Below are 57,671 nucleotides of genomic sequence, written 5' to 3' on the forward strand. Positions count from 1 at the left end.
GGTTCTGGGCAAGCAAGGTACGGGCGCGATTGTCAGCCTGGTTGAGAGAAAAAGTAAGCTGTACCTGATACGCAAAGTGCCAGCGAAAAGCGCAGCCGATGTGGCCCGGGCAATGGTTGGCATGCTGTGGAAATATCGAAGTTATGTTCGAACTATCACTGCGGACAACGGCAGCGAGTTCTGTGACCACGAACAGGTCGCAGAAAAGCTTAAAACGGATGTCTACTTCGCTAACCCTTATTCGTCCTGGGAACGCGGACTGAATGAAAACTTCAACGGTTTGCTGCGGCAATACATACGGAAAGGCACCGATTTGCGGACGGTAACAGATAGGCAAATTAGTGAGATTGAACGGGCATTAAATGCCAGACCGAGAAAGTGCCTCGGCTTCAGGCAACCTATTGCGGTATTCAATGAATTACGCAAGGCAGCCTAATTTAGCGAGTGGTGCACTTCGGAGTTGAATTCGCGCTCCATGTTTAAAGTCATTCCACTTGTACAATCATTATCAATGACCATCCAACACAACAACAGGCAAAAAGTCAACACCCAAAACAAACCGCCCTCAAAAAACCAACAAACACACCAAATAAAAACCAAATAAAACACCTATCCATCACCCACAACTAAAACCATCAATTTAAAAACAATGTGCAATAAGGAGTTATAAAAGGAAGTTAGGTGAATAGTTGAATGGAGTCTTACTCTTACAATAATAAGTATGTCCATCAGGTAAGATGACTTTGGGAATCGTCCCTAGTTTGTTTTCACAACGCTATATTGATGGTAAAGATGAAGCTCATCGTCAAGTAACATGCTTTACGGATTATATTCGAAAGAGGGTTTTCAAAATTCTGTGTCACGTTAAAAATCACAGCGCAATGTAGGTTTCCTGTCGCTCTTCAAAATGGATGAACAACTGAGACAGCGTCAAGCTCCAGTTTTGAATCGGTGTAACTACCGTTCTTGAGCTTTCAATATACCTGCGTAGAGCAGTTTGAGTAAACGGCTCTACGCAGGCCGCATCCTGCAAGGCTTTTCTAAGATATCATAGATGTATTTTCTTACTGTTACGACTTGAATCCAAGCCTAAACCTGCTGCTGAAGCAGCTGCTGGATCTCCAGCCCCAAAGTTCTGAAAGTCAGGATCCGGCTGGTAGTCTGACGCCATACCAGACCTATCTCACGATATGGAGCCTCCCCTGGAGGGCTCATCACCGCCAGATCTGTGTCTTTCAATATCCCGGCATCTATTGCCATCTGCGGCAGGAAAGTCGTGCCCAATTTACTGTTCACCATCTGTACCAGAGTGTGCAAACTGGTGGCCGCAAAAGGGTTGACCTTGGCGCTGTCACCCAGTTGGCAGGCACTGATGGCATGACCGGTAATGCAGTGCTCACTCTGCAACAGAAAAATACTCTCATCCGGCAGCGCCTGATAGTCCACCGGCTCATGAATATCGGCAGATAAGTCCTTGTGCACCACCATCTTGAAGGGATCTATACCCACTTTCATGCTGTGATAGCCGGAAGTATCCGCTGGCAGAGCCAACAACAACAGATCCAACTCGCCCTTACCCAAAGCTGTCAACAAACGCTCTGTGGTGTCCTCTTTGAGCAGCAAACTCAGATCCGGATAGGTCTTCTGGCACTGCTTAACTACACGGCTCAGCAGGAACGGGGCAATGGTGGGAATACAGCCAAGTCGGATCTCTCCAGTCATAGGCGCACCCTGGTTTTTCACCAATTCCACCAAGTCATCGACATCGGTCAGAATTTTCAACGAACGCTGTACTACTTCTTCACCGATAGCGGTAAACATAAAAGACTTATGATCCCGTTCAATCAGCTGATAACCCAACTGTTCTTCCAGATTTTGGATCCCGCTGGACAGCGTCGATTGGCTAACATGGCACACCTTGGCTGCCCGGTTGAAGTTCTGTTCCTGATGCAGGTTCACCAGATAATAGAGATTTTTCAAACTGGGTAAGTGTTTCATTTTGTCGATTACCAATTGAGTAATGCATTAGAAAGTTCTATCTAATCTAACACAAAAAGTCTGTCGAGCAGCAGTATCACATCAGGAGTGTGACCGAGGCGATAAATCATCCCCCAAGATATCTATCACTGAAGCGGAAATAGCAGAGAACCCAAGCCTTGACGGCTAAGGTTCAGGTATTAAAAAAGGGGGTAGTAACGGAAGTTTCTTAATACCTTGACTGCGCCGGAGCTTCTCTCCGGCACCCAAGGCTAATTTATGCTTTGGCTTCGAGGAAAGACTTGAGTTGCTGCAGATCTGCACCGGCATGTTCAACAATAACCGCCAGCCACTCTTTATGCCCGGCTTCCCAAGCGGCTTCTTCACCGTGTTGCAGTTGCTGTGCAGTTTGCTGGATCCGCTTTAATCCCACAGAGCCGGCAGCACCTTTGAACTTGTGAGCCTCAGCGCACAGGGTATCTTTATCTCCGGCCGCTTCGGCCTTTTGCAAATTCGCGACGTATTCAGGCAACAACTGTTCAAATAACACCACACTCTTGAGTAAGGTGCCGGCACCAATAGCACTACAGTACTGCTCCAGGGTATTGAGATCTAAGATAGTATCCAGTTCAGTTGTGGCCATGAAGGCGCTCCTCAAATGTGTCAGATTTACCACATCATACCCGCTAAAATTACCGGTGCAACTTATAGGCGCTAAACAAGACAAAACTTTCCCGGATTTAACATTGGCGATACAAAATCCGGGCACAATAGATACAATGATTTATAGGCTATTGATTTAAATTGATTAAACTAGAACCTTGCCCGCCCTTAGCCGCCAACTCATCCACCAGTGCTACCAAGCCTATCCAGCGCTGAGCGCACCAATCCGGCGCCAGCAACACGGGACGGCTGGCATAAGCGGTCACCCGATGAAACACTATCTCTTTTGGCGTGTGACGGATCAGTTGCGCCGCACTGGTAACATATTCGTCCAGTGTCGGTGGCTGCAACCTGCCTGCTTCCCAGGCCTTGGCCATGGTACTGCCGACTACTATATGAAGGGGATGTAATTTAAGGCCATCGACACCTGTGTTTAACACTGCTTCCAGCGTTTGTTGATGTTCAATCAGCCCTTCTCCCGGCAGTCCGAGGATCAGATGAGTACATACCTTGAGTCCGCGACTGCGGGCGCGGCATACAGCATCCTGGTAAGCGGCAAAGTCATGACCACGGTTAATTCTTTTCAGCGTGGCGTCGTGAGCTGTCTGTAAACCCAGTTCCAACCAAACTTCACTGCCGTTTTGTTGATATTGCGCCAACAGATCCAGCACCCTGTCCGGTACGCAATCCGGGCGGGTACCGACACACAAACCCACCACTTGTTCGCTCTGCAGTGCCTCATCGTATTTGCGCTTCAACTCGGCATACTCTTCATAAGTACTGGTATAGGCCTGGAAGTAAGCCAAAAACCGCGAAGCCTTTGCTCTCATCTTCTGTTTGCCGGCCTCAAGCTGAGCCGCAATCGACAAGTCGGTTCCATGTTCATGACTGAAAGAGGCAACATTACAGAAAGTGCAACCACCGCGTCCCAGAGTTCCGTCGCGATTGGGACAGGTAAAACGTGCATCCAGAGTCAGCTTTTGTAACCGTTGACCAAATTGTTGCCGGCAGTATTGACCAAAGGTAGTGACAAAATCGTCCAGTCCCATTTGCTTCTCTCAAAAAAGTCGCCAGTCTAACGACTCCAATTTGGGACTACTCTGCTCCAGGTCAATTTATGTCACAAATGGCTGCTACTTTTGCCAGTGATCAATGATCAAACCGCTTGAGCGTAAACCGCTCCCAGATCACACTTTTGTGAATATTTAATCATTTAATGCAAATTTTTAATGTAAACACCAGCGAGACCGGAAATCAGTTTTTCTTCTTTAAGGATAATTCGAGGCCGCTTGTTAAAATTAGGTGAACAGAAAACAGGGGCAAAGTAGATTTTCTTTTCATTCATAGTGTTATACAGCGCAATCCTCAGTTTACGTTAACGTAATGCAATTGAAGATTCCGTATGAAACACCCCAAGATTCATCAAATATATGCAATATTTAGGTTTGACCTTTAGCAAGTCTCAGGATAATTTGAATGGTTCGGGTGCATATCTATAGAGTTTGGTACTCTCTCCCGAGTAGTAATAGTGATGTTAAGGGAGGTTTTGTATGAGCTTGTATCATCCCAGTTTCGAGCGGGATAACTGTGGTTTTGGATTAATAGCCCAAATGGATGGCGAAGCCAGCCATCGCATTGTTCGCACGGCAATCCATGGCCTCGACCGCATGAAACATCGTGGTGGTATTGCAGCTGACGGACGCACTGGCGACGGTTGCGGTTTGCTGATGCAAATGCCCACAGGATTCTTTGAAGCCATTGCGGCCGAACAGGGCTGGCATCTCAGCCGTAAGTTCGCCGTTGGCATGCTGTTTTTAAACCAGGATGAAACCCTGGCCGCCGAAGCCAGAATATTGCTCGAACGGGAACTGGAGAAAGAAACCCTGAGTATTGCCGGCTGGCGCCCGGTTCCGGTCAATCCGCAAGTGCTCGGCGAGATAGGCAAGTCCAGCTTGCCGCAAATTTGGCAAGTGCTCATCAATGCTCCCATTGGCTGGCGAGAAAAAGATCTGGAGCGGCGCCTCTATATGGCTCGCCGCCGTCTCGAGCAGCAATTAAGCCAGGATAAAGACTTTTATGTCGCCAGCCTCTCCGGCCAGGTCATTGTCTACAAAGGTTTGATGATGCCGGCCGATCTGCCGGCCTTTTATCCGGATCTGGCCGATATTAGGCTGCAAAGCTCTATCTGCCTGTTCCACCAGCGCTTCTCGACCAACACCTCACCCAAGTGGCCACTGGCACAGCCGTTCCGTTTTCTGGCCCACAATGGCGAGATCAATACCATCACAGGTAACCGTCAATGGGCTAGGGCGCGGGCCTACAAGTTCAACTCACCGCTGCTGCCTGACTTGCAGCAGGCCGCCCCGTTTGTCAATGAAACCGGCTCAGATTCGTCATCACTGGACAATATGCTGGAGATGCTGCTGGCCGGCGGCATGGACCTGTACCGCGCCATGCGTTTGCTGATCCCGCCTGCATGGCAGAGTAACCCCGAGATGGATGAAGAGCTCAAGGCCTTCTATGACTTTAACTCCATGCATATGGAGCCTTGGGATGGCCCGGCCGGGATAGTCATGACCAACGGTCGCCACGCCGCCTGCGCGGTTGATCGCAACGGGCTGCGGCCATCGCGCTATGTGATCACCAAAGACAGAATTCTCACCCTGGCCTCGGAAGTGGGTATCTGGGACTATGGCCCGGATGAAGTGATTGAAAAAGGCCGGGTCGGCCCGGGTGAACTTCTGGTACTCGACACCCTCAGCGGTCGTCTTTATCAGTCATTCGAAATCGATAACGACCTCAAACGTCGTCACCCCTATAAGGAGTGGATGGCGAAAAACAGCCAGACTCTGGTGCCGGCTGAGCAACTGTCGCCGCAGGATCAGGGTGTCAGTGAATTCAACCAGGGCACTTTGCTGCAGTACCAGAAGCTGTTCGGCTACAGCCGTGAAGAGCTTGAGCAAGTGATCTGGGTACTGGCCAGCAAAGGCGAAGAAGCCACCGGCTCCATGGGCGACGACACCCCGATGGCGGTACTGTCGAAGAAGCAGCGCTCGCTGTATGACTATTTCCGGCAAAAATTTGCCCAGGTCACCAACCCGCCAATCGACCCGCTGCGGGAGAAACATGTGATGTCGCTGGCCACCTGTATCGGCCGCGAGCAGAACCTGTTTAACGAAACCACGGGACACGCCTATCGGGTGATGTTCAATTCGCCTATCTTGCTGTTCAGTGACTTCAACCAGTTGCTGAGTCTGGACAGCACTTATTACCGTGCCAACAAGGTTGACCTTAACTACCCGGCCTCCGAAGGCCTGAGTCAGGCAATCAAACGGATCACGGATGAAGCCGAGCGCCTGGCACGCACCGGCACCACCCTGATAGTGCTCTCGGATCGTGCCGTCAGCAAAGATACCCTGGTCATTCCGGCCGCCATGGCGGTAGGTTCAGTGCAGCAGATGCTGGTGAACAAGAGCCTGCGCTGTGACACCAACATCATAGTGGAAACAGCCTCGGCCCGGGATCCGCACCATTTCGCGGTACTGCTGGGCTTTGGCGCTACGGCCATCTACCCCTATCTGGTGTACGAGTCCATTGCCGAACTCGCCAAGCGCCATCAGGCCGAGGATATCGTTAATCTGATGCTCAACTTCCGCTACGGCATTGAGAAGGGGCTGCGCAAGATCATGTCCAAGATGGGGATCAGCACAGTCGCCTCCTATCGCTGCAGCCAGCAGTTTGAGGCCATAGGCCTGGCCGACGAGGTGATTAAACAATGCTTCAACGGCGTGGTCAGCCGTATTCAGGGTGTGGGCTTCGATGGCATAGAAGCCGATCAGCAACTGCTGAGTCAGGCGGCCTTCCGCCCCCATGTGCCGCTGCCGCAGGGCGGTTTGCTCAAGTACGTTGAGGGCGGCGAATACCACTGCTTCAACCCGGATGTGGTCAATACCTTACAACGGGCTCTGAAAGAGGTGGATTACCCGCTCTACAAACGGTTTGCCGAGTTGGTAGACCAAAGGCCGGTCGCCACCTTGAGAGATCTGCTGAGCATCAAACAGCAGCGCGAAAGCATAGCGCTCGAAGATGTAGAGGCGGCCAAAACTCTCTTCCCCAGATTCGACAGCGCCGCCATGAGTATCGGCGCCCTGAGCCCGGAAGCTCACGAAGCGCTGGCCATCGCCATGAACCGTCTCGGCGGCCGCTCAAACTCGGGCGAAGGCGGTGAAGATGCCCGCAGATTCAACAGCGAACGCAATTCGGCCATCAAGCAGATAGCCTCTGGCCGCTTTGGGGTAACCGCCCATTATCTGATTAACGCCGAAGTGCTGCAGATCAAGGTCGCCCAGGGCGCCAAGCCCGGTGAAGGCGGTCAGCTGCCCGGTCATAAGGTCAGTGTTGAAATCGCCGGCCTCAGGCATGCCCGCCCGGGTGTAACGCTGATATCACCGCCGCCGCACCACGATATCTACTCTATTGAGGATTTGGCGCAGCTGATCTTCGATCTCAAGCAGATAAACCCCAAGGCGCTTATCTCGGTCAAGCTGGTCTCTGAGCCGGGTGTTGGCACCATAGCCACAGGAGTCGCCAAGGCCTATGCCGATATGATTACCGTTTCCGGCTATGATGGCGGCACAGGCGCCAGCCCACTGACGTCGGTCAAGTATGCCGGCAGCCCTTGGGAGCTGGGCCTTGCCGAAGTTCACCAGTCTCTGGTGGCCAATGGTCTGCGACATAAAATACGCCTGCAGGTGGATGGTGGTCTCAAGACTGGCACAGATGTTATCAAGGCGGCCTTACTGGGTGCCGAGAGTTTCGGCTTTGGCACTGTGCCCATGATAGCGCTCGGCTGCAAATACCTGCGTATCTGTCACCTAAACAACTGTGCCACCGGCGTTGCCACCCAGGACAAGACCTTGAGAGACAAGCACTATCATGGCTTGCCCGAGCGAGTAATGACCTACTTTGAGTTTGTCGCCGAAGAGGTGCGTGAATGGATGGCCAAGCTGGGGGTCAGCGAGTTTGAACAATTGGTAGGGCGCAGCGATTGGCTGCAGGCCATCGAAGGCCAGACCGCCAAGCAGCAGGGACTGGATCTGAGCCCTATCCTGTTCAAACCTGAAGTATTGCCAAGCACCAGTTTGACCTGGAAAGAGATCAATACGCCGGCAGATCCCGGCAGCCTGAACCAGGAACTGCTGGCCAAGTGCGCCGAGCGTGCCACCAAGGGCGAAGGCTTCGATATCTGCTTCCCCATCAATAATACCGACCGTTCAGTAGGCGCCGCGCTTTCGGGCCATATCGCGGCAACCTGGGGCGTAAAAGGCTGTCCCAAGCCGATAAGACTCAGCTTCAACGGTAGCGCCGGCCAAAGTTTCGGGGTCTGGAACAGCCCAGGACTCGAGCTGTCACTGTGCGGCGACGCCAACGACTATGTGGGTAAAGGTATGTCCGGCGGCAAGATAGCCATCTATCCACCGCTCGGCAGCGCCTTCCAATCCGAGCGCAGCGCCATTGTCGGTAATACCTGCCTCTATGGTGCCACCGGCGGCAAACTGTTTGCGGCGGGACGGGCCGGTGAGCGCTTCGCGGTCAGGAACTCTGGGGCATTGGCGGTAGTTGAAGGGGTCGGTGACAACGGCTGTGAATATATGACAGGCGGCATAGTAGTGGTGCTGGGGACCACGGGCGTTAACTTCGGCGCCGGTATGACTGGCGGTTTTGCCTATGTGTTCGACCAATTCGGCCGCTTTAGCCGTAGGGTCAATACCGAACTGGTCGATACCCTCAAGCTGGAGATGCCCATTCATCAACAGCACCTCAAAGGGCTGATAGAGCAACATGTGGCCGAGACCGGCAGTGAACACGCCAGTGCCATTCTCAGTGAGTTTGACAACTGGCTCGACTGTTTTGTCCTGGTCAAGCCCAAGAATATTCAGGTTTCGGATCTGCTCAAACTGGAACAACCGAGCCCGGAACTGGCCGTAAAAGCGGGGTAAGCGAGCATGAGTAACGATTTTCAGTTTATCGAAGTGGGTCGTATCGACCCGAGCAAGCAGGCTATCGCACGCCGCAAGACTGAGTTTATTGAGATTTACCAACCCTTTGCCCAGGCGCAGGTCGACCAGCAGGCCGATCGCTGCCTGGACTGTGGTAACCCTTACTGCGAGTGGAAGTGCCCGCTGCACAACTATATCCCCAACTGGCTCAAGCTGGCCAAACAGGGACGTATCCTGGAAGCGGCAGACCTGGTGCATGAAACCAATACCCTGCCGGAGGTCTGCGGCCGAGTCTGCCCGCAGGACAGGCTCTGTGAAGGTGCCTGTACCCTGAATGATGACTTCGGCGCCGTCACCATAGGCAATGTGGAAAAGTACATCACAGATACCGCCATCGCCCAGGGCTGGCGCCCTGACATGAGCCAGGTAACGCCCAGAAGCGAGCGGGTCGCCATCATAGGCGCGGGGCCGGCCGGTCTTGGCTGCGCCGATATCCTGGCCCGCAACGGGGTCAAGGCTGTAGTCTTTGACAAATATCCTCAGATAGGCGGCCTGCTGACCTATGGCATTCCCGCCTTTAAGCTCGACAAGTCCGTGATGGCTACCCGCCGCAGCGTGATGGAAGGCATGGGGATAGAGTTCCGCCTCGGCGTCACTGTAGGCCAAGATATTCCCTTTGCCGAGCTGCTGACCAACTTCGATGCCGTGTTCCTCGGCATGGGGACCTATAACGCCATGCAGGCGGGCCTGCCCGGTGAAGAAGCTGAAGGGGTTATTCAAGCCCTGCCCTACCTGATTGCCAACACCCGTGAGTTGATGGGGCAAGCCGATCCGGCACAGCCCTACATCGACCTCAAGGGCAAGAAGGTGGTAGTGCTCGGCGGCGGTGATACCGCCATGGACTGTGTGCGCACGGCGGTGCGCCAAGGCGCCGAGTCGGTTATCTGTGCCTATCGCCGCGACGAAGAGAATATGCCGGGTTCGCGCCGTGAGGTGCAAAATGCCCGCGAAGAAGGAGTCGAGTTTCTGTTCAACCGCCAGCCGGTGGCGATTGCCACAGACGATGGCAAGGTCAAGGGAGTCGAATTTGTTGAAACCGCGCTTGGCAACGCCGATGCCAGCGGTCGCCGGCGTCCAGAGCCCATCCCGGGCAGCGATCAGTTGCTGGAGGCTGACGCCGTGATTGTCGCCTTCGGTTTCCAACCCAGCCCGGCGCCCTGGTTTGCCGAGTTTGATATCGCCCTGGATCAATGGGGCCGGGTAAAAGCTGAAAAAGAAGCGGCCAATCCGTTCCAGACCAGTAACCCCAAAGTATTTGCCGGTGGTGATATGGTCAGGGGTTCAGATCTGGTGGTCACCGCCATCGCCGAAGGGCGCGATGCGGCGCTTGGGATCCTCAATTTCCTCAGCTGACAACTCAACACTTTGAGCGTATCCGGGAACCCACCTCCCGGGTGCGCTTTTTTTCGCCTGTTCTACACTCCGGGAATAGCGCAGCCAAAGCCGTTTATAACATGCATCCTGACTTCAGCGACCAGGCTGTAACCGGCAGACTTGTTCGCACCAATCTTGGCTTGTGCTATATTAAGCCGCCCTCAGGCTCACTCAAGACATTTAAAGAAGGTTAAGCCATGAAAATCGGTATTATCGGCGCCATGGAGCCGGAAGTTGCTCACCTGATTGCCTCTTTGGAAAACCCACAGCACAGCAAGGTTGCCGGCATTGAATTTGTCAGCGGCACTCTGGTTGGCAAAGAAGTCATAGTTACCCGCTCCGGCATAGGCAAGGTTGCCGCCAGCATAGCGACCAGTCTGTTGATTGAAAAGTTCGCCCCGGATGCAGTCATCAATACCGGCTCGGCCGGTGGGTTTGTCGATGCGCTGCAGATAGGTGATATAGTGATTTCCAATGAAGTCCGCTACCACGATGTCGATGTCACCGCCTTTGGCTATGAGATGGGCCAGATGGCGCAGCAACCGGCAGCCTTTATCCCGGATCCCAAATTGATGCTGGCAGCCCAACAGGCCATCGCAGGTTTGGGAGAGGTCAAAGCCATTGAAGGCCTTATCTGCACAGGTGACAGCTTTATTTGCGATCCCGAGCGCACTGCCGTCATGTTAAAACATTTCCCCACCATGGCGGCCTGCGAAATGGAAGGCGCCGCCATTGCTCAGGTATGTCATCAGTTCGGCGTGCCCTTTGTGGTGATCCGCTCTTTGTCCGATAATGCCAACAACGACTCTCCGGTCGACTTTGATGCCTATCTGGTCAAGGCGGGGCACCACTCGGCCCTGATGGTCATAGGCATGCTGCATCACCTTTAATTTAAGGAGCACCAGAGCCCATGAGTCTGCCCTTTTGCGAGCAGCTGCTGGCCTTAGATGGCCCCCTCATACAGGGGTTTCTGGTGCTGTTTTTGGCCTTGTTACTGGCACGTTTGGCGCCGCTGCCCCAGGCGTTTCAACCCCTGGCCTGGTTGAGCCATCTTGCCAGGTCACTGGCCGCCAAGGTCAAACGGGGCGACAGAGACAAAAAGCAGCAGCTGATTGCCGGTTCACTGGCTATTTTACTGCTGGTACTGCCATTTTGGTTAATCATCACCTTTCTGCTGGAACTGGCGGCATTCCCCTGGTTCTTTGAGTTTTTGATCCTCTATCTGTGTCTCAACGACGCCTGTTTTATTCAGGAAGCCGAAGAGATATACCAAGCCCTCAGGCGGGGAGATAAAGCGGCCGCCAGAGAGTTGCTCGCCCCCTGGGTTGCCCGCGATACGGCCGAACTGTCCGAGGCAGGCATAGCCAAGGCCACTATAGAAAAGCTGGTGACCACTCCCATTCACGGCACTGTTACCGTGGTGTTTTTCTTCTGTCTCGCCGGCGCGCCCATGGTGCTGCTGGTGAGAATGCTCAAACAATTGGAACAGAGCTGGTGGTGTCTGGATCCACAATACCGTTTCTTCGGTCGCCCCGTTTTTCTGGTCAATCAAGTGCTACTGTATATTCCGGCGCAGCTGTGGCGTTTTACCCTGGCGATTCAGGGTGGTCCCCAGACATTAAAACTGCTTTGGCACACACCCCATAGCCGCTTTCCTATCGGCTCTAATTTCCAGGTGGCAACCATGGCAGCATTTGTACTGATGACAGAGCTTGGCGGACCACAAAAGTATTCCGGCATCAAGGTACAGGTGGAGAAAATCGGCCCGGGGCCCATAGCGGATCACAAGACCATACCCAAAGCGATTGCGCTGACATTTCGCACCTTCACCATCTGGTTTGCTTTTGTGATCTTGTTACCTCTGATTTGGGTTTTGTTACGTTATTCACAAACGCTTTAAATTATTCAATTTCTCCTTATAATGCCTTCATTCCCCGCTTGACACTGAGAAGACTGCCGTGCTGGACAATATGCATATCTCTTTGACGACCCCGGCATTGCTGTTTCCGGCCATTTCCCTGCTGCTGCTGGCTTATACCAATAGATTTTTCTCACTGGCCGCGCTAATTCGCACCTTGAGTGGCGGCGATAAACCCGTTGCCGCCGAACAACTGAAAAACCTGCGCCGCCGCATCGTTATCATCCGCCGCATGCAGGAGGCAGGTGTCACCAGCTTCGCCCTGTGTGTGCTGTGTATGATTTTTATCTATCTTGGCTTTAACACTACAGGCTCGATGATTTTCGGCGCCAGTTTGCTGTTATTGCTGTATTCCTTAATCCTGTCGGTGATTGAAATCCGTATCTCGGTCGATGCCCTCAACATTCATCTCAAAGAGATGGGTTAATGACATTGTGGGTCTATAGCCTGGATCTGTTCGGCACCGCAGTATTCGCCCTTTCCGGCGCTTTGGCTGCCGGCCGGCACAGGATGGATCCTTTCGGCGTTTTGGTACTGGCAGCGGTCACAGCCATAGGTGGCGGCACCCTAAGAGACACCATTCTGGGCGCTCCGGTATTCTGGCTTCATGACCACAACTATCTCTACGTGATACTACTGACCGTGGTACTGACCTTGATTCTGGTACGCCGCCCCTGGCGTTTGCCCCCATCTAGCCTGGCCATAGCCGATGCCGTCGGCCTGGCGCTCTTTACCGTTATCGGTACCCAAAAGGCCCTGACTCTGGAGTTTGGCGCCCTGATAGCCGTAGTCATGGGCTTGATCACAGGAGTGGGAGGAGGCATTATTCGGGATCTGCTTTGCCGCCGGATCCCCATGGTGTTGCGTACCGAAATCTACGCCACAGCATCTATTCTGGGCGGTCTGGTGTACACCTGCAGCCTGCAGTTAAAATTCGAAGCCGAGGCGGCGCTGATGCTGGCTTTTTTCACGGCTTTGATAATTCGCCTGGCCGCCATACGTTGGCACCTGTCGTTACCCGCGTTTGACCTAAAGACCAAGAGAGATTGATTGTGCGTTATTTGGTGTTGATCCTGGCATTGTTAAGCCCACCATTGCTGGCCAACAGCGGCGATATGCCGCCGGAGCAGCAGATGGCCGTACGCTATATCCATGCTCTGACCACTCACGACTATGATGAGCTGGCGACCTTTTACAATCGTGACAGCGTCTTCAACGACCGTACAGCAAACCGCAAATACACGGGCGGCAGGCATATTATAGAGTTTCTGGAGCGGGCACACCGCGGCGTACTCGAGTATCGATTCAACATAGAGCACATGTTCAACTCAGGCTCTCTGGTGGTAATGATAGGCAACTACCACTATAAGGGTCCGGGCGAGCAATTTGGCAAGCCCGGGAAAATTATTGATATCGCCATCCCCGGAGTAACCACGCTAAAGCTGGATACACTCAACCACAGGGTGAAAGAACATATGGATCTGATGGACTATCAGACCATGGTGGATCAACTCTCGGCTCAGTAATCCAGCTCGCCGGGAACCCGGCCTGTTTTTTACTGTCCAACTCATCTGAGTGCCAACAGCGAGATCAGGGTTCACTCTGATCCGAGAGGTAAAGATGAGTCGCTTATCCGTACTGGCTGTCCTGCCCCTGTGCTTCCCTCTGATGACTCAGGCCCAGGCAGCATTCAATGCCGAAGAAAAGTTTGAACCACCCCTGGTGGTTTCCTACGCCGCACAACCTATAAACCGTTTCAATCAAAAGCTGATGCAGGCGCAACATCAACAGGCTCCCTGGAGTAACAATCCCGAAGGGATCAGCCGTCACTATTCTGGCTCAGCCTTTAAGTTTGTACGCATCAGCCACTCTCACGGCAAGACCTTAACCTATAATGTCAGCACCCAGGAAGGACATCCGCAGATGCTGCTTATTCTGGCGCTCGATAACAATGCCGGAGACTGGTCAGTGGAAAAAGCCGTGCTCAGTTGGCGCTGCCAGAACAAGGTCTACTTTGGTACCGACAACTGTAGCCCACCTCACGACCACTGAGCCTGATACAGGTAAGAAAAAACCCGGCAATGCCGGGTTTGGTATTTTACGCGCTCAAACAAATGCTTAAATTTAGCTACCTTGGAATTTAGGTACCTTGAGTTCAGGCCAGTGTTACCTTGGCAAACTTACGCTTGCCAACCTGGAATACCGCGCAAGTGCCGGCGTTCAGTACCAGCTTGCTGTCTTCAAGCTTATCACCATCCATCTTCACCGCACCTTGCTTGATCATCCGCATGGCATCGGAAGTGGAGCCAACCAGACCAGCTTCTTTCAGCAGATTGGCAATCGCCAACCCTTCACCGGCTTCCAGAGTCAGCTCGGGAATATCATCCGGCATAGCACCCTTTTGGAAACGATTGATAAAGGCTTGATGGGCAGCCTCGGCAGCTTCTTCACTGTGGAAACGACCAATAATCTCTTTCGCCAGGGCTATCTTAATATCCCTTGGGTTGGCACCGGCTTCGACATCGGCCTTAAACTGTTCGATTTCAGTCAGCGGACGGAAAGACAGCAGCTCCAGGTAACGCCACATCAGCTCATCGGAAATGGACATTATCTTACCGAACATCTCATCCGGGGCTTCACTGATACCTATGTAGTTTCCGGCAGACTTTGACATCTTCTTCACGCCGTCCAGCCCTTCCAGCAGCGGCATCATAATCACCACCTGAGGCTTCATGCCTTCGGATTTCTGCAGCTCACGGCCCATCAGCAGGTTGAACTTCTGATCAGTACCGCCCAGTTCTACATCGGCATTCAATGCCACTGAGTCATAACCCTGCAGCAGCGGGTACATAAATTCATGGATAGCGATCGATTGACCTGAGGCAAAGCGCTTCTTGAAATCGTCACGCTCCATCATACGAGCCACAGTCTGGCGGGAGGCCAGGCGGATCATACCGGCGGCGCCGAGATCTTCCAACCAGCTGGAATTGAACTCAATCCGGGTCTTGGCCGGATCCAGAATTTTGAATACCTGCTCCTTGTAGGTTTCGGCGTTGGCCAATACCTGCTCACGGGTCAGAGGTGGGCGAGTACTGTTCTTGCCACTCGGGTCACCGACCATACCGGTAAAGTCACCGATAAGGAAGATAACCTCGTGTCCCAGGTCCTGGAACAGTCTGAGTTTGTTAAGAATAACGGTATGGCCTAGGTGAATGTCCGGCGCAGTCGGATCAGCACCCAACTTGATTTTAAGTGGCCGACCTTCTTTCAGCTTTTCAAGCAGATCTGCTTCGAGCAAAACCTCGTCGGTACCACGTTTAATTTCCGCCATTATTTGTGCTAAATCAGCCATCTCGCCAACAACTCCCTAGGCTCTTCAAATTCAAAGAGACTTATGTTACTTGTTAGCCAGCCTAAATGAAAGTGTGTACACTAAGGCAATATGCCCAAGAATTAAGAAATTGGTATCCGGGTCGATGGCAAAGCTTATAACTCTCTTCAAACTGCTGCCCAGAAAGCATCAAATCCTGCTTAGTATTTTTACTACCATAACCCTGATAACCCTGTTGCTGCCCTCTGACGAAGCCGAGGCATCGAAAAACAGCGCCGTTCCGGAAACCCATGTTCGTTACCAAGTGCCTCTGGCCTTTCGTACCCCCACTTCACCTACGGCCCAGCAAGTGGTTGAAAGCGGGCAAGATCCAGAATCAGAAGCCGCCGCCGAGGCGTTGACAGAGAAACTCAATCAACAGGCTAAAGCCGCTCTGACAGTTCCGGAGCAAACCAGTCCGGCGATAGCCGAGCTTGAACATTTCGAGATAAAGAGTGGCGATACCCTGGCGGCGCTCTTCAGTCGCGCCTCACTTACTGCCAGAGAAGTTCACGACATTACCCAGCTGCCGCTGGCGAAAAAAAACCTGCTGAAAATCATGCCTGGTGACGAAGTCGCCATAGGTAAAAACGCCGATGGCGAATTGCAAGAGCTCAGATACCGCCTCGATGCCATCTCTACCCTGATAGTCCGCAAACAGGGCAAGAGTTATCAAGAAGAACTGGCGGTAAAAACCGTTGAGACCCGGGATAAGTTTGCCCGCGCCAGCATCAAGAGCAACTTCTGGAATGCCGGAGTCGAAGCCGGACTGACACCGGCGCAGATTATGCAGCTGGCCACCATATTCGGCTGGGACGTCGACTTTGCCCTGGATATCCGCGAAGGCGACAGCTTTGCCCTCATGTACGAAGAAGAATATGCCGATGGTGAGTTTCTACGTAACGGCAACATATTGGCGGCCGAATTTATCAACCAGGGCGAGCGCTACACCGCGGTAAGGTATAAGGATGGCAACTACTATTCCGAGGAAGGCCGCAGCATGCGCAAAGCATTCCTGCGCTCTCCGGTTGACTTCAAGTATGTGAGTTCCAACTTCAATCCCCGCCGCCTGCACCCTGTTACCGGTCAGGTGAAGGCTCACCGCGGAGTGGATTATGTTGCCGCTATAGGCACTCCCATCAAAGCGGCCGGCAGCGGCCGGGTCATCAAGGCAGGTTACAACCAATACAACGGCAACTATGTGTTTATCAAACACAACGAAACCTATACCACCAAATACTTACACCTTAACAAGCGTAAGGTTAAACAAGGTGAAAGCGTCAAACAGGGACAGATCATAGGAACCCTTGGCCGCACAGGAAGGGTAACTGGCGCCCATTTGCACTATGAGTTTATCGTCAACGGTGTACACAGAAACCCGCGCACTGTGGATCTCCCCAAGGCCGAAGCGATAGCCAAGCGCGAACGTGTCGCGTTCCAACAACTCAGTAGCCAATTGATGGCCACTCTGCTGCGCAACAAACAAGTTCAGGTTGCGATGCAATAACAGGGACAGCATAGATGAATTCAGGATACTTTATTGGGCTGATGTCCGGCACCAGCATGGACGGCGTTGATGCCGTATTAGTGGACTTCAGCAGTGGTCAACCTAAGCTGCTTGGCCAACATACAGAGCCGTTGCCCACTCATTTGTTCAAGGGGTTGCAGCGTCTGTGCCAACCGGATACAGATGAAATTAACCGTTTGGGACGGCTGGATCGCACTGTTGGTAAGGTGTTTGCAGCCGCGGTCAAGCAACTGCTGGCCAAGACTGGGGTGAGTAAAGAACAGATCTGTGCTATCGGCAGCCACGGCCAGACAGTACGCCACATGCCCAACCTGGAAGTGGGCTTTACCCTGCAAATTGGCGACCCCAACACAATCGCCGCCGAAACCGGTATAGATGTTATCGCCGACTTTCGCCGTAAGGATGTCGCCCTCGGTGGCCAGGGTGCTCCCTTGGTGCCGGCATTCCACCAGCAGATATTCTCACACCCAGGTATAAATCGCTTCATTCTCAATATCGGCGGCATCGCCAACATCACTTTCCTGCCCGCCGATAACCGGGAGATCCTTGGCTTTGATACCGGCCCGGGAAACACCCTGATAGACGCCTGGAGCCAGCAGATAAGACAACTGCCGTTTGATGAAGATGGCCAGTGGGCCGAAAGCGGCAACAGTTCGGCGGAGTTTCTGGCGCAGTTGTTATCACACCCCTATTTCTCACTGGATTATCCCAAGAGCACGGGCAGAGAGCTATTCAACAACGCCTGGTTGGATCAACAACTGGCGCTGTTCAGCCATCTGCCGGAAGAAGATATTCAATCGACACTCTTGGATCTCACCTGTCACAGCATTGCCAGAGACATAGCCAAGCTGAGCCCGGATGGCGAAATCTATGTCTGTGGTGGCGGCGCGCTCAATGGCGTATTGATGAAACGCCTCGGGGCCCAGTTACCAAAGCACAGCATAGCCACTACCTCGGCTTTGGGTATTGATCCCAAGTGGGTGGAAGGCATAGCGTTTGCCTGGCTGGCGCTGCGCCACCATCAAGGCTTACCGGCGAACCTGCCGGCGGTAACCGGCGCCAGCCGCGAAGCCGTGCTCGGTGCCCGTTTCCCCGCCGCCTGAAAAAAGATTGGCTTCAACCAGGCAAAGCTGAAAAACAGGAATTAGCCATTGCGCCCTGCGGGGCGCTTTTTCTTGCCTGCAAGCAATGTTAACATGCCGTCAATTTTTGGCCGGGCGCAGTGCCGTGGCCACCGAGATGAGATGTCACCATGAGCAAGAAACAAACCCAGGCCCAGTTCGCCGGTATGACACCGGAAGGCCGCTACGACTTTCTGGTAGAGCAGGTAAAAGAACATAAAGAGCTGTGGGTATTACAAGACAATGACGGCTGCGTGATGCTGACCACGGATGATGAAGACTGTATTCCAGTTTGGCCCAGTGAAGAGACGGCTTCCCTGTGGGCCGAGGATGATTGGCAAGATTGCCGACCGCTGTCTATCGGCCTGGCCGAGTGGCTGGAGCGCTGGGTTCCAGGTATGGAAGATGACGAGCTCTATGTTGCCGTCTTCCCTATGCTGGAAGATCTCGGCGTAGTGATCCCGCCACATGAGCTGGAGCAGCGACTGGCGCCCAAGACGCGTCACTGAGTCGATAGAGCATGATTCAATAGTGCACAAGGAGCGCCGCGAGATGAGCCAAACCGCCACAGAAAGCTACGCCATTCCCAAACGCCTACTGCTGCTGATGCTACTTTATATCGCTGCCGCGGTCAGTGGTCTGATTGCCGGTCAAGGCGTTATCTTTTGTCTGCTGACGCTGATCATGGTGTTGGCGGTATTAGCGCGCCATCAAGCCGGCTTATGGGCACTACGACTCTATACCTTGGTGCAACTCGCGCTGGTGAGTTTCTTGCCCTATCTTCTGGATCAGGGCGACAGTGTAGCTACTGGGCCTAACTCACTCAAAATCACAGGTTTTGAGATCAAGGCACCGGACTGGGCCATTTTCAGCTTTCTGATAGGCTTTTGCATGCTGCAGGTATGGATAGCCTTTACCCCCAAGGTCAAAGCCTTCTTCAAGCGTAAGATGAACTTCAACCTGATGCAGTAACCGGCCTTGCGCCCACAAAAAAGCCGTCCCAGTGGACGGCTTTTTGCTGCTTTTATTCTCGGTTATACCGAGAAGCTGGCCCCACAGCCACAGGTGGTGGTGGCGTTTGGGTTTTTGACGAAAAAACGCGAACCTTCCAGCCCTGAGGTGTAATCCACTTCACCGCCAACGAGGTATTGCAGGCTCATGGGATCAACGACCAGCTGTACCCCTTGTTTTTCCACAGTGAAATCGCCTTCATTCACTTTTTCGTCAAAGGTGAAGCCATACTGAAAACCTGAGCAGCCGCCGCCCGTGACATAGACCCGCAGCTTCAGCGCACTGTTCTGTTCTTCTTCCAGCAAGGCCTTGACCTTGGTTGCCGCCGCATCGGTAAACTGGATGGGCATAGCTGATTCAGCTTGTTCAGTCATTACTACCTCTTACATCTGTTTGCTGTGGCAGATTATCTGTTACCTGACTATTTTGTTCAAGTATTATGCCGGGATCTTTTTCGCCCTCAAGCAACTCAGGCAAGCTGAAACTTTGCTCGGTTTCGGCGCCTTTGCTCCAGCGACTCGCAGGCACAACGACCTTGGCTTTCATCTGCTGTAATTCAAACCCTTCAGGCAGGGTAAATTCCGCTTCCAGTACCTGAAAGTACTTGAAGTTAAATGCCAACTTGGTGTCCACCAGTTTAGCTAAATTCAGTTCGACTTGCTTGCCCTCTTGCATGCCAATGAGAAGTATCTCACTTCTTCCCTTGAGCGCCTGCTTACGCTTTTGCAACTGGGTCAGCACCAATTTGAGGCGAAACTGTCCAGCTGTGGCTAAAGGCATCAATTCCAAACCATGAATAGCCACCCCTTCGGCATTATACTCCGGCGCCATGATGCTGCGGTAGAAGGCCAACTCACGTTCCAGCTCCTGCTGCTTTTTATGCTGTTTGTTGAACAGCTGCTGCATCTGTTCGTTGGCTTCCTTGGCCAGGCTCAGCTCCAAATTGCGGCTCGCCAACTGCTGCGCCTGCTCCTGTAACTCGATCTGCAATCGCTGACTCTTGCCATCGTTTCGTTGAAATTTGACTTCTGCTGGCGGAATAAAAAAGTGATAGCTGAGCAGTCCAGTCAGAAAGGCCACCATGACCAAGAGCAACAAATACAGACTGGATGGGCGAATATTTCGCTCCATCACTTGCAGGCGATCGAGCCAGCGATGATAATTTGCCATTAACTAACAGCCCCTTATATAAAAATTTCCATCTTGGGTACTAAGATTTCACATCAGGCTTCGGAAAGCAGCAGTGCAGACAAGATTCAGAAAGTTCAAACTTGAGGCGCGAAAGTATCTGCGCCACCAGATGAGAGACAAGCTGTCCCAAACGAGGATCAGTATTCAACTGTGTCTGCTGGCCCTGTTGTTTGCGCTGATGGCCTCGGCTGTCATCATACTATTTCGCCTGCTGCTGCAATGGGCCAATCATTTTACCCAAACACAAGAATGGGATTTTACGGGCTCAATCGGTGACTGGCGAGTCCTGTTACCACTTTTTGGGGCTTTTTTGATCTGGATTGTCGCCAAATTCGGCTCCAAACGCTACAAGCGGATGGGCATAGCCTATGTGCTGCACAGGGTGAAACTGCATTACGGCAAAATTCCGCTGCAGTCGGCACCGGGGCAGTTTTTTCAGGCGCTGTTTGCACTGGCGAGCAACTTCTCGGTCGGTCGTGAAGGCCCGGCAATTCATCTGGGGGCGGTCACCGCCTCGGTATTGGCGGAAAAATTCAAGCTGCCGGACAACAGTGTACGCATCATGTGCGCCAGCGGCATAGCCGCCGGGATAGCCGCCACCTTTAACGCGCCCTTGGCCGCCGTGGTATTTGTCCTCGAAGTGGTGCTCAGGGAATACAAGGTACAGTACTTCTTCCCCATCATGCTGTCGGCCATCTGCGGCGCCGTATCCAGCCAGGTGGTGTTCGGTAATATCCACGAGTTTGATGCCATCAAGGTCAGCCATATTCCACTGGATCAGTACCCGCTGCTGGCACTCGGCGGTATAGTGCTGGGGGTCGCCGCGGCCTTATTCAATCACAGCCTTATTCAGGTGACCGAGCGCGGCCAACACTGGCCCTTGATTATCCGCCTGTTACTGGCGGGTGTTATCACCACTTTGATAGGCCTGGTGCTGCCTCAGGCATTGGGCAGCGGTGAAATGGCCATAGGACTTGCGGTCAGCGACAATCCGGCCATCTGGTTTTTGCTGGCGGTATTGCTGGCCAAGATTATCGCAACCATTGCCGCTATCGGCCTTGGGATCCCGGGTGGGATCATAGGCCCACTCTACGGTATAGGCGCCTTGGGCGGCGCCATTCTGGCTCAGGCGACCGCGCTGCTGTTTCCCTCGGTGGCCCCCTATGCAGGGCTCTATACCGTCATCGGCATGACCGCCATGATGGGGGTTTGCCTCAGTGCACCGCTCGCCGCCCTGGTGGCGCTGCTGGAGATGACCAATGATGCCTCCATCATACTGCCCGGAATGATAGTGGCCGTGCCCGCCTACCTCATCGCCTATCAGGGGCTGAATGCCAAATCCATATTCTTTCGTCAGTTGGATATCATGGGCCTGGGTTATAAAGTGGCCCCGGTTAACCTGGGGTTACAGAAACTCGGAGTACGCGCCCTGATGGACAGGCGCATAGTGATAGTCAACAACAATGATGAGCTGCTGCTGGAAGTAATGAAACGCGCCCAGGGCAGGCCTGTGCTTGCCAGAGATGCCGAAGGCCAGATTGCCATGCTGGAGTTGCAGATGCCTTCGTTTGACACTGACACCAGCCTGACCCAACACAGGATCCAGGGGCTACCCGACTCGGCCACCCTCAACGAGGTGTATGAAATACTGGCGCCGAAACGTGCCGGTGAAGTCTATATCTATCAAGATAACCCGGAGAATATCGTCGGAGTGATCAGTTGGTCTAACCTGCAGCAGGAAATCCGTGCCGGAGAAGTGTAATTTCAGTCATCAGTCATTTTCATGACCGCCGCCTTCTGTTATAGTTGCGCCTCAGCCAAACCCTACATAACCCATGGGTCCAGACCTCAGTGTCAACACCCAACTGCATTGGAAACCAAGGCTGATGAACCATTTCCAGGGATCACATATCCTCTCTGTAAACCAGTTAGATCTGGACGCCATTCAAACCATTTTCTCAGTAGCCCAAAAGATGACCCCATACGCACTACGCGAGAAGCGTACCAAGGTGCTGGACGGTGCTATTCTCGGCAATCTATTTTTTGAACCCAGCACCCGCACCCGGGTCAGCTTCGGCTGCGCCTTCAACCTGCTTGGCGGCCGGGTTGCTGAAACGGTCGGCATGGCCTCCTCGTCGCTGTCCAAGGGGGAGTCCCTCTACGATACCGCCAGGGTGTTGTCCAGCTACTCGGACGTGATAGCCATGCGCCACCCCGAGTCCTACTCGGTACGCGAATTTGCCGAAGGCAGCCGGGTGCCTGTGATTAACGGCGGCGATGGTGCCAACGAGCATCCAACCCAGGCACTGCTGGATCTGTTCACCATACAGAAAGAGCTGCACAGCAAAGGCTTAGGCATAGACGGTATGCATATCGCCATGGTGGGCGATCTCAAATACGGCCGCACTGTGCACTCGCTGTCGCGTCTACTGTGCATGTACAAGAACATCAGCTTCACCCTGATCTCCCCTGCCGAGCTGGCAATGCCTGACTATGTGATCGCCGACATTGAAAATGCCGGGCATAAGATCACAATAACAGACCAACTGGAAGGCAATTTAGATCAGGCTGATATACTCTATCTGACGCGCATTCAGGAAGAGCGCTTCCCCTCGCAGGAGGAAGCCGATAAGTATCGTGGCAAGTTCCGTTTGAACAGCGCCATATACACCAAAAATTGTAAGTCCAATACAGTGATCATGCATCCATTGCCTCGGGACTCCAGGCTGCAGGCCAATGAGCTGGACAATGATCTTAACAACCATCCCAACCTGGCTATCTTCCGTCAGGCCGACAATGGCTTGTTGATCCGCATGGCACTGTTTGCCCTGACACTCGGGGTGGACAATCAGTTGGAAAAATACGAGTGTCCGGTTAACTGGTATTCACGCAAGGCCAATCGCTAAAGAGCGGCCACTGACTTTAAGGATTAAACATGACCCGTTCTGAAGACCTGTTTGAACAGGCCAAGAAAACCATCCCCGGCGGTGTGAACTCGCCAGTACGTGCCTTCAATGGTGTAGGCGGCTCTCCCCGCTTCATCGAAAAGGCCGACGGTGCCTATATCTATGATGCCGACGGCAAAGCCTATATCGACTATGTCGGTTCCTGGGGGCCTATGATCCTGGGTCACAACCATCCCAAGATCCGCGAAGCAGTTCTCAAGGCGGTGGAGAACGGTCTGTCTTTCGGCGCACCTACCGAACTGGAAGTGCAGATGGCAGAAAAAGTCATTGAGATGGTGCCTTCCATTGAACAGGTACGCATGGTGAGCTCTGGTACAGAAGCTACCATGAGCGCCATACGCTTGGCTCGTGGTTACACCAACAGAGACAAAATCCTCAAGTTCGAAGGCTGCTACCACGGCCATGCCGACTGTCTGCTGGTTAAGGCCGGCTCAGGCGCCCTGACTCTGGGTCAGCCCAGCTCCCCTGGGATCCCAGCTGACTTCGCCAAGCACACTCTGACTGCTGTCTATAACGATCTGGACTCAGTCAAAGAGCTGTTCAGCCAGCATCCGCAGGATATCGCCTGTATCATACTTGAGCCGGTTGCCGGCAACATGAACTGTATCCCGCCGGTTGCAGGTTTCCTTGAAGGACTGCGTGAGCTATGCGATCAGTTCGGCGCCCTGTTAATCATCGACGAAGTGATGACAGGCTTCCGCGTCTCCAAGAGCGGTGCTCAAGGCCACTATGGGGTGACACCGGATCTGACCACTCTGGGTAAAGTTATCGGCGGCGGTATGCCGGTTGGTGCCTTCGGTGGCAAGAAAGAAGTCATGCAGTATATTGCCCCGACCGGCCCTGTGTACCAAGCCGGTACCCTTTCAGGTAACCCTATCGCCATGACCGCAGGTCTGGCCCAGCTGGAAGCCCTGTCAGAGCCTGGCCTCTATGAAGATCTGGCTGCCAAGACCAAGCGTATTGCCGAAGGCTTCAAGGCCGCGGCCGACAAACATGGTATCCCTATGGCCATCAACTATGTTGGCGGCATGTTTGGTTTCTTCTTTACCGATGAAGAGAAGATCACCGGCTTTGAGCAGGTCACCAAGTGCAATATGGAGCAGTTCCGCGCCTTCTATCACGGCATGTTGGATGAAGGTATTTACCTGGCACCAAGCGCCTTTGAAGCAGGTTTCCTGTCTATGGCNGCTGCAAGCGACTCTGGATGCAGCCGATCGCGTCTTGGCACGCATGAAGTAATCCGCAGATGGATTGAAAACGGGGCCTATACGGCCCCGTTTTTTATGCCCACTCCCGCCGGGTAGATTTCTCTGGCGTCCAGCTCGAACTCAGGTTGCTCAATTCCCCTTCTGCAAATTTTCCACCCAGCGCCATACTCACAAGTCAATTAAAGCTGCACCATGTCTGTCACGCCAACTTGCCACCGGCTCGCGAGTCGACTGTCGCGTTTCGCTGCCAAACAAACCCAATCAGTGCAAAACACCAAGATATAAAAAATAAACAGACCAAATCACTGGCTTAGCCCGAAAGTCGACGGACGCTTATCACAAAGTCTAAGAAAATGTGTTCCAGTTAACAGTTGCGTTATCCATGTCAGTGTGGTCTGATGCGCACGCGCTATCACAGCTTGATTAATTGAACCTTGATGGCTGACACAAAAACTGCCCACATCCCCCAGGGCAGACGAACATAAAATCAGCAGTTGGAATTGCATTTATGCTCTATACCTTTCTTATCATACTGGCGGTGTTGGCACTGCTGAGTATCATTTTTGAAGAGGTGACTCACCTCAACAAAGCCAAAACGACTCTGTTTTTCGGTTGTATCTCCTGGATAGCTCTGTTCATGTCTGCCGGCGACCCCGGCCATGAAAAGCTGGTAGAGCATCAACTCAATGAAAACCTGCTGGAAATCGCGACGCTCTGGTTGTTTTTGATGTCGACCATGACCTTTGTGGCCTACCTCAACGCCAAGGGCATGATCCAAATTTTAGTGCAGAAGCTGTTTCCGCAACGGGTCAGTACCCGGATGCTGATGCTGCAAGTCGCCCTGTTTTCCCTGGTATTGTCGGCCATCTGTGACAACGTCACCGCTACCTTGGTCTCTCTGGGACTGCTGACCACCTTCAAACTCGACAAACAGATGCGTCGCCGGATGGCGGTATTGATTATCTTTGCCGTCAACTCAGGAGGGGTTTCCCTGATAACGGGTGACGTCACCACCCTGATGATCTTCCTCGGCGGCCATGTGCATATGTCAGAGCTGTTGATGTTGGTGCTGCCGGCGGCGTTCAGCGTGATGTTGCTGGCAATACTCTTCTCCCTCAATGCCAAGGGCGAGGTGTCCACCACACCTATTCGTCAAAGTTACGAGACAGTGGATGTGCTGATAGCCATCATCTTCTTCACCACCATATTGATGACCATGGCACTGAATATTCTGTTTGCCATTCCCCCCGTACTGACTTTCCTCACCGGGTTGTCAATCATGTTCCTGGTGGGCCACACCGCCCGTAACGACAAAGAAGAGCTGCAGATCCTCGAGTATATCCGCCAAGTGGAATACGACACCTTGCTGTTCTTCCTCGGGATCCTCTTGTTGGTAGGGATGCTCAAAGAGATAGGAACGCTGGATCTGCTGGCCCAGGTCTACGCCCGTCACGACCCCAACATTTCCAACTTTGTCACAGGTATGGGCTCGGCGGTATTGGATAACGTGCCCTTGACCGCGGCACTTTTGAAAGCCGCACCGCAACTGACCACACCAGAGTGGCTCGGCCTGACCTACGCAGTAGGTGTTGGTGGCTCTCTGCTGGTAATAGGTTCGGCGGCCGGGATCATCGCCATGAGCAAGGTCAAAGAGCTGACTTTTGTCTCCTACCTCAAGTATGTACCTGCGCTGCTGCTGTGCTACTCGGTGGGCTATGCTCTGACGTTGCTACTGGGTAACTACTTCTACGGCATTTGATATCTATGTCAGCGATAACGGCTCAATCAAGGAACCAATGGCTCATAGCCACAAGCGTACGACTAATCCAAGTTGGAATTGATTACCTGCCAAGCTCGGCACGGAAAGGTTAACTGGTTTCTTTATCTATTCTATTTGTTGCAAGAGCCAGAGTTACAGAAGAATACGAGAGATACCTTGATAAGCAAGAAGCCACCTGTTTAGCAGGTGGCTTCTTTATGCCCGGAATTTCCCTGTTTACCAACTACGCATCTTATGGCCTTTCAGCGCATAGAAGAGAATAAACAGATAACAGGGCAAGCCTATCCAGTAACCCAACTGCACATTGTCGCTGAAGTGGGCGATCTTGCCGAATATCAGCGGCAGTATGGCGCCACCTGAAATACCCATGATCAGCAGCGCCGAGCCCTGGGCCGTGTACTTGCCCAGCCCTTCCAGCGCCAGCGGCCACACAGAAGGCCAAACCAGAGCGTGAGCCAGGCCCATCATGGCAACAAAGGTGACTGTATCCGGAATAGTTGGAATACCGCTCCACCCCCACAGCAGCGACGAGATAGCATGGCTCTCGGCCGATGAGAAGATGATACCAAAGATGCAAGCAATACCCGCCAAGGCCGAGGCGAGTAAAGCCTTTTCCTGGCTGATAAAACGTGGAATACAACTAACCCCCAAAAGGTAGCCGATAACCATAAACACCATGGTGTAGGAGGTCAGGGATGCGAAATTGTTGACGCCAAGGCTGGCACCATAGAGACCTATGGTATCACCGGCAATCACTTCAACCCCCACATAGGCAAAGATGGCTATGGCGCCCAGGATCACCTGAGGGAAATGCACTATACCGCTCTTGTCGGCGTGCTCTCCCTCTTCTCCCTCGAAGGCGATTTCCGGCAAAGCAGAAAACTTCACCAGTGCAATCAATACCACAAGCGCCAGCGTCATATAGATATAGGGCATCACCAGACGCGAAGACAGTTCGCTTATTTGGGCTTCTCGCTCGGCCGGGGCCATGGCAGCCAGATGCCCGGCGGTGAACCCTTCCAGATCAGCCAGTACCAAAGCGGTAAACAGGATAGGCACTATCACCCCGGCCCCCTTGTTAATCAACCCCATGATGGAGATCCGCATGGCGGCGCTCTCCTTTGGACCAATATGCACCACATAGGGGTTGGACGCCGTCTGCAAAATGGTCAGGCCGGTTCCCAGTACAAAAAGCGCCAGCAGGAACATCAAAAAGTTGGCGCTGAAGGCGGCGGGAATAAACAGCATAGAGCCGACGGCCATGATCCCCAGCCCCACCGCCATACCATTGCGATAGCCGGTACGGCGCAGGATAGACGACATGGGCAGCGCCATCACGGTATAAGCGATGTAGAAGGCAAAGGTGACAAACAGTGCCTGAAACTCATTGAGCTCACAGATGATTTGCAGAAAAGGGATCAATGAACCATTCAACCAGGTCACAAATCCAAAGATGAAAAACAGCGCACCTACGATAGTCATAGGCAGAAAACTGCTTCTTGAGGCTGCGTCAGCCGGGGTAGCAACTGTCATGTTCATAAACCTGCTTCTTATAGTAATTTATTGTTTGGCAACCAAATTTATCGGCGCCCCATCCATCTTGAGTGGTGTTTAACCCTTGAAACCTTGATGCCGCGGCAGCTTTATACACGGCTTTGTTTCAATAAAGTTACGTCATAATAACAAAAAAGACAACGCTGTCATTAATTTTAAACCCGGCAGATGGCCGCTTGTTCACCTCACTTAGGCAAGCTAAACCCGAATAAACAACTGCCTGCGATACATCCACCAGAGCAGCAACCATTGCACCCCGAGCATGGCCAATACCCCAAGCAGTGGCTGCCAGTTCTCGGGAGCGCTATTGATAAAACCGCCAAGCAGACTTTCGCTGCTATAGCGCCACTGAACCAGACTGGAAGCGAGATAGATGATGATGGCGTTGCAACCAATCACCACAAAGGGGAAACCCAACCAACGCAGCCCAAGCACATCGATAACGGCGTAAAACAGTGCCAGCAGCAACAGGCTCCAGCCGCTGCTCACCAGCACAAAACTGCTGGTCCAGAGATCTTTATTGACCGGGATCAGAGGATTAAGCAGCCAGCCAAGCCCCAAACAAACAAGCCCGGCCAGACACAGCAAACCTACCCTGCCCCAGGCTGAAAAACTTTGCTGCTGCAAAAAGCGGCCCACAAACACACCGGCCAAAGCATTGACCACTGCGGGAAGGGTCGATAACAGGCCTTCCGGATCATAAGGCTTATGTTGGTAGCTGATCCCGGGCAGGAAATGATTGTCTACCCAGGCGTTGATAGAACCGGCGGCGCTGAAGTCCCCGGCACTGCCGCCCGGGACCGGTAGCCACAGCTGCACCATGGCGTATCCCAGCAAGATAGCGACAGCAACATAGATCTGGGTTCTGAGCCCTGTGTGCCACACCAGCATGGCGGCAAAAAACCAGGCGAAGGCGATACGCCCCAAGACGCTGGCATAGCGTATCTCATCCAGGGCCACCGGCATGCCCGTCCCCCAGCCGTGATTGTAGAGCACGCCAAAAAACAGCAGTAAAGCCAAACGCTTAACTGCGTGCTTATATTTTGGAAGTCGCTCGGCAAACGCCAACTTGTCCAGACGCTTGGGAGACAAACCCAGGGCAACGCCGGAGAGGAAGATAAACAGCGGGAAGATAAGATCGTAGAAGGTAAAACCATGCCAACTGCTGTGGTGCATCTGGCCATCGAACCAACGCCAGCCACTCCAAGTAGTCAGCAGCAAGAGGGCGGCAAACAGCGCTTCACCGCCGAGGATCCAGAACATGTCAAAGCCCCGCAGCGCATCGAGCGACATCAGCCTGGGCTTGTTGGCGGTCTCAGTTGCCGCCGCTATCTTTTCAGTCATAGGGCTTCCCTGTTGTTATTATCTTTATCCGGGTAAAAGCTGCACTGCTTAGGTGAAGAGGGTTAATCGCGTTCTTGGCGCAACGGCTTATTTCACTGCACTCTTTCCTCGGCGGCGTAAACCAATTGACCGCCGATATAGGTGCTTTGCACCTTGAGTTCATTATCGAGCACCAGGAAATCGGCACGTTTGCCCGCAGCCAAGTGGCCTTGCTGCTCAAGCCCAAGAAATGCCGCCGGATACTCGCTCGCCATCCGCATGGATTCTTCAACACTGAGCCCCAGCAGAGAGACAGCGTTTCGCACCGCGGTATTCATATCCAGCACACATCCGGCCAGCTCTCCTGTGATGGCGTTGAGTCTGTCGCCCTGGCGCAGCACCTGCTGGCCAAAGAGCTCAAAACTGGCATCTTGCTCCAACCCCACAGGTGGCATGGCGTCCGTCACCAAGAGCATCTTGCCTTTAGCCTTGGCGCGGATAGCCACCTTGGCTGCAGCCGGATGCACATGGTGACCATCGACGATAAGGCCACACCAACTGGCCTCGTCCTCTATGGCGGCGCCCACCATACCCGGTGCTCTGGAGCCCAAGGGCGACATGGCGTTGTAGAGATGAGTAAAACCACTGGCACCTGCCGCCAGGGCCGAACGCACGGTATCATAGTCGGCATTGGAGTGACCTAGACAAACACGGACACCGGCCTCGACCAAGGCACTGATAACCTCAGGCGCCACATTTTCTGGCGCCAGAGTCACCAAACGAACACCCAAGTCCTGACGGCTGAACAGTGCCAGCTCGGCATCGGAAATTCGGCGGATATATTGCTGTGGATGCACACCTTTCTTCGGCACAGACAAGTGCGGCCCCTCAAAATGTATCCCCAACACCCCTGTGCTTTGCTTGGCTATCGCCTCGGCCACCGCATCGGCCGCGCGATTCATCACCTCGATTCTGTCGCTGATCAGGGTCGGCAAAAAACCTGTGGTGCCGAACCTGGCGTGGGCCCGGCCTATGGTTGCGATACACTCGAGCGTAGGCTCGCCGTTAAACAGCGCGCCGCCACCGCCATTGACCTGCACATCAATAAACCCGGGTACGACCAGGCCTTGCAGGCGGATAGCATCTGAACCTGCCGCAGAGCCCAAGGCCTGCAGATGGCCGTTCTCCACGACAAAGCTCAGATTGTGATGATATTGCCTGCCATCGAACAAGCGCTCGGCGATAAAGGTTTGCGTCATTCTCTGCTCTCCACTGCGTTATCCAGGTTGGGTACGCCGGCCACTTTAATCAAAAGGTTTGACTTAAAGGGTTTGGGTGACTTTCTTAAGCCCGGCCGGTTGATCCGGATCTATGCCTCTGGCTATGGCCACAGCGGCCACATCGATATAAAAACGCTGCAGCAATGCCAGTGGCGCGACTCTGGGGTGAACCTCATTGGCGGTTTGCTTGAGGTGCACCAACTCAGCGCCGCGGCGCCCGACTTCAGCTACCTGCTCAAGATGGCTGGCATAGGATTCATCGGTCACACAGACATCGACTATTTTGAGCTGGTTCTCCACCAGGGTCACAGGGCCGTGAAGAAATTCGGCGCTGGAGAAGGCCTCGGCATGGATAGAACAGACTTCCTTGAGTTTGAGCGCTATCTCTTTACTGATGGCATAACCCAGTCCTCGTCCCAGCACTACCAAATTGTTGCTGCCCTGCAAAGATTCGGCAGTCAGTTGAGGTTCTGCATCCACAGCCGCCTGCAGCGCCTGGGGCAATTCATCTATGGCGCGGGCCAGCTCAGGGCTCTGGGTCCAGGCAGCGGCCAGTTGCAGCAGCGCCGACAGGGTAGCCAAATAGCTCTTGGTGGCGGCCACCGCCTGCTCCTCTCCAGCGCGAAGCGGCAATACAAGATCGACTATGTCCTTGATAGGTGCGGTTTCATCATTGACCAGCGCCACGCAAAAGGCACCGGCTTCGCGGGCCATCTTGGCCTGGGCCAGAATATCCGGGCTGCGTCCCGACTGAGAGATGACTATCACCAGACCACCGGCCAACTGCAAGCGCTTGCCATAGACACTGGCCACCGAAGGCGCGGCGGCAAAAGTAGGCACACCGGCCTCTATTTCAAACAGATACTTGGCAAATACCCCGGCGTGATCGGAAGAGCCGCGACCCACAATCATCACAAACTTGGGCGCAAACTCGCGCAGCCGCTGCCCCAGTTTCCGGGTTAACTGGTCATTGGCCTGCAACTGGTTGGCAATCTTCTCGGGAGCACTGCGAGCCTCGCGCTCCATTATGGTATGGGTCATGGTTTCACCTTTGCTAAGTCGTATGCGCCGGCATCGGCCGGACGGGCTGAAAATTGCGAGTGTTGGTGCATGGCAAAGTGCACGGCACCGATTTCCGGTGGCGCCAACACGGGGGCGATTCGTTCGACCACATCGTCGGCCAGCCAGGGCCGGAGCGGCTCGGCCAGGCCGCCTATCATGGCAAATCGCGGCGGATTGAGTTCAAACAGGCGCCGTGCCAACTGGCTGATATAGTCGGCACCTTCGCTGACAATAGTGGTGGCGGTATCATCGCCCTCGGCCGCACAGGACAGCACTATTCTCGCCAGGGCGGCATAACAACTGGAGGAGCGTCCGGCGAGGTTTTCCACTATCCCCAGGGCATCTGTCACCCCGAAATGGGCCAGCAGTTTGGCGCCAAGGGCTGTTTGCGGCGCAAAACCATCGAGCGATAACAACACCTGCTCCGCGGCTTTCAAGCCCATCCATGCGCCGCTGCCCTTATCGCCCAGAGCAAAGCCATGACCACCGAGAGACAACTGCCGTTCGCCCACATGGGCATAACCGCAGGAACCTGTGCCTGTGATGATGACGGCACCCTCTTCCCCCTGGTGGGCGCCTATGCAGGCGGTATGCAGATCTGTGGTCAGATACATGGCGGCAAAGGGATGCCGCCAATCGAGGATCTCCTGATAAAGCCTGGGAATATTGACACCGGCAAGCCCGAGACCGGCCACCATATTGGCGCAATCGGCTTGCTGCAGACCGGCATCGGCCAGGGCCAAACCTGTAGCACTGATGATGGAGTCGAAAGTTTGGCTCAGACCGTGCAAAGGATTGGCCCGACCGGCAACTCCGGTTCCCAGCACACCCTTTTGCCGGCAGTAGAGGGTTGCCCGGCACTTACTGCCGCCGCCGTCTATCCCTATAAACACTTGTGTATCCGGTGTCGGGTTTTCCCCCATGGCAGACCTCTTTCTGTTTCTTTTATGGTCACGGCGCAATCTGGCGCGGCGGAACACTGACAAATCGCTGCAGTAAGGCGCCTTTCAGGATTAACCCGATGACATTCCACTGAGCGCACTCAAGTTAAAGCTATAGTTAACCATGTGGTTAAACTAATGTTACATCACAAATGACAGCGTTGTCATTTAATTTTAATCAGCAGAGATAAATCGACTCATGGCTAGGACTCGCCATTGACTAATACATTGAAAATTAACCAATAAATATTCAGCAAGCCACTATCTTTGAGCGACTCGGGCCCCTTAACCACTCTTAAACGCCACTCTTCTAACGCAACTCAAGTATTAAAACCAGGCATTAAAAACCGGGCATTAAAAATAAGTCAGGCAACGTGGGCTGGCGTTATCTGTTAACGCCAGCCCACATCCGTACCTGCTTAAAGACTAATTCAGTGGCTGAACCCGGCTATAGCGGCGGCCATCGGGCGAAACACTGCGAAGCTCAAGCGGCGCAGCAATTGCCACAGGGCCGCGATACTCCTGCCATTCAGCCCCTGGTCGGCGATATTGGATCTTGAGCCCGGGAAAGATGATATTGGCCTCAAGCTTGCCATCCTTGATTCTGCCGCCCGGCAGCGGCAAACGGTAATGGACCCCGGCCTTATCCAGCTTGGCCAGTTCCTTATGCCCCAGGATGTTGGCCAGTCGATGCCAATCCTCTGCCTGCGCCTGTCGCTGCTCGGCAACGAAGTGACCGGAATCCTGGCTGTAACTTGCCCCCTGATGCCGGTAAGCCAGTTCCCAGTCCGGCTTATGCCAGGCCTTTTCCGCCAAAACCAAGAGGCGAGGGAAAATCATGTAGGCTGCGGTCGTGTCGCTGCGAATCGTCTCGCTCCAGAGTTGCCCCTGCAGGCCTATAAAGCCCCTGCCCGGCGCCATTGGGCCGCTGAGACGCTTTCCTTGTGGGCTGAGTTGCTCTGTGTCATCGGCGACAAAAGGCCTGGCCTCAATATCGCCCCACTGCTCGGCATTGGCCGGCAGGTTATCCGGCATAAAGCTGTGTAACTTGCGACTGTTGCTGCTGCGACTGGCCCAGTAATAGCCGGGCTCTTTCGGATCGGCCGCCGGCGGCATATCGAAATAGAGTACTTCCGGGTTGGACAGTACAGTATCCCAGCCGAGATTGGCCTGGGCATGTGCCCGTTTGAAGCCGCCGTGGGCGACTATGTCCCAGATATTGCTTTGCACCGGGCTCGGCATATTGGCCGGGTTGACGTGACTCATGCCATCGCTCCAACCGGCAGCCTCTATGCCGCGATCGGCCAGCATCTGCGATACCCGCTCAATAAAGTAGGCGCCGAGGGCCGATTTGTCGGCCACTCGCTGCGAATTGGCCGCAATAAAGCGTTCACAGGCCGGCGAGTCGAGCCAGGCACCGGCGGTCTCATCGGCACCTATGTGATAGCGCTTAAGCGGTACTCCGGCGGCCTGATGCAGCTTGGCAATTTCATCTATCACCTTGGCGACAAAGGTGTAACTGGACTCCATACAGACATTGAGCGTGTTGTCGTTGTAATACTGAATAGAGCTGTAGACAGTGGCATCCTCGGGATCCGCCAGCAGATATTGGCTGGCGGCCTGACTGTCGCCCTGAGCCAATAACTTGCGGCTGCGGGCCTGCATCGATTTGATAGCGGCGCGGGAGTGACCCGGCATATCCATCGACGGGATCACCTGGATCTGTCTTGCGGCGGCAAACTTGAGAATGTCGATATAGTCCTGGGTCGTGTAGTACCCGTTGACCTGAGTCTCAGGATTGGGGCCACTGCCGAGTTGCGGCAGCAAACAGCGGTTTTCATCGAGATCATGGCAACGCTTGCTGCCAATCTCGGTCAGCTCCGGCAGGCCGGGGATCTGCAGGCGCCAGCCTTCATCGTCGGCCATGTGCAAATGCAATACGTTGAGTTTATAAGCCGCCATCTGCTCCAGCAGGCTCAGCACAAACGCCTTGGAGTGGAAGTTGCGGCCAACATCCAGATGCATACCACGAAACGGGTATCTGGGGCCATCTTGAATGCGCAGCTGTGGCAGTGCTATTGATTGGGTATCATCGGCAGGCAACTGCAGCAAGGCGGCAAGACTCGCCAAGCCATAGGAGTAACCCGCGGCGTCTGCGGCGGCCAGGTTAATTTCGCCAGCCTCAATCTCGAGTCGATAGTGCTCGCTTTGCCCGCCCTTGAGCGGCAGCAAGTTAAGCGCCAATCCTTGCTCGCTCTGGCTGACACCCAGCCTTTGTAGGCGCAAGAGCGCCGCCTCAAGTGATTGCAGCTCGACTCCGGTAGCTATGTGGCTCGGGTTAAGCTTAATCCCGGCATTGAGGGTGACGGGTGTTTGCTCAAGCCAAGTCACTGAATCCGGCTTAGGAATAAGGCTTGCCACCGCAAGGCCGGCATCATCGGGAGTATCGGCATTTTGGCCGAAGACGACATTGGCGGTATCCCAGGGCAGCTTATCCTTTGAGCTGCGGCGATATTGTTTCTCGGCATCCGTATAAGGCTGCACATAGGGAAGCAACTCAAGCCCGGTATCCGGGTCTTGCTTAACTTCAGTGCTGGCGATGACCTCCGGCTTGAGCCCCTCAACCACCATGTAATAGTTGGGCATGGCATCGATTTCCGACAGCTGCCACAGCTCACCGCGAAAATTGATGATTTCGCTGACACCCTTTTTGAAACCGCCGAAGGCGGCGGTTGGCGTCAGACGATGCAGATCGCCCTGAATATGCTCTATATGAAACTCAGGCGAGGCAACCGAGAGTACCGGACGCATCTGGCTAAAATAGATGGCCCAGTCAGAAGCGCTGAGATCTTCGCTCGGAGTCAGGCGAATTTGCGCCTGGAAACAGCGGCCTTCGGCACGGCTCGGGTCGCAGTTATCATCCGGCACATTGGACAGCACAGCATATTTCAGCTGCAAACTCTGGGCAAAGCTATGCAGCTTATTCTGAGTCAGATCTTCGCTCGAGGCTTTTGACGAAGAACCGGCTTGGCTCTGCCCTGGTTCAGTCCCGGTTGCCGGCGGCTTGTCAGAACAAGCCGTCAGCCCCAAGCTCAAGGCAATGGCTAACGCCGCGATAGTTAACTTCATTCCGTTACTCTCCTGTCCTTATTATTGTTTTCACCATGATGCCATATTCCCTGTCGACTCAAGCAGTGGCTGTCACCTCAACAAGCTATGTTGAGTGACAACCGGGATAAAAAAATGGCCAGGTACTGAAATCAGCACCCAGCCCACTCTAGTTTCCGGGGAGAGACTACAGTATTGAAAACACAGTTGCGCAGCCGCCCGACAGATACTCAACTGTGGAAGGCATGTAAAGGAGACCTCATCCTCGACATGCAGACCTTACAAGACAGCATGGTCATGGAAACAATAGTCACACAAACAATGACAACGCTGTCATTATTAAACATACACAAGTACAAACCTTATTTCTACATTTTTTTGACAATTTTTATTTTCCCAAGCCCCCTTGAAAACAGCGCTTGCAAACATATTTTTAACAATGACATCCAGTTTGCCCACTGTTAACATCCGCAGCATGCTTGGGGTCACAAGCCAATAAGTCTCAAGCTGAACTTTTTACTGGTTTGCGGTACTAATACAACCGAAGAAGCGGTTCTGGCCCGATATTTCAGTGACGATTTATTTTCCGGTGCGTCAGTTGATTGGCTGACGGAACCTCAGATAACAACAAGGATAAAAAGACAATGACAGCACAATACGTCCCGCTCAACAACGGCGCACACAAGGCTCTGAAAGTCACTCCAGGCATAGATTTCAGCGAATTTGAGCAGCACCATATGTTGCCCTTGCTGGTGCAGGAATTTTTGCCTGCCGCCACCAGTTTCCCGATCATTTTCGCCAAGAACAGCCAAAGTGGAGAATTCCAGCCGGTTGCCATCACCTCTCTGAAGCCTGAGAGCAACTGCTTTATCAAGGACAACACCTGGACCCGACGTTACCTACCTATGCAGTGCCGGATGCAACCTTTTGCCGCCGGAGACTCCAGCCAGGAAAATGTACTTATCGGTATCGATGTCAACAGCAAGCATGTCAGCGAAGACAAGGGCGAAGCCCTGTTTACCGAAACCGGTGAGCAGACCGAATTCCTGAAAAACCGCATCGAATTTATCGGCAACCTGATTGAGTACCGTGAGATCACCAAGCAGTTCGTCAAGACCCTGACCAGCCATGAATTACTGCAACCCAAGACTCTGACAGTAACCAACAAACAGGGTGAAAAGAGCAATATAGATGGCCTCTATATCGTCGATGAGCAAAAGCTCAATGCCCTGAGCGATGAGGTTAAACTGGAATTTGCCAAGCGCGGCGTCTACTCACCGGTTTATGCTCACCTGTGCTCGCTGAATCAAATCGACTTGCTGCTGGATTAATCCACTCATCCCTATTCCGGGACAATAAAAACGGCGGCCAAAGCAGTAATGCTTGGCCGCCGCCTTATTGGATCACGGTTAGTTTGCCCTATAGGGAATTAAAAGCGCCAACGAGTTAAGCCTTGTTTGCCTTCCCTAAACCAAGCCTAAAGCTTGAACTTCAGGGTTAAATGGCCCAGCCGCCCATATAGAACACCACCAAGCCTATGGTGATAACCAACACACCAGGCTTGAGCTTACGCCACTCACCGCTGCAGATACGGCCGATAACCAGGGTCGCAAACCCCAACATAATGCCTGTGACTATGTTGCAGGAGAGTATGATGAATACCGCACAGGTCAGTCCCGCCATGGCGTCTACCTTGTCATCAAAGTCCAGCTTGGTGACATTGGACAACATCAGCAGTCCCACATACATAAGCGCAGGCGCCGTGGCGTAGGCAGGCACCAAATAAGATAGGGGTGCCAGGAAGATCATCAGCAGGAACAGCACCCCCACCACAGTGGCGGTCAGGCCTGTTTTTCCACCTGCAGCAGTACCGGCGGCCGATTCAATGTATACAGCGGCAGGTGCGCCGCCCACCAGACCGGCGAAGATAGAACTGACAGAATCCGAGGTCAGCGCCTTGCCGCCCCCTATGATGTTGTCATTCTTGTCCAGCAGATTGGCTTGTCCGGCCACGGCTCTTATGGTGCCTGTGGCATCGAAGATGGCTGTCATCACCAGCGCCAGCACTATCGGCAGCACCACAGGGTTAAGGGCGCCCATGATATCCAGCTGGCCAATCAAAGAGCCTTCAGCGCCTAAGTCGGGTATGGCAAACACGCCTTTGAACTCCACATTGGGGTCAAACAGCAAACCAAACACTGACAGGGCGATTATCACTAACAGAATGCCGCCCGGCACCCGGCGACGCTCGAGTCCGATAGTGGCAGCCAGCCCCACAACAGTAGCGATCACCGGCAGGCTGTGGATGTCGCCGAGCTTGACCGGCAAACCGGTATCATTGGCCACAATCAGTTGCACACTGTTAGTGGCAATCAGCAGCAAAAACAGGCCGATACCTATCCCTGTACCATGGGCAATCCCCTTGGGCAGGTTAGCAAGCACCCACTGGCGAACGCCGGTAACGCTCACCAGGGTAAAGACGATACCCATAAGGAAAATCGCCCCCAGGGTGACAGGCAGGCTCATGCCCTGCCCCAACACCAGACTGAAGGCGGTAAACGCAGTCAGTGAGATGGCGCAGCCTATGGCCATCGGCAGATTGGCCCACAAACCCATCAGCAATGAGCCGAAAGCGGCAATCAGACAGGTGGCAATAAACACGGAGCCGGGATCAAACCCGGCCTTTCCCAACATGGAGGGTACAACGATAACTGAGTAAACCATGGCAAGAAACGTGGTCAAACCGGCGATCACTTCCTGGCGGACAGTGCTGCCACGAGCGCTGATATTGAAGAAGCGTTCCAGCCATGACGATGTAGTAGGTACAGCGGTATTTGTCTTTGAAGACATCATAATTATTCTACCTTTTTGATCTCTTTATTCGGGTCAGATGACGCCGGCTACGGCAGGTGAGAGCCCCGCTGGGCGGGTGAGAGATCCACAACAAAACGTGACCTGCAGGTGGTGGGCACCAAGGAGTATCGTCAAACGATGTCCAACGCAGCCTTTGTTGGTCGCGGATAATACTGCAAATTGGCGCCCCCGGCTAAAAAGATTTCGGGATCTGTGGCTCATCCTGAATATGCAGTTGTTCATAACTTTTCATATTTTCTCAAATCCCATTCATTGGCAGCGCAATCGCCATTCACATCCTTTCCCTATAGTGGCCCCATCAAGCAAACCCTGCTGCGTTGGAGCAATCACTATGTCTGAGTCCACATCAAGCAAAAAACAGGAACTTATGGCCCACGGCCTGATTATTTTCATGCTGTTTCCGGCCCTGACCATCACAGGTATCAGCCTCTATGGCCTGATCATCTGGATCATGCTGGCCCTCGGCGGCGTCGCCAGTCACTGATACAAGAGAGGATTGAATAGATGAAACGGTTAATAGCAATCTGGCGTACTCTCAACCGCCCAACCAAGTACCTGAGCCTGGGCGCCATCAGCCTGTCAGCCTTTATCATGGGCATTATCTTCTGGGGCGGCTTCAACACGGCGCTGGAAGCCACCAACACAGAGGCCTTCTGTATCAGTTGCCACTCGATGGAGAGCAATCCCTATCAAGAGCTGCAGCAAACTGTGCATTGGTCGAATCACTCCGGCGTGCGGGCAACCTGCCCAGACTGCCACGTGCCCCACGACTGGAGCCGCAAGATAGCCCGTAAGATGGAAGCATCTCACGATGTCTGGGGCTGGCTGTTCCAAACGGTCAACACTCCGGAAAAATTTGAAGCCAAGCGTCTGGAAATGGCCAGCCGTGAATGGAAACGCTTTGCCCGTGACAACTCCCAGGCCTGTAAAAACTGCCATGACTACAAGTCAATGAAATGGGAAGAGATGTCAGCCCTGGCGCAAAAACAGATGAAACAGGCGGCCGAGAAAGATCAGTCCTGCATCGATTGCCACAAGGGCATAGCTCACAAGCTGCCTGATATGGGCACAGCCAGAGCCCCGGAACTGATTGCCGAAGTGGGTTCGGGTGAGACTTCACTGCAACAGGGCGGCAAATATTTCAGCGCCTTGACCAAGCCTCTGTATCTGGATGACAAGAGCGCGGAAGAAGCCGGTACTCTGAACGTGGCCACCGAAATCAAGGTACTGGAGCTCAAGGGCAAGCGCGTCAAAATCGCCATCGATGGCTGGCGTAAAAAGATAGGTGCCGGCCGGGTGATCTACATGGACTTCGGTATCAATATCCTCTCGGCTCAATTGACCAAGGCCGCTGCCGAAACCGACGGGGTGATCAAGACCTTTGAAGAGAAAGAAGATCCCATGACTGGCCTCAAGTGGCAGCGTGTGGAAGCCGAGATCTGGACCGACAGCGATTATCTGCTGACCGAACTGGCACCACTCTGGGGCTATGCCCGCAGCACTTATGCCTCTAGCTGCAGTGTCTGTCACACCCAGCCCGATGAGCATCACTTTGATGCCAACACCTGGCCGGGCATGTTCCAGGGGATGTTGGCCTTCGTCAACATGGATCAGGACACCCAGGCACTGGTGCAGAAATACCTGCAACAACATTCTTCCACCTTCAGCAAAGAAGAGCACTAAGAGGTTGGCGTTATGAACAGAAGAGACTTTTTAAAAGGCCTGGCCTCCACTTCCGTTGTGGTTGCCGGAAGCAGTTCGGTACTCGCTCCCCTGTCGGCGCTGGCCAAGGGGATGGATGACGGTGACGCCTGGCTGACCACAGGCTCCCACTTCGGTGCATTTCGTATCAAGCGCCGCAACGGGGTTATTGCCGAAGTCAAACCACTGGAATACGACAAGTATCCCACCGACATGATCCGCGGTATCCGTGGCCTGGTCTATAACCCATCACGGATCCGTTATCCCATGGTGCGGCTCGACTTCCTGCTCAAGGGACACAAGAGCAATACCCATGAACGCGGCGACTTCCGTTTCGTTCGTGTCACCTGGGACAAGGCCTTGACTCTGTTCAAAGAGTCGCTGGATATCATTCAAACCCAGTACGGCCCATCTGGCCTGCACGCCGGACAAACCGGTTGGCGAGCCACCGGACAGCTGCACTCAAGCACCAGCCATATGCAGCGCGCCATTGCTATGCACGGCAACTTCGTCAAGAAAGTAGGCGACTACTCCACCGGCGCCGGGCAAACGATTATGCCTTATGTGCTGGGCTCTACCGAAGTGTACGCTCAAGGCACCTCCTGGCCGCTGATCCTCGAGCACAGCGATACCATAGTGCTCTGGTCCAACGATCCATATAAAAACCTGCAGGTGGGCTGGAACGCCGAAACCCACGAGTCCTTCGCCTATCTGGCGCAGCTCAAGGAAAAGGTCAAAGCCGGTAAGATCCGGGTGATCAGCATAGATCCGGTCGAAACCAAGACCCAGGCCTATCTGGGTTGTGAGCAGCTGTATGTCAACCCACAAACAGACGTGGCCTTGATGTTGGGTATCGCCCATGAGATGTACACAGCCAAGCTTCACGATGCCAAGTTTATCGAAGGCTATAGCCTGGGCTTTGAAGAGTTCCTGCCCTACCTCCTGGGTGACAAAGACGGCATCGCCAAGACTCCGGAATGGGCCGAAGCCATCTGTGGCGTCAAGGCTGAAGTCATCCGCGATCTGGCCCGTACCCTGACCAAGGGCCGCACCCAGATCATGATGGGCTGGTGCATTCAGCGTCAGCAACACGGTGAGCAGCCTTACTGGATGGCAGCGGTACTGGCCACCATGATAGGCCAGATAGGCCTGCCTGGCGGTGGTATCAGTTATGGTCACCACTACTCAGGTATCGGCGTACCTGCCACAGGTGCCGCCGCACCGGGCGCCTTCCCGCGCAACCTGGACGAAGGCCAAAAGCCACTGTTCGACAACAAGGACTTCAAGGGTGCCAGCAGCACCATTCCGGTCGCCCGCTGGATAGATGCCATTCTGGAACCCGGCAAGACTATTGATGCCAACGGCAGCAAGGTCACCTATCCGGATATCCGCATGATGGTGTTCTCGGGCAACAACCCCTGGAACCACCATCAGGACAGAAACCGTATGAAGCAGGCGTTCCGCAAGCTGGAATGTGTGGTCTCCATTGATGTGAACTGGACCGCCACCTGCCGCTTCTCAGACATAGTCTTGCCCGCCTGTACCACCATGGAGCGCAACGATATCGATGTCTACGGTGCCTACGCCGGCCGCGGTATTCTGGCGATGCACAAGATGGTTGAACCGCTGTTTGAAAGTCTGTCTGACTTTGAGATATTCACCCGCTTTGCCAAAATACTCGGCAAAGAGAAGGAATACACCCGTGGGCTAACCGAAATGGAATGGCTGGAAAAACTCTACAACGAGTGTAAGGCCGCCAACCAGGGCAAGTTTGCCATGCCGGACTTCAACGAGTTCTGGAAGCAGGGTTATGTGCACTTCGGTGAAGGGCAAAACTGGGTCAGACACGCCGACTTCCGCGAGGATCCTGAGATCAACCCCTTGGGTACTCCTTCAGGCCTGATTGAAATCTTCAGCCGTAAGATTGCCCAGTTCGGTTATGATGACTGCCCAGGCCACCCAGTGTGGATGGAAAAATCCGAGCGCAGCCACGGCGGTCCAGGCAGCGATAAGTACCCGGTTTGGCTGCAGTCCTGCCACCCGGACAAGCGCCTGCACTCACAGATGTGTGAGTCCAAGGAATATCGCGAAACCTATACAGTGCAAGGGCGTGAGCCGGTTTACATTAACCCTGAAGATGCCAGGGCCCGCGGTATCAAAGACGGCGATCTGGTGCGGGTGTTCAACGACCGTGGCCAACTGCTGGCCGGTGCCGTCGTCTCCGGCCGTTTCCCCAAAGGGGTAATCCGGATCCATGAAGGCGCCTGGTATGGCCCGGTCGGCAAAGATGGCAGCGTCGAAGGCGGCGCCGAAATCGGTGCCCTGTGCAGCTATGGTGACCCCAATACCCTGACTCAGGATATAGGTACCTCCAAGCTGGCGCAGGCTTGCTCGGCCTACACTTGCCAAGTGGAGTTTGAAAAATTCACCGGTAAGGCGCCCAAGGTATCCTCCTTCGATGGGCCGATTGAGATAAAAATCTAACCTAAGGTTCGCAGATAACTGAGGTAAGCCAATGGAACAGTTAAATCAAGGCAGAGCCATGCTGTACAACTTCCTCTCGGGCCTGTTCGCCCGCGAGTTGAATGCCGAGCGCCTGAATCAATTGACGGCGCCGCAGAGCAAGGACTTCTGGCAACAGCTGAGCAGCGATCCTGCCCTCAAGCAAGAAGCCAAGCTGATGGAGCAAAAACTGCTGGCCATCGCCTGGATGCAGGACAGAGACAAGGCGCTGCTGGAGCTGGCGGCAGACTTCTGCGGGCTGTTTCTGGTGGGCAGTAAACAGAGTGCTTCGCCCTATGCCGGCCTCTATCTGCAAGCGGATGACGATGTCACCCTGTTCGGTGAACAGCATCAACAGATGCTGACCTTTTTGCAGCGAAGTCAGCTGCAGCTGAGCGGTGACTTCCCCGAACCCGCCGACCATCTGGCGGTGGTTCTTGCCTATCAGGCTCATCTGTGTCTGAACGCCTCGGCCTCAACGCAGCAAGAATTTCTGCAAGAATGTCTGCTCAGTTGGCTGGAGCCATTTTGTCAGCGGGTGATCGAATGCGATCGCGGCGGTTTTTATGCCGCGCTCGCGCGCCTGACCCTGGCCTTTGTTCAAAGCGATGCCGAATGGCTGAAAGGCGCCGCAGCGCACTGAGCGAGGCGATTTAGACCAGTGCTGACTCAAGTGCTTGCCTGAATCAAACGTAACACAGCCTCCCCCTAATCAAAGGATCAAAGGGCGCCAACTCGAGTATCGAGCGGCGCCCTTTCTATATCTTCAGCAGCCGTTAAATGCTGCGCTTCTTCTCTTTCGCTTAAACCCCAGGTAAAAAGCACCTTAGTCTGATTGCTGCTCAAGCCAGTTTTCGAGCGCCAGCAATGATGCCGCTACGCAATCTGTCAGCTCGGTAAGTTCCTCGTCGCTCAAAGGATTGCCAACCTTGATGGACTGTTCCAGTGCGGCGCAGCGCAAATGCAGCGCTTCAAGCCCCATGTTGCCACTGCTGCCCTTGAGTGCGTGCAGCTTGGCAGCCATGATATCCCGTTGCCCATCCGCCGCCTTTAAAGCTTGCAGCTGCGCGTCACAGCTATCCACAAACTGTTGCCGCATCTCCAGCAAAGTGGCCTTGCCGAGTACCTGCAAGTCCTGCTCAAGTTGCTCCAGCGCCAGCCATTGGGCGTTGTCCGTATTGCGGGGTGATACCCTATTGCCAGGCGCTTGGATATCCTCTTCCTTATGGCGTTCATCACTCAGATTCGAGCCGGAGACAACCCCTAGCCAATTGGCCAGTGCCTGCAATCCCAAGGGCTTACCCAGCACTGTATCAAAGCCCATGGCCTGATAATCAGCCATGTCCTGAGTCTGCAACTGGGCGGTAAAGGCGGCAATAGGCACCTTGGTGCCCAGCTGTTGCCTGAGCTCAGGCAACAGCTCGCTGCCGGAGCCGTCACTCAGCTGTAAATCCAGCATCACGGCATCAAAGGGGCCTGACGTGTTATCAAGCAACACACTTCGCGCCTCAGCCAAACTGACACACAAGAGTGATTCATGTCCAAGGTGCGCCAAAAAGCCCTGAGCCACCAGGGCGTTAACCCTGTTATCTTCCACCAGCAACACCCGCTTGGCGATTTCACTCTGCGGCAGGCGACTCGATTGTTGCTCCCCCTGCTCACAGGGCTGAAGCGGCACACTGAAACTGAAACGGCTGCCCTGTCCCGGTGTACTGATAACGTCTATGGCGGGCTCATCCTCGCTCTCACGGCCATTCATCAGTTGCACCAGGTCACGACTGATACTCAGCCCAAGCCCGGTACCCCTGGCACTGGCATGGGTCGCCTCTGTGGCATAGGGGGTAAACAGATGCGCCATGGCTTCGGGGCGGATGCCGATACCTGTGTCAGTCACGCTGAAGCACAGGCGTGCACCTTCAATACTGACCTCCAGAGTCACACTGCCCTTGGTGGTAAACTTGATCGCATTGCCCAGAAGGTTAAATAATACCTGCCTGAGCTTGGGCCCATCAAGCCAGACCCATTCGGGCAATTCCGGCTTTAACAACCTGAGCTCAAGCCCGGCAAGATTAGCCCCGGCCAACATGATGGCGGTCACTTCGTTGAGCAGCGCCGGCAACTCCACAGCCCTTGGCTCATTGAGCAGCCTACCCTGCTCCAGACGTGAAAAATCGAGAATGTCATTGAGCACGGTTTGCAGTTGAGTGCCACTGTACTGGGACAACGCCAACATCTGCCGCGCCTTGGCGGGTAACTCCGCCTGCCCCAGCAAACTCAGGGTGCCGAGCAAGCCATTAAGCGGTGTACGTATTTCATGACTCATGGTTGCCAAAAACAGCGACTTGGCCTGACTGGCTTCCTCCAACTGGGCATTGGTCTGGGCGAGCTCGCGGGTTCGCTCGGCGACCTTCAGCTCCAGCGCCAATTTATGCTCGGTCAACTCGGCGGCAGTGCGTTGCAGATCCTGCTGCAACTTTTGATTATGGGCCGTTTTCTGTTTGAAGGCTTCCAGCGCCGAGGCCATAGCAGTAAGTTCATCATCACCGTAAGAGCGTATACTGACATTGGTATCGCCAAGACTCAGGCGACTGAGTGCCTGGGTGGCATCGCTCAAGCGCCGGGCGATGCCCTTATAGATAACCTGCCAACTGACAAACAGGATCAGCAGCAACATCAAAGCGCCCGTCCCCCAGAGCCCTGCGCTGGCCCAATTGAGCTGCCCCAGATAGTCGCGGCGGGCCAAATTCAGCTGTTGCTGTTGGCCTTCGAGGGCGGCATCCACGGTTTGCTCCATCGACTTGAGGTTATCAGAAATCACCAATTGCCTTTGTTCCAGTTGCTGCTGCAACTGCCATATCGCTTCGGCCAATTGTTGACCGGCAATGACCTGGTCAAGACGAGCAAATTCTGCCTCGAGCGCCTCGGCTCTACCTGGGTCCCGAACCAAATCGGCCACAGGAATACGCTTGAGCAATCCCGGGGACAGGGCATCATCGGTCAACGGCGCCTGGTTGATGGCGCCGACCAAGTCTTGCGGCGCATCGGCCGCGGCAAATATCTGCCCGAGCAAGGCTATCTTGTGGGTCAGTTTCAGGGCGCGGTTGAGCTGCTCGGCGCTGCTGAGATCCAGCTCTATAATGTCATCTACTGTCTCAGCGCCAGGGATCTGGCTCAGCTTGGCAATAATAACTGAATCCAGCACCGCCAGCTCGGAACGCAGCAGATTATCGGCCTGCTTGGAAGCCTGTACCAGTAAAAGTCCTTGCTGCTTCAGCGCTTGGGTACGCTCAAGTCGCTCGCCAGTCTGTTCGCCGAGTAAGGTCAGCTCGGCGATAATGGTGGCCGCCGCCTGTTTAAGGTTGGCCGAATCCGGCACCGCCAACTGCTCCAGGGTCGCTATCGCCGCCAACATGCGATTGCTTTCAAGAGACAGGCGGCGTCCCAAATATTGACGCTGCTTTTCATCTGCAACTGTGCCCAGGCGCTGGGCATTCTCCGCCAACGAGGTGGCCGACTGCGATAACTGCCGCGCGGCTTCCGATGCGGGCAAGGCCTTCTCATACAGAAAACTGTCGGCACCCTTGACCCAGTGCAGGCTCAAATTGCCCAGAGTCACCAGTAATAACAGCAACAGCGCCAGTAAACAGAACGCCAGCATCAGACGGCCGGTCAGGCTGCTCAGCCATGAAGATAAAGGTCTCACTTGTTATCCTTGTTGATACCGGTTCGCATAGGCATTGACTCACTCAAACATTCAGCAGGAATGCTATGGTAGAATACTTGCATCATATATCAGGGCCTTCCCCATGAGCCAATTTTCCGCCAAGTTTGAGGCTGTGTTGCCTGCAACTAAAAAACCGCTACAGCTGTGGTTATTGGCTCTGCTGATGTTTATCCCTGCCGCGCTGGCCAATGAAGCCTGGGAGCTGGAGCAACGCAGTCCTTTCAACGAAGCAATCCAGCAGGCCAGCCCTCTGACCCACACGCCGCTCACCAAGGCCAACAAACCTTGGAAACTGTGCGCGTTGGTGCCGCATCTGAAAGATGCTTACTGGATAGGGATTAATTATGGCTTAGCCAAACAGAGCCAAGTATTGGGGCTCGGGCTGGAACTCCATGAAGCCGGTGGCTATGGCAACACTCAAACCCAGTTGGCACAACTCAAATCCTGCCTCGATGGTGATGCCGATGCCATTTTGCTCGGCGCCGTCAGCCCACACCTGCTTGAGGGCCAGGCGCTTGAGCTGACCAAGCCGGTGTTGGCGCTGGTGAACCAGTTGGCAGACAGCCGAGTACAAACCCATATAGGAGTCAACTGGTATCAGATGGGTTATCTCACAGGTCAATTTCTCGCATCCAAACCATATCAACGTCTGGCGATGCTGGCGGGGCCCGAAGGCCGCGGTGGTACCGATCTGGTGGAAAAAGGCGTCGGACAAGCACTGCAAGACAGCACCGTAGAGATAGTGGCCGTGATGCATGCCGACAACAACCGCAATCTCTACCGGGATCAGCTCAATCTGTTGCTTAACCAAAATAAGCCGCCGCTGCCACAAGCCTTACTCGGCAGTGCTGTGGCGATTGAAGCCGCCATGGGCACTCTGAGACAGAGAAATATGACGGATAAAATGGCGCTGGTAAGCAGCTACTTGTCTCCGGATGTCATGCGAGGCCTCAAGCGCAACAAGGTCGCTTATGCCAATGATGACAGAGTGGTACTACAGGGGCGGCTGGCGGTCGATCTCGCCGTTAGGCTGTTGCAGGGGGAAAAGGCGTTTGGTGATATAGGCCCGGCAATTTTGCAATTGCGCCCGGATAACCTCAACAGCATGCAACTAGATGACAGTTTGGCACCGGCGGATTTCTACCCGGTATACAGAGTGGAAGCCAAGGGCTCAGAACTCAGTCGCTAACATCGGCGGCAAACAGATAACCTTCACCATGCACAGTGACAAACAGCTCTGGACTCAGCTTGCTGCGCAGACGCCGAATAATCACATCTATGGTACGGTCGTTAACATCCTGATCCCTGTGACTGGTTTGTTGCATCAAGCGCTCTCTCGATAGCACCTGCTGCGGGTGCAGGGCAAAGGCCACCAGCAGTTCAAACTCAGCCTTGGTCAACTTGATAGCCTGCCCATCCAAGCTCAAACGGCGGCTATTGAGCTGCAGGTGATAGCCTTCGAAATAAAGATTGTCGTCCGAGCGCGACAGTTGTTCGGCCGTTTGTTGCTGCGCCTTCTTCACCAGAGAGATGCGCCAGAGCAGATTTTTGACCCTGACCCTGAGCTCACGAAACTCAAACGGCTTGGTGACATAATCATCGGCGCCCATTTCCAGGCCAACTATTTTATCTATCGCCTCATCCCGGCCGGTCACCAGAATAATGCCCACATCTGAGCGACTGCGCAGCTCACGGGTCAGCATCAAACCATCGTCACCAGGCATATTGATATCCAGCATCACCAGGTCCACATGCTGTTGTTGTAGTTGCTGCCACATCTGCTCACCGTCAGCGGCCTCCATCACCTGGTAACCATCTTTTTCAAAGTAGCCTTTTAAACGAGTCCTAATGATAGCCTCATCGTCCACTATCAATATGCGGTATGCCATGCTTGTATTCCAACCGGCTGGGATAGAGGCCATTATTCACAATTTTTCATATTTTGTCTGTAGCGGATAGATATTTGACCTGAGTTCGGTGCTAAGCGCTTTTTATGTGGCTACAATAAGGACGAATCAAAAATTAAAGGACTGAATATGGACGAAAAGCGCAAGTTTTCGCGGATCCTGTTTAGCATAGATGCCCAGCTGAGCTGCGGTGACAAGGTGTGGAGCACCCATTTGCTGGATCTCTGTCTCAATGGCGCCATGGTGGAAGAACCTGCCGATTTCGCTCCCGAAGGCGTGCTGAAGCTGAGTTTTTGCCTGCCCCAGTCCGAAGTTGAACTGTGCATGGAGGCTGATGTCGTGTATCGCCGCAACGGCCTTCTGGGCCTCAAGTGCGGGCTTATTGATATCGAGAGTATCAGTCACTTAAGACGGCTATTGGAGCTGAATCTTGGTGATGCCTCACTGCTGCACCGGGAGTTGGAACAGTTTATCGCCGAACATGAACAGAGCCGCTGAAGCGGCTCCTGCTTCACAGGTCACAGGGCGGCAATAGCCCTGTTTGCCGGGCTATTACTCCACATAGCACTCACATAGCGCTCACATAGCAATCATAAAGCCCCGAGTGCCTCGCTGAGTTTGCTCACCCCTATCACCTGCATCCCCTGAGGCGGCTTTTTCGGCATATTGGCCTTAGGCACAATCGCCCGGGTAAAGCCATGCTTGGCAGCTTCCACCAAACGCTCCTGACCATTGGGCACAGGACGTATCTCACCGGAAAGGCCCACTTCGCCGAACACCACCAGATCCCTGGGCAGAATATCACCACGGAAACTGGAAACCATGGCCAACAGCAGAGTCAAATCGGCGCTGGTTTCTGTCACCTTGACACCACCGACCACGTTAACAAATACATCCTGATCCGACATCTGTAAGCCGCCATGACGATGCATTACCGCCAGCAACATAGCCAAACGATTGGCATCCATCCCCACGGCGACTCGCCGCGGATGCGACAGTGCCGAGCTGTCCACCAACACCTGTAGCTCCACCAGCAGCGGCCGGGTGCCCTCCCAAACCACCATCACCAAGGAGCCGGAGGCAGCTTCATCGGCGCGTGACAGGAATATCGCCGACGGATTGGCCACTTCCTTGAGCCCCCGTTCCGTCATGGCGAACACTCCCAGCTCATTGATGGCACCGAAGCGGTTCTTATGGGAGCGCAGGGTACGGTAGCGGCTATCGCTGTCCCCTTCAAACATCACGGAGCAATCTATACAGTGCTCCAGCACCTTGGGGCCGGCCAGAGAGCCATCTTTGGTGACATGGCCGACCATGATAATGGCGATACCATTTTGTTTGGCAAAACGGGTCAGAAAAGCGGCCGACTCACGAACCTGGGCCACACTGCCGGGGGAAGACTGCACATCGCTGATATGCATCACCTGAATCGAGTCTATCACTATGACCTTGGGCTTCTCCCGCAGTGCCACAGTGCAGATGGTCTCGACACTGGTTTCGGACAACATCTTCAAACGTCCGGTGGGCAGACCCAAACGATGGGCACGCATAGCCACTTGCTGCAAAGATTCCTCGCCGGTGACATAGAGAGCCGGCATTGTCTCTGCCAGCTGACACAAAGTTTGCAGCAGCAAGGTACTCTTACCGGCCCCCGGATGACCGCCAATCAGGATGGCACTGCCGGCGACTATGCCGCCACCGAGCACACGGTCGAATTCGATAAAGCTACTGGGGATCCTGGGCACTTCGTTGAGATCTATCTGATCCAGTGTCTGGATCTCACTGGCACCGGCGCCGGCATAACCGCTGAACTGACCACCCCGGGATGGTGTGGCCGCCCCCAGTCTGACTTCGGTAATGGTATTCCATTCATGACAAGCACTGCACTGCCCCTGCCAACGGGGAAAGTCCTGGCCACATTCGTTGCACACGTATGCTGTTTTATTCTTCGCCATCTGGGTTCAAACTTGTGTAAAATCTGTAATAGTTAATTAAAATAATTGCACTTTCAAAGTGATAGTTTCAGCGCGATAATCCCGATTTGGGTTCAAGCTTCCCAAAGCCGGGCCGACATAAGACTAACAGTCAGCACAAGAATAAGCACCCTTTAAAGAGCGAGTCCATGAGCCCAGATCACCACAGCGCCCTGATTGAGCAACTCAAGCCCCTGATGATGGAGCCGGACTTTAGTGAGATCTTCTTGCAGCTCACCGCCGAAGAGTCCAACTCGACCCGCTTTCTGTTAAAGATGGAAATCCAGCGCCTGGCTTCCCCCTGTCTGAGGATCATTGATCTCAGAGACAAATCGGAACTGCCCTGCCTGGAGTATCGCTTCGCTGACCAACGCCATTATCTCGATGCCCCGGCCAAAGAGGCCTTAGATGCCGCACTGGCGCTGTACCGCAACCAGTACACAATGGGAGTATATGAACAGGTGATGGAGGCTCATCGCCAGCGTCGCCAACGACTACAGCAAACGCCCCGCAATCAGGAAGGCCAGGAGAATCCCTATCTGGTACCCGGAATCGTCCTGGGACGTTACTTCAACCGCAGTGAAGAGCGGATGAACTACAGCATCAAGATAGCGGTTTCCCAACCCGGCAGAGAAGAGTTGCGCGGCAATACCGCAGATCTTTCCGTCGGTGGCGCCAGGGTGCGCCTGCCCGCCAGACACAACTTAGATCTTAACCGGCCGCTAAGGGTCAAGCTGCTGGACCTCAGCGATGAATACTATTACCGGGATCTGCAACTCGGAGTCGACTACCAGATAGTCGATGCCCAGACAGAGCAGGACACCTGCTGGATGCGGCTAAAACGCATCGGCGGCAGTGAGCAGCTCTCCGAGCTACTTGCCAGCCTTATTCGCGGTTATAAGTTCCGTTACAAGGTGGATGTCAACGATGTACTGACAACAGCAACAGGACTGGGATTCGAGCGCCATTATCTGGCCCATCTGCCACACCTGCCGCTGTTTATCGAGCAGGACAGCCAAGGCAAGCCAACTATTGGCGCTTTGCTGCTGAGCCGGGACAATCAGGCACTGCTGCACGATTTTCTCGATGAAGCCGATATCAACCAATTGCCGGGACTGCTGAGCAAGCAGAGACTGGCGGCCATGCTCGCCGAGCCGGACAACGCCGAGCACAGATTACTGTTCAGCTTTACCTATAATGCCCGTGGTCAACTCTACTTCTACTCAGCCAGCCTCAGCGAGCTGAAAAAAAGCCGCTTGCAACCTCTGTTTCTGGGCTTTGGTGCCACCAAGGGCAGTTGGAAGGTTATCCAGGTGAGCCTGGATGCCATTGACCACCAGGGTTCCTACAAGGCCTCCATGCTCCCGGGGGATGACAGCAACTACTCGGCACTGACCGAGCAGCAACTGAGCAAATACAGCCACATATTACAGTTGATGGACGTGACCGACGAACAGGCCACCGAAGAGTATCGTCGCTGGCCATTCAAGATGGACGCCAATGAGCTCAAGCGTTTCGGCCAAGCCAAAATCACCACCAACAGTATCCGATTGGTGTCCATGTATTTCAGCGAGCGACGTCAGGAAGCCAGGTTCTCCTTCAAGACCTTGGTCAACATCAGTCAGGGAAAACAGCAATACACAGGGATCACCCACGACATTTCCAGTCGTGGCCTGCAGCTGAATCTGGATGAGAACGCGACTCTCAATCCCAAGGAGCCACTGCTGCTGAGCTTTCCCAAGCTGCAGGAACTGGCGCCCAAGGCAAAACTGCAGGCACTGCCCTACCGCTTGGTGCGCAGCCGTAAAAACGGTGTCACCCTGCATCTGGCGGCGGTGATGGGCCACACGCCTCATTCGGGCGTGGAGTTTTTGCAGCGCCTGATAGAGCAAAACCGCGAGAAATTGCAGCAACTGACAGAGAATAACTCTGAGGTCAAAGAACTGGCCGAAGGAATGAAAAACCTCTTGATGCGCAAACTGCATTCAGTGCCTTTCCTTGTGGAAAAAACCGTCAAGTCTTTCCGTTTTTCGGCGCTGGGGGTCGGCGTCGAGCCGGATGTCGTCAGCGACCTGTTCGCCAACAGCAGCGCTGAACAGTTGCAGTTCAATCTCGAACCTTTACTGCAAGACGGCCGGCTGAAGCGCGACTTTATCGGTCCGATACGGGCAATGAAGCCGCAGATGACCATGGACAGCTTCGAAGTCTTTGTGCAGTTGGTGCGCCAATCCAGCGGCCAGTTGCGGCTGCGCTGCACTGCCCGCCATGAGCTGACAGAGCGTCAGGCTCAAATAGATTTTATTCGTCAGGCGCAATCGCTCGGCAGCTTTATGGCCTTGAAAGTCTATCGCGGCGCTGCCGGTAAACCGGATCTGGGCTATATCCGCCGCGAGCTGGAATATATAGGTGTCCATGCCAAGCACAAGGCCAAGAAGCTCGAAGAGATGCTATGGCGGGTCGTGGGCGTCGGCGAGTTTTTGGAGATCACCAGCGAGGTATTGCTGCGCTACCCGGAACTGAACCCTGAAGCTCAATCACTGACGCTGGAAAGCTCAAAGCCCTGATACCAGGCAAGCACCTTGTTGAAATGATCGGTCGGAGCATCCACATGGGTCAGCATATCCGCATGACCATAGTCGTGGCGATTGCCGTTTTCCCGTGACAGCAAGGTAAAGCGACTATTCTGCAAGCCGCATTCGGCCATCATATCCAACACATCTTCCGGGTTGCCGAGCACAGTGTCATTCTGTCCGGCGATAAACCAACTCTTGGGCCAAGTGGCTTTGGCGGCAGCCTGGCCATAGTCAAAACCATCGTCATGATCTATCCAATCTCCGCGCACCCAATCTATGCTCTGCTGCAACGAAGCCCGGCTCTCGTTATCCATACCCATGCGCCACTTGTCGGCCGCAAGATAGCCGTGACCGGCGGCAATCCCGGGAGCCAGGCGGTTCCAAACCAGATCCACCATCAACCACTTTTTCAGTGACCTGACTCTTATGGTGCGCTTGCTGCCAAAGGTAAGCAGTGATGCCACCGAGGCTTGCAGCTCAGGAAACCGGGCCAGGGCACTGGCCATCAGCACCCCGCCCCAGGAATGGGCGCACCAATGCAGCTTGTCCAGCGACTCGGCTTTAAGCAGATATTGCTGCACTAGGGGCAGCTGTTCACGGATGACCTCGCCTTGCCCAAGCTCGAACCCACGCGCCAGCTTAGGCGTGCTGAGGCCACGACCTGCACTATCCATTACATAGACGGTAAAGCCCGCCTGAGCCAGAAACGGCGCCAGACCTCGACCTCTGCTGCTATAAAATACCCGGCCGTTGGACATGGCACCATGCAACATCAAAATCGGGATCTGATGCCGAAAACCGGCAGCGGGAGAAATTTTGCGAAGGTGCAGCTCACCATTGCGATAAGGCAGAAAGATTGATTGCTGTACAGTTTCCATGAATTGTGTCGTCACCGGGTTCTATAGCAGAAGCTAATAAAACCCGGTCATAAAAACAAGAGCAATCACTCTAGTTCTAACGGTTGACGCTTCAGCGCCCTTGCAGCAAGAAAGGTAATGCCTGCAGGCCCAGCTTATTGATCTTCGCCGCAGCCGCCGCAGCCAGCTTAGGTTTGGCATGATAAGCAATACCAAAATCGGCTGCCTGCACCATGGGGATGTCGTTGGCGCCATCGCCTATAGCCAACCTTTGCCCGGCAGCTATCTGCCACTGCCCGGCGCATTTTGTCACCACATCGGCCTTGAAGGCGGCATCCACTACCTGACCGCGAACCTCGCCGAGCAACCTGCCATCGCTTATCACCAACTCGTTGGCAAAGGCGGCATCCAACCCAAGCAACTGCTGCAGATGACCAACAAAGGGAGTAAAACCACCTGAGGCTACCACAGTGCGCCAGCCATGGGACTTGAGCTCGGCTATCATGCTCTCAAGCCCTGGACTCAGGGGCAAGCGGGCACAGAGATCATCAATAATACTTTGGTCGGCGCCCTTGAGCTTGGCCACCCTCTGGCGCAGGCTTTGTTCAAAGTCCAGCTCTCCCTGCATCGCCCGTTCGGTCACTTGTGCCACCTCGGCGCCCACGCCGGCAGCGGCCGCCAATTCATCGATACACTCAATGGTAATCGCGGTCGAGTCCATATCCATCACCAACAGGCCTGGAGTAGAAAGCTCAGGTAAATTCGCTGTCGCGGCTATGGGCAGGTAATCCAGCTCGCCAATTGACTCAAGACGTTGCAACATGGCTTGACAGGGGCTGGTTTCGAGTTGTAACTCAAGCCCATACAAGGATTGCTCGCGCTGCAAAATTGCCACCGCCCTCGGTGCCAGCTCAAGAAGCAAGTCGGCAACAGCAGCCGCGGCCTTTTCACTGAAGATCAACCGCAGTCGCTCGCCTTGAGCGTGTAGCCCTTCCTTGAATGCCGGCCAAGTGTGCTGCTGCAGACTCAAGGTATAGACGCCATCTTGACGCTGACTGGCCAACAGGGGAAAAGGTAAGACTGACTCCATGGTCACTGCTCTCCGGCTATCGGGCATACCCATAATCCATTATGATTAGGGAAACACCGAATTGATTAAGGGACAAAGTATTGTTGTTCAAGGGCCTTAAAAAAAGCCAGAAGATCAGCAGACTGCTGCAGATCGCCATAGCCGTCACTCTGCTGGTCGGCCTGGTCCAGCTGTGGCAGACAAGCCTACTACAAGGGCAGCGGCTTCTGAAGACCCAAACCCAAAAGATGGCCAGATTATTGGTGCAACAAACAGCCTACGGTGCCGCCCCGGCGCTGCAACTGCAAAATGATGAGCAGTTGCAGTGGCTCGCCAGCGCATTGGTGGAAGATCCCAAGGTGATGGCGGCGACTATCTACAGTGAGGATGGCCAGCGCTTATCCTTTGCCCAGGACGTCAGCCCCGAATTGTTGGAGCCGGATTCCCCGGAACTGGATGATCTGCTGGCGCCCTATCCCCCTTATGTCGAGCCGGTGATCCAGCAAGGTAACAACCTGGGGTTTGTCGAAGTCAGGTTGGATCCCAAGCTGTTTTTCAATGAGATCCAGGAAGCCCACCAGCTGAATATGGAGCAGCAGCAACTGATGCTGATAGTCGCGGGCTTTATCGGCCTGCTATTATCACGGGCCTTGTCGTTCAAACGCGCCGACTTTGACCGCCGCCGCACCCGGGTCAAACGCAGGCGTAAAAAGCTCAAGCAGCAAGACAAAGCAGCCGCCAAGGAAGCCTTGGATACTGAACTGATTGCCACCGAAAGCCAAGATTCAGCCCCGGATACAGGCGAATCCCAGACAGAGCTTGCCGCTGAATTCAACACCAATACGTCTCCCAAACAGGCTGAACAGCCCGCCAAAGCATCGGCCACAAAGGCTGCCAGGCCAGAGCTCTCAGAGGTAAACACCGAATCTGGGATTGGCAATAAAACAGGGGAAAAAATCCAAACAGAAACAGGCTCTGAAACTTCAGCATCCCCAATTGACCCAAGTAACCAAAGAGACCAAAGAGACCAAAGCGAAGCCAAGCAAGCCAAGCAAGCCAAGCAAGCCAAGCAAGCCAGCGATAGCCTGAACCCGGATCCTATCGATACGGACAATCCCCGCAGTAAACGTCCCAGGACAGAAGTAGCCCCCAAACGGGAGCCTCAAACTGCAGAAGCAAACAAAAAGAACAACTAGCCCAAGAGCTAGCTTCTGCTACAGAGCTGCGCTCCAGGAATAAGCGAAAAGGCTTAAACAATAAGGGCTCCCGAGGGAGCCCTTATGATGTCAGTTAGCTACCGGATTACAGGGTAATCGCGGCGTCCAGCGTCATGACGATCATATCGTTGAAAGTGGTTTGACGCTCATCAGAGCTGGTCTTCTCACCGGTACGGATATGGTCGGAGACAGTTACCACGCAAAGAGCGCGGGCACCGAATTCATGGGCAACACCGTAGAGACCGGCAGCTTCCATTTCCACACCCAGTACCCCCATCTTTTCCATCACGTCGAACATCTCAGGATCCGGAGTGTAGAAGAGATCGGCAGAGAACACGTTACCTACACGAATTTTGGTACCGTGAGCCTTGGCTGAGTCAACCACGGCGCTCATCAGCTCATAGTTGGCGATAGCGGCAAAGTCCTGGCCCTTGAAACGCAGACGGTTTACCTGAGAATCGGTACAGGCGCCCATGCCGATGATCACATCGCGCACTTTCACGTCAGTACTGATTGCACCACAGGTGCCCACACGGATCAGGTTCTTGACACCATAGTCCTTGATAAGCTCAGTGGCATAAATGGAGCAGGAAGGGATACCCATACCTGAACCCATCACAGAGATACGCTTACCTTTGTAAGTACCGGTAAAACCAAGCATGTTACGTACATCGGTAACCTGCTCTACGTTTTCCAGAAAGGTTTCGGCAATGTACTTGGCCCGCAGTGGATCGCCAGGGAAAAGTACGGTTTCAGCGAATGCGCCGTCAACTGCATTGATATGTGGTGTTGCCATCGAAATAACCCCGTTAGTTTTATAAAGACTCAAGTCTGTTTATTAAAGACGGCTCCGGCGAGGGAGCCAAATCTTGTCAGCGAATAAATGATTCGCCGTATTCCATTGGTTCCAGCTTGAAGTAGCTGGCAATGGATTGGCCGATATCGGCAAAGCTCTTGCGACGCCCCAACGAGCCGGCACTCAAACCTGCGCCATAAGCCAGAACCGGCACATGTTCGCGGGTATGATCTGTGCCTTCCCAGGTAGGATCGCAACCATGGTCTGCGGTCAGGATAAGCAAGTCATCCTTATTCAGCAGTGCCAGGATTTCAGGCAATCTTGCATCGAAGTATTCCAGTCCCCGAGCATAACCTGCCACGTCGCGGCGGTGACCATAATGGGAGTCGAAATCCACGAAGTTGGTGAAGACTATGGTATTGTCACCGGCAGCCTTGACCTGCTCCAGTGTAGCATCAAACAAGGCTTCCAGGCCCGAGGCCTTAACCTTGCTGGTGATACCGCAGTGGGCATAAATATCGGAAATTTTACCGACACTGACCACTTGGCCGCCGGCGGCTTTGAGCTTATCCAGCACAGTTTTCGCCGGTGGCTCTACCGCGTAGTCACGGCGATTGCCGGTGCGGGCAAAATCGGCGGCGCCGCTGCCAACAAAAGGTCGCGCTATGACTCGGCCGATATTATATGGCTCAAGCTCTTCACGGGCGATTTCACACAAACGGTAGAGGTTCTCCAGGCCGAAACTCTCTTCATGACAGGCAATCTGAAACACAGAGTCAGCCGAAGTATAGAAGATGGGCAGGCCGGAACGCATATGTTCTTCACCCAACTCTTCAAGAATCGCAGTTCCGGATGCGTGACAATTACCGAGGAAACCGCCAAGGCCGGCGCGCGCCAGGATCTTATCGGTCAACTCTTTGGGGAACGAGTTTTGCTTGTCGCTGAAATAGCCCCAATCAAACAGCACGGGAACACCGGCCATTTCCCAGTGACCACTAGGGGTATCCTTGCCTGAGCTCAGTTCTTCGGCATGGCCATAGGCGC

General features: G+C 54.0%; 45 protein-coding genes and 2 pseudogenes (1 of these 47 running past the window's edge). 26 read left to right on the forward strand and 21 right to left on the reverse strand.

Annotated elements, in window-relative coordinates; translation table 11 throughout:
- Positions 1-436: IS30 family transposase (locus ACMHXH_RS07750; RefSeq protein WP_413737912.1), on the forward strand; the 436-nt coding region annotated here is incomplete at its 5' end.
- Positions 437-871: 435 nt separating this feature from the next.
- Here ACMHXH_RS07750 and ACMHXH_RS07755 read toward each other — a convergent pair.
- The 4 genes and pseudogenes from ACMHXH_RS07755 to ACMHXH_RS07770 all read right to left on the reverse strand — a co-directional run.
- Positions 872-1,005: pseudogene (locus tag ACMHXH_RS07755) on the reverse strand (IS256 family transposase); the annotation flags it as partial.
- Positions 1,006-1,089: 84 nt separating this feature from the next.
- On the reverse strand, positions 1,090-1,998 hold the full coding sequence (gene oxyR / locus ACMHXH_RS07760) for a hydrogen peroxide-inducible genes transcriptional activator OxyR (RefSeq protein ID WP_052248010.1): 909 nt from the start codon (positions 1,996-1,998) through the stop codon (positions 1,090-1,092).
- Between the two features lie 256 nt (positions 1,999-2,254).
- Positions 2,255-2,620 (reverse strand): Hpt domain-containing protein, encoded by a 366-nt coding sequence (locus tag ACMHXH_RS07765; protein WP_039033706.1) that lies wholly within the window; start codon positions 2,618-2,620, stop codon positions 2,255-2,257.
- Positions 2,621-2,768: 148 nt separating this feature from the next.
- The gene (locus ACMHXH_RS07770) at positions 2,769-3,689 is read right to left on the reverse strand and encodes a TIGR01212 family radical SAM protein (protein WP_039033705.1); all 921 of its coding nucleotides are present in this window, start codon (positions 3,687-3,689) and stop codon (positions 2,769-2,771) included.
- Between the two features lie 501 nt (positions 3,690-4,190).
- Between ACMHXH_RS07770 and gltB the strand changes: the two genes are divergently transcribed.
- From gltB to ACMHXH_RS07810, 8 genes are all read left to right on the forward strand, one after another.
- A complete protein-coding gene (gene gltB, locus ACMHXH_RS07775; RefSeq protein ID WP_144361820.1) occupies positions 4,191-8,639 on the forward strand; it encodes a glutamate synthase large subunit in 4,449 nt (1,482 codons plus the stop codon).
- A 6-nt stretch (positions 8,640-8,645) separates the two neighbouring features.
- A complete protein-coding gene (locus ACMHXH_RS07780; RefSeq protein WP_071475582.1) occupies positions 8,646-10,052 on the forward strand; it encodes an FAD-dependent oxidoreductase in 1,407 nt (468 codons plus the stop codon).
- Positions 10,053-10,270: 218 nt separating this feature from the next.
- On the forward strand, positions 10,271-10,963 hold the full coding sequence (locus ACMHXH_RS07785) for a 5'-methylthioadenosine/adenosylhomocysteine nucleosidase (RefSeq protein ID WP_100142050.1): 693 nt from the start codon (positions 10,271-10,273) through the stop codon (positions 10,961-10,963).
- Positions 10,964-10,983: 20 nt separating this feature from the next.
- Positions 10,984-11,973 (forward strand): cobalamin biosynthesis protein, encoded by a 990-nt coding sequence (locus tag ACMHXH_RS07790; RefSeq protein WP_144361819.1) that lies wholly within the window; start codon positions 10,984-10,986, stop codon positions 11,971-11,973.
- Positions 11,974-12,043: 70 nt separating this feature from the next.
- On the forward strand, positions 12,044-12,418 hold the full coding sequence (locus ACMHXH_RS07795) for a DUF2721 domain-containing protein (protein ID WP_039033703.1): 375 nt from the start codon (positions 12,044-12,046) through the stop codon (positions 12,416-12,418).
- Positions 12,418-13,041, forward strand: coding sequence for a trimeric intracellular cation channel family protein (locus tag ACMHXH_RS07800; protein WP_039033679.1), 624 nt, complete (start codon positions 12,418-12,420; stop codon positions 13,039-13,041). Before ACMHXH_RS07795 ends, ACMHXH_RS07800 begins: the two co-directional genes overlap by 1 nt.
- A 2-nt stretch (positions 13,042-13,043) precedes the next feature.
- Positions 13,044-13,517 carry a nuclear transport factor 2 family protein gene (locus tag ACMHXH_RS07805; protein ID WP_373296856.1) on the forward strand — a complete coding sequence of 158 codons (474 nt, stop codon included), beginning with the start codon at positions 13,044-13,046 and terminating at the stop codon, positions 13,515-13,517.
- A 94-nt stretch (positions 13,518-13,611) separates the two neighbouring features.
- Positions 13,612-14,043 carry a hypothetical protein gene (locus ACMHXH_RS07810; protein ID WP_039033677.1) on the forward strand — a complete coding sequence of 144 codons (432 nt, stop codon included), beginning with the start codon at positions 13,612-13,614 and terminating at the stop codon, positions 14,041-14,043.
- A gap of 103 nt (positions 14,044-14,146) precedes the next feature.
- Here the strand turns inward: ACMHXH_RS07810 and tyrS are convergent, their stop codons facing one another.
- On the reverse strand, positions 14,147-15,343 hold the full coding sequence (tyrS, locus tag ACMHXH_RS07815) for a tyrosine--tRNA ligase (protein WP_039033676.1): 1,197 nt from the start codon (positions 15,341-15,343) through the stop codon (positions 14,147-14,149).
- A 124-nt stretch (positions 15,344-15,467) separates the two neighbouring features.
- Here tyrS and ACMHXH_RS07820 point away from each other — a divergent pair, with 124 nt between their 5' ends.
- The 4 genes from ACMHXH_RS07820 (at position 15,468) to ACMHXH_RS07835 (ending at position 18,982) form a co-directional block, all read left to right on the forward strand.
- A complete protein-coding gene (locus tag ACMHXH_RS07820) occupies positions 15,468-16,868 on the forward strand; it encodes a peptidoglycan DD-metalloendopeptidase family protein (RefSeq protein WP_101094925.1) in 1,401 nt (466 codons plus the stop codon).
- 14 nt (positions 16,869-16,882) lie between these two features.
- Positions 16,883-17,992, forward strand: a complete 1,110-nt coding sequence (locus ACMHXH_RS07825) for an anhydro-N-acetylmuramic acid kinase (RefSeq protein WP_039033674.1) — start codon at positions 16,883-16,885, stop codon at positions 17,990-17,992.
- 149 nt (positions 17,993-18,141) lie between these two features.
- The gene (locus ACMHXH_RS07830; RefSeq protein WP_039033673.1) at positions 18,142-18,519 is read left to right on the forward strand and encodes a DUF2750 domain-containing protein; all 378 of its coding nucleotides are present in this window, start codon (positions 18,142-18,144) and stop codon (positions 18,517-18,519) included.
- Positions 18,479-18,982: a hypothetical protein gene (locus ACMHXH_RS07835; RefSeq protein ID WP_260853001.1), complete on the forward strand. Its 504-nt coding sequence runs from the start codon at positions 18,479-18,481 to the stop codon at positions 18,980-18,982. Before ACMHXH_RS07830 ends, ACMHXH_RS07835 begins: the two co-directional genes overlap by 41 nt.
- A 62-nt stretch (positions 18,983-19,044) precedes the next feature.
- On the opposite strand, the gene erpA is transcribed toward ACMHXH_RS07835, so the two are convergent.
- Positions 19,045-19,395, reverse strand: coding sequence for an iron-sulfur cluster insertion protein ErpA (erpA, locus tag ACMHXH_RS07840; protein ID WP_025010525.1), 351 nt, complete (start codon positions 19,393-19,395; stop codon positions 19,045-19,047).
- Positions 19,388-20,191 (reverse strand): DUF6776 family protein, encoded by an 804-nt coding sequence (locus ACMHXH_RS07845; protein ID WP_039033671.1) that lies wholly within the window; start codon positions 20,189-20,191, stop codon positions 19,388-19,390. Before ACMHXH_RS07845 ends, erpA begins: the two co-directional genes overlap by 8 nt.
- Positions 20,192-20,321: 130 nt before the next feature.
- On the opposite strand from ACMHXH_RS07845, the gene ACMHXH_RS07850 reads away from it, so the two are divergent.
- The 4 genes and pseudogenes from ACMHXH_RS07850 (at position 20,322) to nhaD (ending at position 26,145) form a co-directional block, all read left to right on the forward strand.
- Positions 20,322-21,974: a chloride channel protein gene (locus ACMHXH_RS07850; protein ID WP_082014254.1), complete on the forward strand. Its 1,653-nt coding sequence runs from the start codon at positions 20,322-20,324 to the stop codon at positions 21,972-21,974.
- Between the two features lie 124 nt (positions 21,975-22,098).
- On the forward strand, positions 22,099-23,118 hold the full coding sequence (locus tag ACMHXH_RS07855; RefSeq protein WP_039033669.1) for an aspartate carbamoyltransferase: 1,020 nt from the start codon (positions 22,099-22,101) through the stop codon (positions 23,116-23,118).
- 29 nt (positions 23,119-23,147) lie between these two features.
- Positions 23,148-24,417 (forward strand): annotated as a pseudogene (gene hemL / locus ACMHXH_RS07860) (glutamate-1-semialdehyde 2,1-aminomutase).
- Positions 24,418-24,894: 477 nt separating this feature from the next.
- On the forward strand, positions 24,895-26,145 hold the full coding sequence (nhaD, locus tag ACMHXH_RS07865) for a sodium:proton antiporter NhaD (RefSeq protein ID WP_039033667.1): 1,251 nt from the start codon (positions 24,895-24,897) through the stop codon (positions 26,143-26,145).
- A gap of 237 nt (positions 26,146-26,382) precedes the next feature.
- Here nhaD and ACMHXH_RS07870 read toward each other — a convergent pair whose 3' ends face one another.
- From ACMHXH_RS07870 to ACMHXH_RS07895, 6 genes are all read right to left on the reverse strand, one after another.
- Positions 26,383-27,699 carry a sugar MFS transporter gene (locus ACMHXH_RS07870; protein WP_248952528.1) on the reverse strand — a complete coding sequence of 439 codons (1,317 nt, stop codon included), beginning with the start codon at positions 27,697-27,699 and terminating at the stop codon, positions 26,383-26,385.
- A gap of 219 nt (positions 27,700-27,918) precedes the next feature.
- A complete protein-coding gene (nagX, locus tag ACMHXH_RS07875) occupies positions 27,919-29,064 on the reverse strand; it encodes a transmembrane glucosamine N-acetyltransferase NagX (protein ID WP_052248005.1) in 1,146 nt (381 codons plus the stop codon).
- 92 nt (positions 29,065-29,156) lie between these two features.
- Positions 29,157-30,302, reverse strand: a complete 1,146-nt coding sequence (gene nagA, locus ACMHXH_RS07880) for an N-acetylglucosamine-6-phosphate deacetylase (protein WP_335912271.1) — start codon at positions 30,300-30,302, stop codon at positions 29,157-29,159.
- 63 nt (positions 30,303-30,365) lie between these two features.
- On the reverse strand, positions 30,366-31,364 hold the full coding sequence (gene nagB-II / locus ACMHXH_RS07885) for a glucosamine-6-phosphate deaminase NagB-II (RefSeq protein WP_335912269.1): 999 nt from the start codon (positions 31,362-31,364) through the stop codon (positions 30,366-30,368).
- Positions 31,361-32,308: an N-acetylglucosamine kinase gene (gene nagK / locus ACMHXH_RS07890; RefSeq protein ID WP_144361816.1), complete on the reverse strand. Its 948-nt coding sequence runs from the start codon at positions 32,306-32,308 to the stop codon at positions 31,361-31,363. The genes nagB-II and nagK overlap by 4 nt, the downstream gene beginning before the upstream one ends.
- Before the next feature lie 444 nt (positions 32,309-32,752).
- Positions 32,753-35,455, reverse strand: a complete 2,703-nt coding sequence (locus ACMHXH_RS07895; protein WP_144361815.1) for a family 20 glycosylhydrolase — start codon at positions 35,453-35,455, stop codon at positions 32,753-32,755.
- 623 nt (positions 35,456-36,078) lie between these two features.
- Here ACMHXH_RS07895 and ACMHXH_RS07900 point away from each other — a divergent pair.
- Positions 36,079-36,765 (forward strand): SapC family protein, encoded by a 687-nt coding sequence (locus ACMHXH_RS07900; protein WP_039033662.1) that lies wholly within the window; start codon positions 36,079-36,081, stop codon positions 36,763-36,765.
- Between the two features lie 166 nt (positions 36,766-36,931).
- On the opposite strand, the gene ACMHXH_RS07905 is transcribed toward ACMHXH_RS07900, so the two are convergent.
- On the reverse strand, positions 36,932-38,287 hold the full coding sequence (locus ACMHXH_RS07905; RefSeq protein WP_039033661.1) for an NCS2 family permease: 1,356 nt from the start codon (positions 38,285-38,287) through the stop codon (positions 36,932-36,934).
- 352 nt (positions 38,288-38,639) lie between these two features.
- Between ACMHXH_RS07905 and ACMHXH_RS07910 the strand changes: the two genes are divergently transcribed.
- From ACMHXH_RS07910 to torD, 4 genes are read left to right on the forward strand one after another with little or no spacing between them, the layout of a single operon-like run.
- Entirely contained in the window at positions 38,640-38,792 is a 153-nt protein-coding gene (locus tag ACMHXH_RS07910) for a nitrate reductase (RefSeq protein ID WP_025009952.1), read from the forward strand.
- A 20-nt stretch (positions 38,793-38,812) separates the two neighbouring features.
- Entirely contained in the window at positions 38,813-39,991 is a 1,179-nt protein-coding gene (gene torC / locus ACMHXH_RS07915) for a pentaheme c-type cytochrome TorC (RefSeq protein WP_039033660.1), read from the forward strand.
- 12 nt (positions 39,992-40,003) lie between these two features.
- On the forward strand, positions 40,004-42,493 hold the full coding sequence (gene torA, locus ACMHXH_RS07920) for a trimethylamine-N-oxide reductase TorA (RefSeq protein WP_101094934.1): 2,490 nt from the start codon (positions 40,004-40,006) through the stop codon (positions 42,491-42,493).
- Positions 42,494-42,524: 31 nt separating this feature from the next.
- Complete coding sequence (gene torD / locus ACMHXH_RS07925) at positions 42,525-43,154, forward strand: molecular chaperone TorD (RefSeq protein ID WP_335912268.1); 630 nt, start codon at positions 42,525-42,527, stop codon at positions 43,152-43,154.
- A gap of 183 nt (positions 43,155-43,337) precedes the next feature.
- Here the strand turns inward: torD and torS are convergent, their stop codons facing one another.
- Positions 43,338-46,214, reverse strand: a complete 2,877-nt coding sequence (gene torS / locus ACMHXH_RS07930; RefSeq protein ID WP_335912267.1) for a TMAO reductase system sensor histidine kinase/response regulator TorS — start codon at positions 46,212-46,214, stop codon at positions 43,338-43,340.
- 184 nt (positions 46,215-46,398) lie between these two features.
- Between torS and torT the strand changes: the two genes are divergently transcribed.
- Entirely contained in the window at positions 46,399-47,424 is a 1,026-nt protein-coding gene (gene torT / locus ACMHXH_RS07935) for a TMAO reductase system periplasmic protein TorT (protein ID WP_101094953.1), read from the forward strand.
- On the opposite strand, the gene torR is transcribed toward torT, so the two are convergent.
- Positions 47,414-48,124, reverse strand: a complete 711-nt coding sequence (torR, locus tag ACMHXH_RS07940) for a two-component system response regulator TorR (protein ID WP_025009949.1) — start codon at positions 48,122-48,124, stop codon at positions 47,414-47,416. The two genes, torT and torR, sit on opposite strands and share 11 nt — an antisense overlap.
- A gap of 147 nt (positions 48,125-48,271) precedes the next feature.
- Between torR and ACMHXH_RS07945 the strand changes: the two genes are divergently transcribed.
- Positions 48,272-48,640 (forward strand): PilZ domain-containing protein, encoded by a 369-nt coding sequence (locus tag ACMHXH_RS07945; RefSeq protein ID WP_039033656.1) that lies wholly within the window; start codon positions 48,272-48,274, stop codon positions 48,638-48,640.
- A gap of 92 nt (positions 48,641-48,732) precedes the next feature.
- Here ACMHXH_RS07945 and radA read toward each other — a convergent pair whose 3' ends face one another.
- Positions 48,733-50,097: a DNA repair protein RadA gene (gene radA, locus ACMHXH_RS07950; RefSeq protein ID WP_039033655.1), complete on the reverse strand. Its 1,365-nt coding sequence runs from the start codon at positions 50,095-50,097 to the stop codon at positions 48,733-48,735.
- Positions 50,098-50,264: 167 nt separating this feature from the next.
- Between radA and ACMHXH_RS07955 the strand changes: the two genes are divergently transcribed.
- Positions 50,265-52,679: a PilZ domain-containing protein gene (locus tag ACMHXH_RS07955; RefSeq protein ID WP_335912265.1), complete on the forward strand. Its 2,415-nt coding sequence runs from the start codon at positions 50,265-50,267 to the stop codon at positions 52,677-52,679.
- On the opposite strand, the gene ACMHXH_RS07960 is transcribed toward ACMHXH_RS07955, so the two are convergent.
- Together ACMHXH_RS07960 and serB are read right to left on the reverse strand one after the other, a co-directional pair.
- The gene (locus ACMHXH_RS07960; protein WP_071475597.1) at positions 52,646-53,566 is read right to left on the reverse strand and encodes an alpha/beta fold hydrolase; all 921 of its coding nucleotides are present in this window, start codon (positions 53,564-53,566) and stop codon (positions 52,646-52,648) included. The genes ACMHXH_RS07955 and ACMHXH_RS07960 overlap by 34 nt on opposite strands.
- A gap of 91 nt (positions 53,567-53,657) precedes the next feature.
- Positions 53,658-54,608, reverse strand: a complete 951-nt coding sequence (gene serB / locus ACMHXH_RS07965) for a phosphoserine phosphatase SerB (RefSeq protein ID WP_413737941.1) — start codon at positions 54,606-54,608, stop codon at positions 53,658-53,660.
- Between the two features lie 107 nt (positions 54,609-54,715).
- On the opposite strand from serB, the gene ACMHXH_RS07970 reads away from it, so the two are divergent.
- Positions 54,716-55,810 carry an AhpA/YtjB family protein gene (locus ACMHXH_RS07970; protein WP_335912261.1) on the forward strand — a complete coding sequence of 365 codons (1,095 nt, stop codon included), beginning with the start codon at positions 54,716-54,718 and terminating at the stop codon, positions 55,808-55,810.
- A gap of 106 nt (positions 55,811-55,916) precedes the next feature.
- Here the strand turns inward: ACMHXH_RS07970 and deoD are convergent, their stop codons facing one another.
- Together deoD and ACMHXH_RS07980 are read right to left on the reverse strand one after the other, a co-directional pair.
- Positions 55,917-56,627 carry a purine-nucleoside phosphorylase gene (gene deoD, locus ACMHXH_RS07975; protein ID WP_039033651.1) on the reverse strand — a complete coding sequence of 237 codons (711 nt, stop codon included), beginning with the start codon at positions 56,625-56,627 and terminating at the stop codon, positions 55,917-55,919.
- A gap of 76 nt (positions 56,628-56,703) precedes the next feature.
- Positions 56,704-57,671: the 3' portion of a phosphopentomutase gene (locus ACMHXH_RS07980; protein ID WP_044733933.1), read on the reverse strand. 250 nt of this gene lie beyond the right edge of the window; only the last 968 of its 1,218 coding nucleotides appear in the window; the start codon falls outside the window, past its right edge — the gene reads right to left on this strand; the stop codon is at positions 56,704-56,706.

The organism is Shewanella sp. BJSY2023SW001 (assembly GCF_047314685.1).
In the GTDB taxonomy this organism is placed as follows: domain Bacteria; phylum Pseudomonadota; class Gammaproteobacteria; order Enterobacterales; family Shewanellaceae; genus Shewanella; species Shewanella indica.

Bases quoted from the DNA above. Each gene is read 5' to 3' on its own strand.
- ACMHXH_RS07810 (WP_039033677.1), top strand. From the start codon at position 13,612: ATGAGTCGCTTATCCGTACTGGCTGTCCTGCCCCTGTGCTTCCCTCTG.
- torC (WP_039033660.1), top strand. From the start codon at position 38,813: ATGAAACGGTTAATAGCAATCTGGCGTACTCTCAACCGCCCAACCAAG.
- nagA (WP_335912271.1), bottom strand. From the start codon at position 30,302: ATGACGCAAACCTTTATCGCCGAGCGCTTGTTCGATGGCAGGCAATAT.
- ACMHXH_RS07835 (WP_260853001.1), top strand. From the start codon at position 18,479: ATGAGCTGGAGCAGCGACTGGCGCCCAAGACGCGTCACTGAGTCGATA.
- nagB-II (WP_335912269.1), bottom strand. From the start codon at position 31,364: ATGACCCATACCATAATGGAGCGCGAGGCTCGCAGTGCTCCCGAGAAG.
- ACMHXH_RS07830 (WP_039033673.1), top strand. From the start codon at position 18,142: ATGAGCAAGAAACAAACCCAGGCCCAGTTCGCCGGTATGACACCGGAA.
- torR (WP_025009949.1), bottom strand. From the start codon at position 48,124: ATGGCATACCGCATATTGATAGTGGACGATGAGGCTATCATTAGGACT.
- ACMHXH_RS07910 (WP_025009952.1), top strand. From the start codon at position 38,640: ATGTCTGAGTCCACATCAAGCAAAAAACAGGAACTTATGGCCCACGGC.
- ACMHXH_RS07765 (WP_039033706.1), bottom strand. From the start codon at position 2,620: ATGGCCACAACTGAACTGGATACTATCTTAGATCTCAATACCCTGGAG.
- torD (WP_335912268.1), top strand. From the start codon at position 42,525: ATGGAACAGTTAAATCAAGGCAGAGCCATGCTGTACAACTTCCTCTCG.
- ACMHXH_RS07955 (WP_335912265.1), top strand. From the start codon at position 50,265: ATGAGCCCAGATCACCACAGCGCCCTGATTGAGCAACTCAAGCCCCTG.
- radA (WP_039033655.1), bottom strand. From the start codon at position 50,097: ATGGCGAAGAATAAAACAGCATACGTGTGCAACGAATGTGGCCAGGAC.
- torA (WP_101094934.1), top strand. From the start codon at position 40,004: ATGAACAGAAGAGACTTTTTAAAAGGCCTGGCCTCCACTTCCGTTGTG.
- ACMHXH_RS07780 (WP_071475582.1), top strand. From the start codon at position 8,646: ATGAGTAACGATTTTCAGTTTATCGAAGTGGGTCGTATCGACCCGAGC.
- ACMHXH_RS07825 (WP_039033674.1), top strand. From the start codon at position 16,883: ATGAATTCAGGATACTTTATTGGGCTGATGTCCGGCACCAGCATGGAC.
- nagK (WP_144361816.1), bottom strand. From the start codon at position 32,308: ATGGGGGAAAACCCGACACCGGATACACAAGTGTTTATAGGGATAGAC.
- nhaD (WP_039033667.1), top strand. From the start codon at position 24,895: ATGCTCTATACCTTTCTTATCATACTGGCGGTGTTGGCACTGCTGAGT.
- ACMHXH_RS07845 (WP_039033671.1), bottom strand. From the start codon at position 20,191: ATGGCAAATTATCATCGCTGGCTCGATCGCCTGCAAGTGATGGAGCGA.
- tyrS (WP_039033676.1), bottom strand. From the start codon at position 15,343: ATGGCTGATTTAGCACAAATAATGGCGGAAATTAAACGTGGTACCGAC.
- ACMHXH_RS07855 (WP_039033669.1), top strand. From the start codon at position 22,099: ATGAACCATTTCCAGGGATCACATATCCTCTCTGTAAACCAGTTAGAT.
- ACMHXH_RS07795 (WP_039033703.1), top strand. From the start codon at position 12,044: ATGCATATCTCTTTGACGACCCCGGCATTGCTGTTTCCGGCCATTTCC.
- ACMHXH_RS07820 (WP_101094925.1), top strand. From the start codon at position 15,468: ATGGCAAAGCTTATAACTCTCTTCAAACTGCTGCCCAGAAAGCATCAA.
- erpA (WP_025010525.1), bottom strand. From the start codon at position 19,395: ATGACTGAACAAGCTGAATCAGCTATGCCCATCCAGTTTACCGATGCG.
- ACMHXH_RS07790 (WP_144361819.1), top strand. From the start codon at position 10,984: ATGAGTCTGCCCTTTTGCGAGCAGCTGCTGGCCTTAGATGGCCCCCTC.
- torT (WP_101094953.1), top strand. From the start codon at position 46,399: ATGTTTATCCCTGCCGCGCTGGCCAATGAAGCCTGGGAGCTGGAGCAA.
- ACMHXH_RS07900 (WP_039033662.1), top strand. From the start codon at position 36,079: ATGACAGCACAATACGTCCCGCTCAACAACGGCGCACACAAGGCTCTG.
- ACMHXH_RS07870 (WP_248952528.1), bottom strand. From the start codon at position 27,699: ATGACAGTTGCTACCCCGGCTGACGCAGCCTCAAGAAGCAGTTTTCTG.
- deoD (WP_039033651.1), bottom strand. From the start codon at position 56,627: ATGGCAACACCACATATCAATGCAGTTGACGGCGCATTCGCTGAAACC.
- ACMHXH_RS07770 (WP_039033705.1), bottom strand. From the start codon at position 3,689: ATGGGACTGGACGATTTTGTCACTACCTTTGGTCAATACTGCCGGCAA.
- ACMHXH_RS07895 (WP_144361815.1), bottom strand. From the start codon at position 35,455: ATGAAGTTAACTATCGCGGCGTTAGCCATTGCCTTGAGCTTGGGGCTG.
- ACMHXH_RS07800 (WP_039033679.1), top strand. From the start codon at position 12,418: ATGACATTGTGGGTCTATAGCCTGGATCTGTTCGGCACCGCAGTATTC.
- ACMHXH_RS07850 (WP_082014254.1), top strand. From the start codon at position 20,322: ATGAGAGACAAGCTGTCCCAAACGAGGATCAGTATTCAACTGTGTCTG.
- oxyR (WP_052248010.1), bottom strand. From the start codon at position 1,998: ATGAAACACTTACCCAGTTTGAAAAATCTCTATTATCTGGTGAACCTG.
- ACMHXH_RS07905 (WP_039033661.1), bottom strand. From the start codon at position 38,287: ATGATGTCTTCAAAGACAAATACCGCTGTACCTACTACATCGTCATGG.
- ACMHXH_RS07785 (WP_100142050.1), top strand. From the start codon at position 10,271: ATGAAAATCGGTATTATCGGCGCCATGGAGCCGGAAGTTGCTCACCTG.
- ACMHXH_RS07945 (WP_039033656.1), top strand. From the start codon at position 48,272: ATGGACGAAAAGCGCAAGTTTTCGCGGATCCTGTTTAGCATAGATGCC.
- ACMHXH_RS07960 (WP_071475597.1), bottom strand. From the start codon at position 53,566: ATGGAAACTGTACAGCAATCAATCTTTCTGCCTTATCGCAATGGTGAG.
- nagX (WP_052248005.1), bottom strand. From the start codon at position 29,064: ATGACTGAAAAGATAGCGGCGGCAACTGAGACCGCCAACAAGCCCAGG.
- gltB (WP_144361820.1), top strand. From the start codon at position 4,191: ATGAGCTTGTATCATCCCAGTTTCGAGCGGGATAACTGTGGTTTTGGA.